We start from the raw sequence: 56,077 nt of genomic DNA on the forward strand, positions 1-56,077 counted from the left end.
CCCCGCGCCCCCCCCCCCCCCCCCGCGCCGCGGTGGTGCTCGCGCTGGCGGTGTCGATCGGGTCCAGCATCGTGCTCTACCGGCACGACGCCGGCCAACAGGATTTGCTCGCCGCGCAGGAGCAGGCCCGGGCCGCGGCCTGCGCCTACGCGCCGCTACTGGCCACCTACGACGCCAAGAACCTGGACGCCTACTTCACCGGCGTGCTCGACGGCGCGACCGGCGAGTGGCGCAAGCAGTTCGACGCCACCAGCAAGGATCTGCGCGACGTGCTCACCCAGGGCCAGGTCGTCTCCAAGGCCACCGACGTGCAGTGCGCGGTCCGCAATGCCGAGCGCGACTCCGCCGAGGCCATCGTGGTGATCGGCCAGACCATCACCAGCCTCGGCACCCAGGGCAAGCCCGCGCCCGGCCAGCTGTCGATGGTGATGCGGCTGCAACGGTCCGGCGACCGGTGGCTGGTGAACAAGGTGAATTCGCCGCTGGCGCAACAGCCGCAGTCGTGAACCGGGCGAGGACGCCCGCCCCCGAACCGGATGCGCGGGCGGTTCGGCGACGGCCGAAGAACCGGCGCGCGCAGATCGCGGCGGTGTCGGCCGCGGAATTCGCGGCGCAGGGCTACCACCGGGTGAGCATGGACGATATCGCCGCCCGGCTCGGCATCAGCTCCACCGCGCTGTACCGGCACTATCCGAGCAAGTACGCGCTGTTCGCGGGTGAGCTGCTGCGACTGGGCGAGGTGACGGTGGCGGCGGTGAGCCTGCCCGAGGTGGCCGCGGGCTGGCCCGCACGGCGGCGGCTCGGGTACGGGATCGACGGGATCATCGCGGAGACCATCGTGAACCGGACGACGGTCGGGCTGGCCCGGTGGGAGCACCGCTACCTCGACGATTCCGACAAGCGCACGGTGGACCAGCATTTCAGCACCGCGCTGACCGACCTCAGCGCCCTCATCGGCGCGGTGCGGCCCGGCCTGTCCGCCCGCGAACTGCGGGTGCGGGCCATCGGGGTCTTCAGCACGGTGAGCTGCCTCGGCGATCATCGGGTGGTGCTCGCCGCCAAACCTCTTGCGGTTCTGCTGAACACGGCCTGCTGGGCGCTGATCGCCGCCGATCTGCCCGAGCCCGCCCAGCCGCCGCCCGCCCCGCGCGCGGTGGAGACGCCGGCCTCGCTGCGGCACGAGCTGCTGCTGCAGCGGGCGGTGCGGCTGTTCTACGAGCGCGGCTACCCGAATGTCAGCGTCGAGGACATCGCGGCCGCCGCGGGCCTGCCCTCCGCCTCGGCCGTCTACCGCTACTACCGCGGCAAGAGCGATCTGCTCGAGGCCGCCTTCCGCCGCGCCGCCGACCGCATGTCGGCCGTCATCGCCCCCACCCTGGCCGAATCCTCCGGTCCCGCGGAGGCTTTGGCCAAGCTCATCGACATGTACGTGGCCGGGGCGTTCGACGAACGCGAACTGATCTTCGTCTACTTCGCCGAATTCGGCCATGTCCCCGACGACGAGCGCGCGACCCTGCGGGTGGTGCAGCGCCTGGTGGTCACCGAGTGGGCGGCCCTGCTCACCCGGGTCCGCCCCGGGCTCACCCCCGCCGAGGCGGCCGTCCTGGTGCACGCCGCCCTCGGCTTGGTCGTGGACTATGCCCGCGTCTTCGCCGACGACGAGCGAATCTATCCGCGCCAGTGGGTGATTCGTCTGATGGAGGCCGTCCTGTTCGGACCGGCCGAGGTCCGGACTAGGCCGGAGTGACGATCTGGATGAGATTGCCGCAGGTGTCGTCGAATACCGCGGTGGTCACCGGGCCGGCCTCGACCGGCGGCTGGGTGAACGTCACCCCGAGCCCGCTCAAGCGCTCGAACTCGGCCCGCACATCCGCGACCTGGAAGGAAGCCGCGGGAATCCCGTCACCGACGAGCGCGTCCTTGTACGGCTTCACCGCCGGGTGCCCGTCGGGTTCGAGCAACAATTCCGCCCCCTGCGGATCCTCCGGCGACACCACGGTCAGCCATCGGGCCGCGCCCAGCGGAATGTCGTGCTTCTTCTCGAAGCCGAGCACCCCGCTGTAGAAATCGAGCGCCTTCTGCTGGTCGTCCACGAAAACACTGGTGATGTAGATCCGCATGGCTCCTACCCTTCCTGTGCGCCGGCCGCGGGGCGACCGGATTCGTGCGAGTCCCTCGTCAGGCTAGTTGGCGACGTGCTCGCCGTCGCACCACTGCTCGGCCGGAACAGCCGCCTTGACCTGGTCGATGTGGTCGCCACACCCCGCCCAGGTGATCTTGCCGCAGGTCTGGCAGGGGGTCGGTTGGCACATGGTCGCTCCTCGGGCCGATCGGATGGGTTCGGGTGGATGGTATCGGGTTCGCGGCCCGGTTCGTGTTGCCGGGCCCGGCCGTGACCACACCCTGAATGATACCCCCTGGGGTATGCTACGGTGATTGATATACCCCGTGGGGTATCCGTGAAGCAGTCGAAGGAGTAGGCATGTCCGCACCGCACCAGACCACGCAGGCGTCGCCGCACGGGAAGGCCGTGCTGAGCGAGCTGTCGCCGTTGCATCGGGAGCTGCGGCGCGCGATTCCCGAGGTGTACAAGGGTTTCGGCGAGCTGAGCAAGGCGGCGTTCGCACCGGGGGCGCTGGATCGCAAGACCAAGGAGCTGATCGCGCTGGCCATCGGCGTCGTCGAGGGCTGCGACGGCTGCATCGCCTCGCACGGCCAGGCGGCCGCGCGCGCCGGTGCGACCAAACAGGAGGCCGCCGAGGCGATCGGCGTGACCTTCCTGATGCACGGCGGCCCGGCCACCATTCACGGCGCTCGCGCCTATGAGGCGTTCTGCGAATTCGCCGACGCCGTCGAATCCGGCGAAGCGCCCGCCTGAGAGCCCGGAGGACTGCCGAATGTGTCGAGCGACGCGATGCCGCACCTGCGGCAAGACCACCTGGGCCGGCTGCGGGGCGCATATCGCCCAGGTGCGAGCCGGAGTTCCCACCGATCAATGGCGTCCGGGACACGAGCAGGCCGCGGGTGACGGCTGGATTCGGCGGCTTCTCGGCCGGTGACGGCACGACCGTCGGACCGGCCCGCGATCCCCTCCGCCACGGGCCGGTGCGACGGTCGTGACTTCAGGTCAACTGGCGAGCCAGGCGCGGAATACCCTCTCCCGCAACCCGATCCAGTGCCGCGGCGCGGCCGGTGACCAGGAGCAGCAGGGCGACGATAGGACCTGTGATCTCACTCCCGGTCCCGTGACTCCAGTCGACATCGGTGGCGGTGAGCCGGATTCCGTCCAGGCGGTGGCGATCCCAGACCGGCCAGCCGGACGCGGCGGCGGTGTCGGCCCCGGCGGCGGCCGCCTCGGGATCGACCTCGAGCACGCGACCGAGCGGGATCGCGATGTCCTGGCCGTGAACGATGGTGTCGAACAGGATGTTTCGGTAATTCGTGAGTTTGGGCAGCCGACGCGAGGCGGCGTTGTCCCGAATCTCGCGCACCAGTTCCGACGTCGGCCGGTGCGCGTGCCGGGTGGTCAATTCGTCGATCATCCGGTTGTAGTCGCGGGCGCGCAGGGCCGTGCGCAGCAACAGGGCCAGCGGGGGCGGGTCCGGCGTCAGCGCGATGTGCGCCGCGACCTCCCGCACGCGCCAGCCCGCGCACAGCGACGGCGTCTCCCATTCGGACGGCGTCAAATCCTCGAGCAGCGCGGCGATGGCCCGGCGCTGCTGTTCGATGTGCCGCCAACTGTGCTCACGGTCCATGGCGTTCCCCAGGCCTATGATTAGTCAGATACACTGACTAGTATGGTCAGCGTCTCTTACCAAGTCAAGGAGTCGGGATGTCCGGCGACGAGCTGAATGCCGGGCTGCTCATGTTCATCGCGTACCGGGCCATGGAGGATCGCGTCTTCAGCGCGCTCGCCGCGGCCGGGTACGCCGATATCAGCGTGGCGCAGGGCAGGCTGGCGGCCCGGATCGCGCCCGAGGGGTCGCGCATCACCGAGCTGGCCCAGCAGGCGCAGGTGACCAAACAGTCGGCCGGATTCCTGGTCGATCAGCTCGAACGGGCCGGGTACGTGGAACGCACACCGGACCGGCGCGACGGGCGCGCCCGCCTGGTCCGGCTCACCGCCCGCGGCCGCGCGCTGGCCGAGTACTCCAACACCATCGCCGACGCCGTCGAAACCGAATGGGCCGCGCACCTGGGCGAACGCCGCATGCGCAACCTGCGCGAGGCCCTCACGCGGCTGCGCGACATCACCGACCCCTACGCCTGACCGTCACCCGCGCCGCGCAGGCCGATGAAGATCTGCATGCGCCCGGGATAGGCCGTGCTGTTCACAGTGAACAGCTGCCCGATGATCCGCACCGTCGAGCCGTCGCCGGCGCGCAACCGGATCACCGGACGGGCGCGCTCGTAGCGGGCCGTGGTGTCCGACCAGATCTCCAGGAACAGCGGAAACCGGGCCAGTTCCTGCAGCAGGTCATCGAACCAGCTGGTGTCGCCGTACTGGGCGATGTAGCCGTGCAGCCATTGGATCGAGATCCGCAGCTCGCGCTCCCACTCGACCAGCGCGTGCCGCGCGCGGGGATCGCCGAGCATCCAGCGCAGCAGATTGCCGTCCTCGGTCAGGCCCGGGAAACCGGCGGCGAAGCTGTCGTTCCACATCAGGATGTTGAGGCGGGTGTCGACGTAGGCGGCCAGGTGCGGCTCGTACAAGGCCAGGGCCAACGGGATACCGCGCCCGAGATCGGCGCGCAGGTCATCGGTCGAAGGCTGCTCGACCGGACCGAGTCCGGCCAGATCCGATAATTGCCGGAATTCCTCCGGAGCCAGCGCCGCCAAGCGGTCGAGATAGCGCATCAGCGCCGTCACCACTTCACGCGTGGGCCGCTCGCGTTCGCCCTTCTCGAGGTGATTCACGTAGCTGGCGCTGACCCCGGAATTGAATGCCAGCCGTTCCCGGGACACGCCGCGCGCATCGCGCAGCCGCCGCAGGACCGACCCGAAGGTGGGTGCATTGGGAAGCCCCTCCTCCACCGCCGACTCGGCATCGAACTCTTCCATCGCCGCCTCTCCCACGCGCGAACCTTCCGGTGTGCTGATTCTTCCATTCCCCCCAATCAGGGCGTGTCCCAGGGGAAAGTGGGCGATACTGGACGAATCGGGCGTGATCGGATGGCGGGGAGCCGGCTCGCAGTCCAGGGTCGGCGGATGAGGCCACGCGAATTCGCGCTCGTCGAAGGAGCTGTGCCCCATGGTTTCCGAGCGAATCATCCTTCCCGACTTCTACATGCCGTATCGGCCGGAAGGAACCAATCCCAGAGCCAGAGCCGCCGAATCCACGATGTGGGAATGGCTGGTCAACCTGGATCTCGTTCCCGAGGAGTTGTCCCGACGCAGAGTGGCGGGTTCCCGCCCGGTCGAGATGTATTCGATGTGGTGCCCCGACGCCGACGTCGAATCACTCGCACTGCTCGCCGAATTCACGGCCTGGGCGTTTATCGTGGACGACCAGTTCGATATCGAAATGCCCGACCCGCGACGATGTTTGACCACCATTCAGCGTTTGGAGACGGGCTTTCGGCTCGACGGCACCCCGTCCGGCGTGCTGGCGACCGGCTTCCAGGACCTGTGGCGCAGACTGTGCCGGGGCCGTTCACCGCAGTGGCGATACGCGGTGCGCGCCGAGATCGTGGAGTGGTGGTGGAGCTATTACACCGAGAGCATCCGCACCATCACCGGTGACCTGCCGAAACTCGACGAATACCGCACCCACCGGCAGATCTCGGTCGCCATCTACATGCTGCTGGATCTGAGCGAGATCACCTACGGGATCGATCTGCCCGAGATGGTCCGGCAGCTGCCGGCCATGAGGACCCTGCGCGCTGCGGTCACCGAGCACATGGGGTTGATCAACGACGTCCACTCGCTGCCCGCGGACGAGGCGGTCGGTTACGCCTACAACGCGGTGCTCCTGGCCGAATATCACCTGGGCTGCAGCAGGACTCACGCCCTGCGCGTGGTCAACGACATGCTGACCGACTGCATTCTGCGGATCGGCCGGATGGAGGAAGCCCTGGCCGAGGAACTCGACGTGCTCGGCATCACCGGTCGAGCCCGGGACGACACCCTGCACACGCTGGAGGACTATCGCCGATACGTGCGCGCGAACTTCGACTTCCACTACCGCGCACCGCGTTACACCAGTCCGCCGATCGAGGCGCTGGCTCACGGGCAGCTGCTGTCCTAGTCCGCGCCCGGACGGATCGCGTGCCGGGCACCGGAGGGGTCGATGGCGAATTGCGAGCGGAATTCGCCCGGCGTCATACCGGTTTCGAGCTGGAACGCGCGGTAGAAGTGCCGGTCGGAGGCGAAACCCGAGGCGGCCGCGATCGAGTTGAGGGATCGGGTCGGCTCCGACCGCAGCTGCCGCCGGGCGTGTTCGATGCGCATGCGCCGGATCAGCGCGCCCGGCCCGCCGAGCCCTTCGCACATCCGGAACAGGGTGCGCCGGGAAACCAGGCAGGCCTTGGCGATCTCGTCGACGGTGAGGTCGGGATCGGTGAACCGTTTTCGTAGATAGGCCATCATCTGCTGGCGGGTGTAGAGCGAATCCGCGGGCGCCGGTGAGGCTTTCCCGACCGCGAGCAACAGCGCCGAGGCCAGCATGCCGGTGGTTTGCCCGTCGAAGGCGAGGTTCGCACGCTCGGCTTCCGCATTGGTCAGTTCGGCCATATCGCGGAAGAAGCGGGTGACCACGCCCATGGCGCCGTCGGCGGGAATCGGCACGGCGAAAGGCAATTCGTCGCGCGCCAGCCCGGCGTAGTCGAGCACCGGCTGCAACGGCGCGCGCAGCAGGGTCGACATCGCGTTGTCGGTGGTGCGGCTGAGCAGGGGCTGCGCACTGTCGTAGAAGGCGATGGACCCGGCCATCGACTCCGCGGTCCGCCCCTGCTGCTCCGTCCAATTCGTCCCTTCCAGCACGATATTGGCGAGCAGGAACTCCCCCTGCGACCGCGCGACCATCCGCGGCGTCCGGTTCACCTGCTGTGCGCTGGCACGCATGAGCGCCACCGACACTCGATCGAACTGGGTGCTGGTGATCTTCCCGTTCCAGCACCCGTCGTGTAGCGGCGAGATCGCCGACGGCACGATGGCATCCGCCATCAGAGCTTCCCACTGTTCGAAGGCATCACGCGGCTTCAGCGTCGAGGACGAGCGCACCTCGACTGTCACGGAGGCGGTTTGCTCCACGTCCGCATCTTCCCACCGCATGTGCCGGCGCGGGACTGGATTCTGAGGAATAGCGAGACCCGGAGTCGTTCGATCACCGCCGATCAGAGCTGGAACGCAACGGTTTCGGTATGGGCGGAGTCGCCCGCGCCGCGCCGGGATCGAACCCGTGCGGCTCGGTCAGAACCACGCTCGATGTGGTCGCGACACGTTCGAGCGCCTCGAGGTCCTTCTCGATGACGCCGTACAGCAGATAGGCCACCACGAAGCCGACAATGCCGCCGACGCACAGGATCCGGACCGCCCAGATGATGGACTCGATGTCCACGCCGGGCAGGAAGGTGACTCCGGTGACGCCGACCAGCGGCACCGCGGCCGCCACGGTGAGGTAGAAGCCCGTGCGCCCCGCGAGCCGGCGCAGGTGGTCGATATCGGCGGCGTCGGACCGTCCGTGCTCCAGGAACACCGGATACAGACAACGCACCACGTACCAGGTGAGCCCGAAGTACGGATACGACACCGCCATCGCGCCGCACACCACCACCGACAGCAGGAAGTGCACGTAGGTGGCGTACGGCACGCCCCCGGAGATCAGGTTCAGCAGGACCGGGAAGACGATCCCGCCGAGCAGCCAGAACACGAACACGATCCACACCACTCGGGGGCCGAGCCGGAGCGCGTCGATGCGTGCGTGGGTGAGCGTCTCGTCGGTGAAGTCCCAGCCGATCCGCACCCCGGCGAGGACCAGGATCAGACGGCGCGCGACGAACAGGATCAGGACCGCCGCGACCGCGATCGCGAGCGGATACAGCACCAGCGCAACGTATTCGAAGGTGCGCTGGGCCTGCGGCGTGAGCTTGCTGACGATCAGCGTCCTGCTGTAGTAGTAGTTGTATCCGACCGCGATCACGTTCGGTATGGCGATCGCCAGCGCGAGAATCGGTATCGCCCACAGCGGTCCCGTCGGCAGCCACCGGCGCCGCGGCGCGTCCACCAGATCCCGGGCCCGGGGATCGAGGCACAGTTCGAATTGCTGCGCCAGCTCCGCGCCGTTGGCCCAGCGGTCCTCCCGTTTCGGCGCCAGGCAGGTCAGTAGAACGCGGCGCAGCGAGGGCGGAGTGTCCGCGGGAAGGTCGTCGAGGAATTCCTGTGCGATGGGACGGCGGCGCACCTCCAGCAGCTGCTCGACCGCGGCCTGCGAATCCTTCGCCTCGAGCTTGGGAAACGGCCGCCGCCCGGTCAGCAGCTCCCAGAGCACGATGCCGAGCGAATAGATGTCGCTGCGCGTGTCCAGGTCCTCGACGCTGCCGGGCAGCGCCGGGTGGCTGGCGGCGAGGTGCTCGGGGGACATATAGGCCAGGGACCCACCGAAGTACGTGACCGGACTGCTGCCGGCCACGTGGTCGCTGGCGCTGATATTGAAGTCGGCCAGTTTCGGTACCCCGTCGGCGGTGAGCAGCACATTCGCCGGTTTGATGTCGCGGTGCAGCACACCGCGCTGCTCGGCGTAGTCCAGCGCTTCGGCGAGGCGGCGGCCGAGCCATGCCACCGTCTCCGGCCAGGTCAGCGCGGCGATCTCGTCGCGCACCCGGGCGCCCGAGGTTCGGAGCTCGCCCTTCTGTTCCAGCGCCGCGTCGGCGGCGTCGAGCAGCAGCTGTCCGCCGCGGTGTTCCGGTGGGGTCTCGCGAACGCGGGTCAGTACCGCGGACAGTGTCCCGCCGGGCAGGTACTGCATGTACATGAGTTTCAGCGCGCGGTCCGGCAGGACCCGCTGGTCGTAGACGCGCACGATGTATTCGTGGTCCAGCTGGGCGAGTGTCTGCGGTTCGGTGCCGTGGTCGGTGGAGACCTTCACCGCGACCAGACGCTGCATCGAGAGTTGCCGCGCCAGAAACACTCTGGCGAAGGCGCCCCGGCCCAGTTCCAGCAGCAGATCGAAGTCGTCGATACGGTCGCCGGGCTCGAGCTCCTCGCTCGCGACCGGCGGACCGGTCCGATCGACGAGGGTGCTCTCGTAGGGGTCGTCCGGCCGCAGGATGGCGTCGATCCGCTCGGCGTATTCGGGATAGTCGCGCGCGTACTCGGCGACATCGATCTGGACACCCGCGCGGCGCAGAATGTGGAACTCCTCGTAGAGCAATTGCCGCGGCATCGGTCCCGAGGCCAGTTCGGGAAACCGGGCCCGGTACTCGGCGAGCCGCTTCGGGTGCTCGTAGCGCAGCCACCGGTATTTCAGGTCGACCTTGACCAGTGCGATCACCGAGGCCCGGCGGGCGGTGTCGCCGGTCAGCGCGAATTTCGCCAGATCAGGGGGCAGGCCACCGGATTCCCATGCTGCCGTGAACTCCTCGACCGCGTCGACGAGCCGCAGCAGGGTATTCGCGGCCCGGTCGGCCAGCGGATCGAATACCGCGGTCGCGTTCGCGTTCGGCTCGGTCATCGCAGTCACTCCGAGGGGAAACTCCGAGGCGTCTTACCAAGACCACGGTATCCGGAATTCCGGACATCCACGAGCTCAGGAATGCTCCGCGACCCAGGCGGCGATCTGGGCGCGCGAGGTGAATCCCAGTTTGACCAGGATGTGCTCGACGTGGCCCTGCGCGGTGCGCTGGGAGATCACCAGGCGGTTCGCGATCGCCCGGTTGGTCAGGCCTTCGGCGACGAGCTCGGCGACCTGCTGTTCCCGCTTCGTCAGCACCTGCGGGGTGGTCTCGGCCGCCGGGGAGCGATCGTCGAGGGCGAGGCGCACCGCGGTGTCGAGGCTCATCGCCGAACCTTCCTGGCGGGCGCGGTCGAAGGCTCGCTGCCCGAGCGCCTCGCGGCTGCCGCGCATGCAGTCAGAGCGGTAGGTGAGCAGGTCGCGGACCATGAGCGTCGCGGTGCCGGCGAGACGGCCCAGCGCGTCGGCCGCGCCCATCAGGACGGCCGCGCGCCGCGCCTCGTTCCGGTCGGCGGCGATCCAGGCCAGGGTTTCCAGGCACCCCGCTGCGACCAGCGGCTCGGCGATCAGGGCGGACAGCCGCACGCCTTCCTCCAGGAGGCGCTTGGCGCGATCGGGGTCGCCGTCGCGCCAGACGGCGAAGCCCGCCGCGAACAAGGCCCACGACCGGTAGATCGATTCGCCGGCGGTCGCGGTCATGGCGAGTGTCTTCTCATGGCAGGCGACGGCGCCGTGGGTGTCCCCGGCCAGGGCGTAGGCCCAGCCGAGGGACAGTTGCGCGTCGAGCTGCATGCCGAGTTCACCGCACGCCTCGTATCTGCCGATCGCGTCGATCAGCAGCGCGACCGCGTCGGACTCGCCGACATCGCCGCGGGCCAGCGCCGCGTTGGCGTCGACGTGGTCGACGAAGGCCGCGACCAGCGGGGCCGAGGTCCGCTCGGCGAGTGCTCGAAGCTCGGCGAAGCGCTGGTTCGCGGTGGTCAGGTCGCCGGTCAAGCCCACCAGCGTGCCCGCGGCGAACAGTGCGCGGGCGCGATCGACGTCGCGGCCGCCGGGATGCTCCAGCGCCCGTCCGTACCAGCGGCAGCCCTCGTGGAGCCGCCCGCGCAGACCCCAGAACAGGTACAGGTCGGTGACCATCCCGAGTCCGCCCGCATCGGATTCGGACAGGCTGAACTCCAAGGCTTTTCGCAGATTCGGCAGTTCCCGTTCCAGCCGGGCGACCCAGTCGAGTTGACGGGGGCCGATCATCTCCACGTTCGCGTGGCCCACCAGTCGCTCACACCAATCCCGGTGCCGCCGATGCAGATCCGGGTACAGACCGGCCTCCTCGGCCTGCTCCCGGCCGAACTCCTGCACGGTCTCGAGCATCCGGAAGCGCACCGCCCCATCGGCTTCCTGCCGGACCAGGATCGATTTGTCGACCAGCGCGGACAAGGTGTCGAGGATCTGGAACTCGGGTACCTGATCGGCGCACACCTGCTCGACCGCGTCGAGTTCGAAGCCACCGGTGAACACCGACAGGCAGGCCCACAGCCGCTTCTCGTCGGGTGTGCACAGGTCGTAGCTCCAGTTGATGGAGTAACGCAGCGTCTGCTGCCGCTTCGGGATGCCCCGGCCACCGCGGGACAGCAGGGCGTATCGGTCGCCGAGCCGGGTCCGGATCTGCTCGACCGACATGGTGCGCAGACGCGCGGCGGCGAGCTCGATCGCGAGCGGCAAACCGTCGAGCCGGGCGCAGATCTGGGCGATGGCGAGCTGGTTCGCGTCCGTCATCTCGAACCCCGGCACGGCCGCGGTGGCGCGTTCGACGAACAGGGCCACGGCGTGCGAGTGCGCCAGGGTCCGCTCCTTGCTCGATTCCGGAATTCCCAGCGGCGGCAGCGGATACACGGTTTCGCCGCCGATACCCAGGGCCTCGCGGCTGGTGGCGAGAATGCGCACGGTGGGGCAGGCGCGCAGCAGCGCCTCCGACAGCTTGGCGGCCGCGTCGATCACGTGCTCGCAATTGTCGAGCACGAGCAGCAGTTCGTACGGGGCCAGCGCCTCCACCAAGGTGTCCTGCACGGAGATGACGCCCTGGCTGCGGATGCCGAGGACCGCGGCCACCGCGTCGGGCAGCAGCGCGTCGTCGCGCAGTTCCCCCAGTTCGACCAGCCACGCCCCGTTCGGGAACCGCTGCCGGGCCTTGTGCGCGGCTCGCAGTGCGAGCCTGGACTTTCCGACCCCGCCGATCCCGGTCAGGGTCACCAGCCGTGACCCGGCCAGCAGGTTGACGACCTCCGACAGCTGGGTCCGGCGATCGACGAAGCTGGTCAGTTCCAGCGGCAGATTGCCCGTCCCGTCGTGCAGGCCGTCACTGTGCAGACGCGGAACACCCTGCGCCGCAGGTGTTTCCGCGCCCGTGAGCGATTCGTATTCGGAGCCCGGTTCGTCGCGCACCGCCATGTCGTCGACCGGGAAGCCGCGCTCGAGCTGGATTCGGCGCAGCTGCTCCCCGAGCGCGGCGGCGGTCGGACGGTCGTGCGGGTCACGGGACATGGCGACTTCGATCACCGCGCGGACATCCCAGGGGATTCCGACCTCACAGGAGTCCGGGTTCGCAGGGGTGGCGACCCGCACGAGTTGCGCCGCCTGCTGATCGTCGGGGTGCTCCGACGCCACGCGGCGGGTGAGCGCGCAGAGCAGGGTGGCTCCCAGCCCGTAGACGTCCGAGCCGCGGCTGGGAACCTGGCCGTCGAGTACCTCGGGCGCGGTGACGGTTTGTGGACTGGCGACGTCCGCGATGCCGAAATCGGTCAGCGCGGGCTCGTCGTAGTCGGTGAGCAGGATGTTCGCGGGCCGGATATCGCGGTGGACGACTCCGGCGCGGTGCGCGGATTCCAGCGCCCCCGCGACGCGCACCCCGATGTGCAGGGCCTCCGGGAGCGACAGCGGGCCGTCCTCACGCAGCCGTTCCCCCAGCGAGCCGCGCGGGAAGTACGGCATGACCAGGAAGGGGCGGCCGCTGCCGGTCTCGCCGACCTCGAGCATGCTGACGATGTTCGGATGCCCGGTGAGGCGTCCCAGCGCGCGTTGCTCGCGGAAGAACCGTTCCCGATCCTCCTCGACGTCACCGGTGAGGACCTTCACCGCCACATCCCGTTCGGCGGCGACCTGCCTGCACCGATAGACGATTCCCAGTCCGCCCCGACCGATCTCGTGCGCGCCCTCGAGACCGGCAGCGCTCAGCTCCGTGACGACGTCGAAATCGGCATCACGCTGCGCTTCGAATGGATCGGATCGGACCATCGGTAACTCGCAAATCGCCAGCGGTGGGCACTGATCAGGATATCTCTCCCGCACGTACACGGCGGAAATAGGTATGTCCCCGGCAGAACGGCCGTCGTGCGCAGGTATCCCCCCGACCGACGCTGTTTTCACCGCCGAGCGACCGCCGGCATCGAAAACCCTCAGGAGAACCACCAATGGCTACCGGACACCGCTCCCCCTCCCGGACCGCCCGCCGTATCGCCGCCGGCGTCCTGGCCGCCGCATCGCTGTCGATCGTGGCAACCGCCCAGGCCTCGGCACTCGTCACGGACGCTCCGGCGCGGACCCTGCCCGCAGCCGTGAGCCTTTCGGCCACGAAGATCGCGCCGACCGCCGCCTCCAGCGGCTCGGACCTCGACAGCTGGATCCGCGAGGCCCTGGGCGTCATGGCCGCGCACGGCATTCCCGGCAGCTACGACGGCATCCACCGCAACATCATGCGCGAATCCGGCGGCGACCCCGGCGCCATCAACCTCTACGACTCCAACGCCGCGGCGGGTATCCCGTCCAAGGGCCTGCTCCAGGTCATCGACCCGACCTTCCAGGCCTACCACGTCGACGGCACCTCCTGGGACATCTGGGATCCGGTAGCCAACATCACCGCCGCCTGCAACTACGCGGCCGCGCGCTACGGCTCGATGGACAACGTCGACTCGGCGTACTGACCCCGGGGTCCCGCTCCACCCGCTCGGGCGGTGATCCACTCCTCGGATCACCGGCCCGGCCGGAGCCTTCCGGGATGCGCGTCACGCACCGTCCCCAGCTCGATCCCGAACTCCAGCAAGCCCAAAGCCGCCCCGGAACCGCGCCCCCGAATCATGATGGGACGCATCACGTTCGCAGTCGGCGGCAGCCGGCATCCACGCGGGCCGACGCCACCGCGACGCAGGGGAGCCACACATCATGCCGGTGAAAGTCATCTCGGCGGCCGCGACGGCCGTGTTGGCCGCACTCGCCCTGGCCGGGTGCGGTCCCAGCAGCGCACCCGACCACCCGAGCACCACGATCGCGGCCGCGACCACCCGGCCGGTGTCGGTGGCACCGGGGTCATCGCTGTCCCCGGTCGCGGCGGCCACACGACGCCAAGCCTGCGTCGGCATGGTCGCGGTGCTCGGCCTGGAGGCTGAAACCCATGCCGGGGACCCGCACTGGTCGGTGCAGAAGGCCGCCGACGAGCTCATGGCCGAATGGCTGGCCAGCCCCGACTCCGCGAGCGCGACATCCGACGAGAAGGCCGGTTTCGCCGCGGGTGCGAGCGACGCCGTCACCCTGGTGTCGCGTGGTCAGGGCGACGACCACTGCCCGTAGTCGCGCACACCGCGAGGTTCCGGCGTAGCACCAGGCGAAACCCGGCTACAGCCAATAACTTCCGTTCTCGATACCGGAGTCGTCGATTCGGCCGGACCGATCAGTTGTTCTTGCCGCGCGCGGCGACCCTCCAGTGGTCGACCACCGTGCCGTCGTCCACGACCGTGACGTCATCGACGAGGTTCATGGTCATGCAGACGTGATTGGGGATCACGCGCAGGCGTTCTCCGATGGTCGGCAGCGGCGTGTCGCCGGGCCAGGTCACGGTGGCGTGGTGTTCGGACAGCGCGGTGATGTCGGCGTCGGGGTGATCGATCAGCCGGCCGAACCCACGGGTCCATGCCGGGCGGTCACCGCCCAGGATCTTGCTCCCGGAGTCGAGGATGATCCGGCGCGGGCCGTGGGCGGTGTCCTGCCGGCTGACCACCGTGGCGGCGACGGTGAGAGCGATGTCATCGACCGCACAGCGTTCGAGTTCGAGCTGCTGGGCGTCGCCGAACACATAGACGCCCGGGCGTAGTTCGGTGGCCGCGTCCGAGGTGGTCAGCAGTGCGGTGGGGGTCGATCCGCCGCTGCGGCGGGTGATCTCGAACCCGTCCGCGACCAGGATGTTCGCGGCGTCGGTGAGGGCCCGCTGTTCCTGCGCGGCGGCCTCGGCGGCTTTGCCCGGGAGATAACTGTGACCGGGGAAGGTGAACACACCCGTCACGGACAGCCCGCCGGCCCGGGCGGCGCGGGCGATCTCGACCACCTGCCCGGCGCCGACCCCACTGCGGTGATGGCCGCTGTCGACCTCGACCAGCGCCTCGATCGCACTCGCGGCGGCCCCGAGCTGGGCGGCGGCGTTCGCGGCGGCCTCCGGGGAGTCGATACCGATCGCGATGCGGGTGCGCGCGGTCAACCGGCGCAGCCGCTCGGCGTGGCGAGGACCGATCCACAACGGGTAGGCGATGAAGATGTCCTCGACACCGTGGGCGGCGAACACCTCGGCCTCGCCGATGGTGGCGACGGTGAGACCGATCGCGCCGGCGCGCACTTGCCGATCGGCGATCTCGGGGATCTTGTGAGTCTTCGCGTGCGGACGCAAAGCGATCCCCCGGGCGGTGACGGCGGCGTTCATCCGGGCGATATTGCGGTCGAGGACGACCTGATCGATGACGACGGCGGGCGTATCGATCTCGCCGGGGATGAACACCACGTCGGACTCCTTCGGGGCTTGCATTGCGTCGGGCCGCATACACAATGCCACCCGCCGCACCGGGCACCCGCGCCGAGTACCGGCCGGTTCCGGCGCGCTAGCGCGTGCTCGCCGCGGGTGCGGTCGGGGTGCCGCTGAGCGGGGGCTTCGATTTCGTCGTGGTCGTGGGATGGGTCGGGGTCGTGGAGTGCGGTGTCGTGGTGGGGGTGCCGACGATGCTCGAGGTCGCGGGTGTGCCCACGATGATCGATCGCGCTCTGCCTTGCCATTCGCCGGACAGGTCGCCCTTGGCCGACTTCTCGACGGTGTGGGTGTCACCGTGGTAGCCGTGGGCGGAATAGAGTGTGGCGGTTTTGCCCGCCCGGTTGAAGACCGAGACCGCGGCGCCGTCGATATGTTGTTGGGACAGGTCGGGCGAACCGGTCGTGAACAACGACATCTTCCCGGTGCCTCCCGCTCCGGTGAATAGGCACGTCCAATCGGTCGGGCAACGGTCGTATCCGGTGCATCCGCCAGTTGTGTTGCACCACTTGTCGGTAACGCTGATGAAGGTGGCGCCGCTGACCTTCGTGTGTTCGGTGCCTCTGCCATTCGCCAGGACGACGTCCTGCTCGTTGTCCGGGGTGATGCCGATGTGGTCGAGCAGCAGAGTGCAGGCTGTGCTCAACGCGATTCCGGTCGCGGCCACCACCAGTTCGGCGGTAACCGTCGCCCTGGTGCGCAGCAGCTTCGCGACCGCTTCCACGACGGGTTCGACCATCTCACAGAGCACGTCCTCGGCGGTCTTCACCGATTCCGCCGTCTTGATTCCGTTGCAGCCGACCGTGCCGAACCCGACCACCAGCGCGATCAGCGCGATGAACAGCTTCCGCACCACGGGTGAGTTCACTGGTGTGCGTGAACGATGTCTGTGCCACACGGCTTCCCCCGGGTTTCGCGCGCCGGTTCTTCCAGCATCAGCAAGTCTGCGCAACAACGGTCGGCGAACGCATCGGGCTCGTACCATTGAGTGGCACACCGGGTTCGGGTGACCCGCGCCGGCCACCGCGGATCCGATCGGGGGGACCATGGCATCAGACGACGGCACGGTCATCGGACGCGCGGTCGCGGTCCTCGAGGTGGTCACCTGCGCGAACGAAGCCGTGACACTCGCCGCCCTGACCCGCGCCACCGGCATTCCGAAATCCACCGTGCGCCGGATCGCCAACGCGCTCGCCGACCGCCGGATGCTCGAAATCACCCCGGAGGGCTATCTGCCGGGCGCCCGCCTGGTTCACCAAGCGCTGCGAACCACGCGGCGGCTGGACCGCGCCCTGAGAATCCAGCCCTACCTCCAGGACCTGCACCTGCAGTCCGCCGGCGAGATCGCGTGGTTCGGCGCCGTCGAGGACGGCGAACTCGTGTTCACCGACGCCGTTTTCAGCCGCCGGTACAGTTCCGTGCTCAATGGCGCCCGGTGGCCGCGGGCATCAGTACTGGGAAACAGCATCGTCCTCAGCGCGGCGGGCCGGCTCCAGGTCGCACACGACGCGGAACAGGCCGACCGCATCCTCGGCACCGGCTGGCGTCCGCTGACCCGCTACTCGGTGACCAATCGCAACCAACTCGACTCACTGCTCGAGCAGGCCCGGGACACGGGAGTGGCCACCGAAGCCGAGCAGGTGATGCTCGGATGGAGTTGCTCCGCGACGGCGATCCGCGACTCGGAGGGAGCCATGATCGGCGCGCTGGGACTCATCGGCGGCGGCGACCGCGCCCGCAGTCTCGTCGCGCGGGTGGCCAAGCTCGGCAGCCAACTCCAAACGGAACTCAGCGAAATCGAGCGCAGCCCCGCCGATTCCGCGCCGGTCTCCGAGGACGTCTGGTGGAAAGCGCGATTCCAGGTCGGGTGAGCCGCCGTCTCGGACTTCCGCCGACCCGCGTCATGTTCGAGGGCCCAGCGGCAGTGAGGCCGGAAAGGTCACCGGCACCCTGAGCGGGGCACGATGGAAAGCGCTGGAGCGCCAGGGCAGTTCGGCCAGCGGGATGGCGAGTGTGATGTCGGGGAGGGCATCGAGGAGTTGGTCGAGGGCCTCGCGCGCGATGATGGAGGCGATCGGCTGGGCCGGGCAGGTGTGCGCGCCCGACCCCCAGGCCAGGTGGGATCGATTGCCGGTGTGGTCGCCGGAAACAGCGGGGTCGGTATTGCACGCGGTGATGCCGATCAGGACCGGCTGGTTCGCCGGCAGCCAGGCATTGCCGACCACCTGGGGTTGCCGCGGGTAGCGCGGACACGCGTTGGCCAGCGGCGGGTCGGTGAACAGGACTTTGTCGATGGCATCGCGCAATTGGAGGGAGCCGCCCAAAAGGTCGTCGTGGAAGCCGGCGTCGTCGGCCATCAGCACCAGGGCGCTGACGATGAGATTCCAGGTCGGTTCGGCGCCCATGGCGTAGAGCTTGGTCAGTTGTTCGACGATCTCGTCATCGGTGAAACCGGCGGCGTGGCCGATCAGGGTCGAGACGACGTCGCGGTCCGGGGCACGGCGTTTGGTGGCTACCAGTTCGGCCAGGGTCGCGCGGAATCGGCGATCCGCGATATCGGCGGCGGTCGCGTCGGTGGCCTCGATCAGATCCGTCAGTGCGGCACCGGCTTCGGCGCCGAGCGCGGACGACAGGCCGATCAGGTCGTTGACGACGCGGAGGGTGAGGGGGCGGGCGTAGTCGGCCAGCAGATCGGCGTGCCCGATGCCGCAGAAGCTGTTGATCAGCGGCACGGCGGCGGATTCGACGGTGCCGCGCAGCCGGTACTGGTCGATGGCGGCCATGGCGGCGAGATAGGCCGCGCGGTGCGTCGGCCCGCCGGTGTCGGCGGCGTCGACGGGGCCCCACTCCATGACGGGCATGACCGGGCAGCCCTCGGGGATGGTCGGCTCCCAGGCACGTGGATCGGCCGGAAAGTGTTCGGGGTCACCGAGAATCCGGAGCGCTTCGCGGTATCCGAGGATCAGGGTGGCCGGGGTGCCGTCGGCCAGTTCGATGGGTGCCACGGGGCCGTACCGGCGGCGTAGGTCCTCGTAGGCGTGGTGTGGGTCAGCGGCGAACGCCGGCGAGTGCAGCTTCACTCCCGCGGCCCCGCGCAATGGTTCGGGATCGAGAACGCGAACATCTTCAACGGGTGACTCCCATGAGCGGGTTGAACATGACCGGTGGAACGTGCTCGAAACAACGACGTCTGGTCCACGGTTGCTGCGGGGATGCGATCAGCGCTGTGTCACATCGCTGCCCCGGAGCGTACGCGGATCCGGCCGTCGGGCCCGCGGCCATGCTACTGGCGCGACGGGTTGACCGTGAGACACCTGCGCATCGGGCGACACTTAGAACATGCTCCGCTGTAACAGGTTTCGCTCACCCCTCGGATGCTACCCCAGCAACCATGGTGCGTAGCCCGAAGTCGGCGAGGACATCGGGGCCGTCCGCACGAATTTGCTCACCGTATGTCGGAGATTAGCTGACTGTTTGACCAGGTCCACGCCCGATCGGGCCCGGCAGCGGGGGCGATTCGTCCGATCATCCCCGCGCTACAGGACTCAATTTGAAGCGCACTGTGTAACAATACGTTTCGTGTCTCGTTCGCCCTACCGCAACACTGTGGCTCCATCGGTGCCGCAGCATGAGGTGATGGCGCGGGCGACTTTCCTCGACGACCGGTCGACAGGCGATATCGCCCGAAGGTGGGCGATGGGTTGAACTCTCGACAGGTCATTCCATCGGGCCGCTGATTCCCGATCGATCGACAGCTTCCGCTGGTCTCGGGCAGCCGGACACCCCGGCTGCCGGGCCATGCGTAATGCCAAGCGGCACAAGATACGTCGCTTGGAATCGGTATTGAGTGGAAGAGAAGGCGGAGTCATGGTCTCTCATGGGAACGTGGACAGTTTCGCGGATCTGCTGTTCGGCGGCCGGCGTGCCGCGGCGCAGCGGTACAACAAGCTGTTCAGCGAAGAAGGATTCGACCAGGATTGGTGGGCTGCCACCAACGACCCCGGGGCCCGCGCCTACGAGCGGTACCTGCGCATGCTGCCGAACCTGTCGGCCGTGGAGAGGGTGTCGGATCTGCGTGAGTGCCTGACTTTGCACGAGCAGTCCACCGTCGTCGATCCGCACCTCGGCGCCCTGCTGACCGTGCAGGTGAACCTGGTGCTGGGCACCCTGCTCGAACAGCATTCGCGCACAGGTGAAGTGGACAAGGCGCTGACGGAGCTGCTGGCGGGCCGCGCGGTCGGCGCCTACGTGCTCACCGAGGTCGGTCACGGCAGCGACCTGAACAACCTCGAGACGACCGCGGTGTACGACCCCGCCGACGGCGGTGGCTTCATCCTGAACACGCCGACCGACGCGGCGATCAAGTTCATGCCGACGACCGCCGCGCCGCCGGTCGAGGGCATCGCGCGATTCGGAATCGTGTTCGCGCGGTTGATCATCGGTGACACCGCGCACGGCGTGTACCCGTTCCTGGTCTGGACCTGCGATGCCGACGGCCAGGTGCGCCCCGGGCTCACCATCCGCCGCATGCCGGAGAAGCCGGGCCTGGGCATGGACAATGCCATGACCCGCTTCGACAATGTCCGGGTGTCGCGCGAATGCCTGTTGTCGCATACCGGAACCCGCATCGACGACAACGGTGAGCTGGTCTCGCCGATCCCGGCCGACAACCAGGTGTGGCGCGCCATCAGCCGGGTGCGCGTGGGCCGACTATGCATCTCGGGCATGGCCGCGGCGGTGTCGCGGGCCGCGGTGTCGATCGCCGTCCGGCAGTCCGCGCAGCGGGATATCGCGAGCATGTCGGGCGGGCGGATCCCGCTGCTCGAGGTGCCGGCGCACTACGCGCCGCTGGTGGAGGCCGTGGTCGACACCTATCTCGCCACCTCCGCGGTGGAGATCGCCGTCGACGGCTTCGCCGACGTCATCGCGGCCGAGGACGACGAGCAAGGCCCCGCGCTCACCGACCTGGTGTCGTTGACCAAGTACTTCGCCACCTCCACCGCGTTGCGGGTGTGCGGCGAGGTCCGCGATCGGCTCGGCGCCCAGGGCGTCTTCGCCCACAACAAGATCGTGGAGTACCGGGCCCTGCGCGACGCCGCGGCCACCGCCGAAGGCGACAGCTACGTGATCGCCCTGCTGGCGGGCTACCGCCGGCTGTTCGGGCCCGACCAGTGGACCCGGGAGAGCTGGGACGAGCTCGAGCCCTGCGATCTCGACACCCCCGACAGCTGGGTGAAGTGGATGGGCGCTCGCGCGCTGTTCCTGCAGCACCGCGCGCTCGAGGCGTACGCGAACACCAGCGGCGACCGGCAAGCGCGCTGGGACCGGGTCTACGACCTGGCGCTGGCCGCCGCCGACGCGCACACCGCCCACCGCGCCGCCCTGCGACTGGCCGAGCGCGCCGCCGAGCTGCCGGCGGGTCCGCGGCGGGTGATGGAGAACGTGCTGGTCCTGTTCGCGGTGCGCCAGTTCCTCGCGCACGGTGCGGACCTGCTGCCGGACGGCCCGCTGCCCAAGACGCGGGAACCGTTGCGCGACATGCGCGTCCAACTGCACGAGATGCTGGCTCCGCACCTTTCCGACCTGGTCGGGGCCTTCGAGCTCGAAACCGGTTCCCTGCGTACGGTGTACGACTCCGACAGCTACATCGACCAGTGCGCGACCGCGCTCCGGATCGGCTGACGACCCGGACCGCACGCGGCTGACCCACGCCCGGGATGCCGGTTCACTCCGGCGTCCCGAGGTGTGGTCAGGAATCCCGGGGTGTGGTCAGAACGGCGTGCGGGTGGGCGGGAACGCCACCGGCAGGCTCGCCAGCGACCGGTGGAAAGGCCCTGGCCGCCAGACGAGTTGGTCGACCGGGCAGGCCAGCCGGAGTTCGGGCAGCAGATCGAAGAGATGATCGATGGCGTTCTGCGCGACCAGGTACGCGACGTCCTGCGCCGGGCAGGCATGCGGCCCGGTGCCCCAGGCGATGTGCGCGTTGTTGCCGGTGTAGCGGCCCACGATGGCGGGGTCGTTGTTGCAGGCCGCCATGCTGGTCACCACCGGCTGGTTGGCCGGCAGCCACGTATTGTCGACCATGGTCGGCCGGACCGGGTAGGTGATCCCGAAGTTCGCGAGCGGCGGGTCGGTGAACAGCAACTCGTTCAACGCATCCCGGGTGGTCAGCGCCGCCTCTCCGGAGAACCGCTCGTCGGTGAGCATCAGCAACAGCGTATTGGCGATCAGGTTGGTCAGCGGCTCGATGCCGGCGCCGTAGATGGTCACCAGCTGGTGCACCAGCTCCTCGTCGGTGAGTTCCGCGCCGTGTTCGAGCAGCCGGGTGGTGACGTCAGCGCCCGGCTCCTCGCGCTTGAGGTTCACCAGTTTGCCGAGCGCCGACACGAACAGCGCGTTGCCCGCCTCGGCCGAGTTGCCCTCGAACATCATCGCCATGCCCTGCGCGACCTGCTGACCGATGTCCGCCGGGCACCCGACCATGACATTGAGGTAGGCGAAGGTGACCGGAAAGGCGTACTGGCTGATCAGGTCGGCCTGCCCCTCGGTGCAGAACGTGTTGACCTGCGCGATGACGATCTGCTCGATCGCGTCGTCGACCTGGTACAGGTTGATCGCGTCGATGCTGTCGACACTGGCCTTCCGATACCGCGCGTGCTCGCTGCCCGCGCTGCGCAGCGCGTTCGGCCGGTACTGCAGCATGGGCAGGATCGGGCAGTCGGCGGGTATGTCCTGCTCCCAGATCCGCGGATCCGCCGGGAAGCGGTCCGCGTCATTGTTGATCGCGACCGCGTAGCGATAGCCGATCACCAGGGTGGCGAGGATGCCGGGCGAAAGTTCCACCGGAGCAAGGGAACCGAACTTCTCGCGCATGGCGGCGTAGAAGGCGTGCGGGTCGGCGGCGAACTCGGGCGCGTACAGCGGCACCGGGATTCGGTCGAGGAGGTCGGGGCGCGAATCCCCAGCGGACTGCATGTCGCCAGATCATACTCATGGCCGCGGGTGACGGCGCTGCGAGATCTCGATCACGGGTCCGAGAAGCCCTGCCCGCGAGGACAACCCACGGCTCGTCGGGTGTCACTGCGTGAAGACGCACCAGAACATGCGAATCCACCCGGGGTATCGAGCGGTGTCGACGTCATACAGCTGCAGGTCGATCCAGTTGGTGGCGCCGGACGCGGAGTCTCGCAACCGGATCGCCGACTGCTCGCTCGAATAGTTCACCCGCCCGGTGGCCCAGCGCCGGGCAAACTCGGAGTACTCGTGCAGTTCATCCAACAGGTCCGCGGCCCATATCTCGTTGCCGGGCAGGGCGATCCGGGCGCGCAACACCGAAACCGCGGAATCCAGCACGCGATCCCAGTCGGCGAGCGCGGCCACCGCGCGACGATCGCCCAGCAGCCAACGCATCACATTGCCCGCCTCGTCCAGTCCCGGGAAAGCGGAGCGGGCCGCCTGATTGAGCGCGAGGACATGCCAGCGCGAATCCAGGTACCCGGCCGGGTCCGGGCAGCAGCAATCGATCCGGCGCCGCAATGCCGGCGTGATACCGGAGGTCAATTCCGCGACCGCCGGCACCACCGGCTCCCGCAGTCCGGCCAGGTCGAAGAGGTATCGCCGTTCGTCGACCGAGAGCGGCCGCACCCGCTCCAGCCGGCCCGCCAGCGCCTCGACCACCGGCCGGGTGGGATGGTCGCGTCGACCGAGTTCCAGATGATTGATATAGCTGGCGCTGACTCCCGCGGACTTCGCCAGACCTTCCCGAGACAGTCGCCGGTCGTCCCGCAGATGCCGGAGAAACTCGCCGAAACTCGGTGCGTACGTATGCGCGTGCCTCGACTCGACCAGTTCGATCATGCACCACCCCTTCCACTGGGGACATCCCGTCTCCGTTCCATCGGGGACATCCCATGTCCGCACGATAACGATCTAGCGCGCCAAAAATGGACAAACAGATCAAAGCGATCACGCATGACCGGAATTAGCGAACCACTGGCAACCGCAGCGCAGACCGACAACCGCGGAGATCACCGCCCGAGCCCACCGCTCCTGCAACCCACATGGATTCGCCAGAAATTCGCCGGAATCGAGAATTGGCATGATCCGTCACACCGTTCGGAGTTCACGGCACCGACGCGGATGGCGGCGCCACGATCAGCAGGTTGCGCCTGGTCGGCGCGCCGGCCCGCTGGTCGACTGCCGCGGTGGTCATCTCGCCTCGCCCTCCGGTTGTCCGATCCAGGCCTCGGCCGCGTCCATCGCCGCGCGCGCGGCGCCGAACATCTCAGGCCTCGGGGCGAATATCGCGTCCGCACCGATCACCTCGACCGCGCCGGTTCGGCGCATGACTTCCAGCAGGCGAGGTTCCACGCCCGCCAGATACAGGCGAGACCCGCTGTCGCGCAGCTTGTTCGAGTAGTTCTCCAGCATCTTCAGCACCGCCGAGGACGGGACCTCGGGTACGCCGCGCAGCACCAGCACCACGGCGGCCCGATCGGCCCCCGCCGGAGCCGGCAGTTGCTCGTCGATGCGGGTCGTCTCGGCGAAGAACGACGAACCGGCGTAGTACACGACGGTGACCGCGTGCGGAGCGAGCGCGGCGGGGACGTCGGTCACCCGCCAGTTCCCGCCATCGGGCACCAGCCCGCGCAACCGGCTCGCCCGGGAGGTCTGCACGCAGAAGAGGATCAACGACAGGATCGCGCCCAGAATGATGGCCTGCTGCAGCGGAATCTGGGTGGTGGCCACGAAGGTCGCGATCATCGCCAGGCTCGACATCCAGGAGGTGCGCAATACCATCCGGATGTCCTTGACCCGGCCCATGAACAGTTCGCCGGCGATCACGATGAGCAGGCCGCCGATCACCGGCATCGGGATGCGCCCGGCCAGCGACCCGAACAGCAGCACCAGCAGGGCCAGCCACAGGCCCGCGAAGATGCCGGTCCACCGGGTGCGCGCGCCCGCGGAGACCGCGACGCCGGTCCGCGACATCGATCCGCCGGTCGGCAGACCGCCGAACAGGCCGCCACCGACATTGCCGATGCCCTGCGCGATGAAGTCGCCGTTCATCGACGACCGGCTGCCATCGGGATTGGGCACGGTCGGCCCGATGGACGCCGACTGCGCCAGCGCCACCAACGCCACCGCGAACGCGCCCGGCAGCAGCGCCCGCAGTGCGGACAGGTCGGGCGCGGTGAAAGGCGGCAGCGCCGAAGGAATATCGGCGATATCGCGGGCCAGCTCCACACCGATGCCCAGCACCCCGACGGCCACGCTGACCACCAGCAGCGACACCAGGATCGCGACCGGTTCCAGCTTCGGCACGTACCGCACCGCCGCCCACACCCCGATCGCCGCCAGCGCGGTCAGCGTGGCGGCGAGCTTCCAGTCGCCGATGTGGGCGAGCCAGTCACCGATCTGATAGATCTTGTTGTGTCCCTGCGGGGAATACGCGGTGGCGTCCTTGAGCGATCCGGTGAAGATCTGGACCGCGATACCGGCCGAGAAGCCGGTCATCACCGCGTTCGACACGAAGGTGAGCGCCGCGCCCATGCGCAGCACACCCAGCAGGATCATCACCGCGCCGGCCAGCACCGTCAGCATGGCGATATTGCCCAGGTCGTGCGGGTCGAGCCCGGCCTCGCTGATCACACTGCGCGAGGTGAACGCGATCGCGCTGGTCAGGGTGGTGACCATGAGAACCGTTCGGGCGAACACCGATCCGAGGATGGTCGGCACGATGCCCGAGTAGATGCCCGCCACCGGATTGAAACCGCCGATGGCGGCGTAGGCCAGCCCCTCGGGGATCGAGAACAGACCGGTCACGAAGCCGGAGATGGCGTCGGCGGGCTTCGGCCGGCCCAGTCCTCGCAGTGGATTGCGCACGCCGGCCTTCATCCGATCAGCCCTCCGATCGCGTCACCCGCGTGTTTGCTGCCGGCCATCAGCAGCACCGTGGCCGCGATCGCGCCGTCGTGCTGGCTCATGTAGTTCCTCCACAGACTCGGTCGATAGCCGGCGGCGGTGACGTTGCTTCCCCGCCCACAGCGCTGGACGGTCGGTTACGGCGTGACCGCCAGCGCGCCGCCGATCTGGGTGCCCAGCCAGATCGGGACCCAGACCGGAGCGGTCACCGCGAGCAAGGGCGAGGCCAGAATTCCGAGCAGTATCAACATGGTTCATCCCTTCGAGATCGGGTCGGTCAGTCGCCGGCACGCAGTACTTCGAGCCAGAGGATCGGCAGATATTGGCTGACGCAGTCGGCGACCACGGTCGAGCCGGGCTGGAACGCGGCATACGCGGGCGGCGTGGCGAAGTCGGGCCCGGCCGGAGTGCCCGGGTCCACCGGCGGGTGTCCTTCCGGGTACGACCAGGGCGTTCGAGGTCGATGCAGGCGGACATACAGGCACTCCTGTCGTGGGGCGTTTCGGTGATCGCGAGATGAGCCCAGTCCGATTCGACCACCGGTACGCGCTGGTCGGCCTCACCCGATAGGGGTGATTCTCGGCGCGTGACGGCCGCGCACCCTTCCCCGCGGCGCCGCCGACCGACCCGGGCATTGCCGTGGCCGGCGAATTCACCCTGATCGCATGAGGTGGCGAGGACGCCTCGTGCGGCAAGGTCTGACGAGCGGGATCACCGCCCGCGGACGGAGGACACCCATGACGACCGTGCTCGCGCCCACATTGCGCGGCTATCGAGCCGCTTGGCTGCGCGCCGACGTGGTCGCCGGTCTCAGCGCCGGAGCAGTGGTGATCCCCCAGGCCATGGCCTACGCCACCGTCGCCGATCTGCCGGTCCAGATCGGCCTGTACACCTGCATGGTGCCGATGGCCGTCTACGCCCTGCTCGGCGGCTCGCGCACGGTCAGCGTGAGCACCACCTCCACCATCGCGACCCTGACCGCCTCCACCTTGATCGGCGCGGGCATCGCGGCGGGCTCCGAGGACGCGCAGACCTCGCTGATGACGCTCACCCTCCTGGTTGGCCTGCTGCTGCTCCTCGCGCGCCTGCTGCGGTTGGGCTCGATCATCGAGAACATCAGCGAGGCGACGCTTTCCGGCATCAAGACCGGTGTCGGCCTGACGGTCGCGGTCGGTCAGCTGCCGAAACTGCTGGGCGTGCCCGCCGATCCCGATGCCACCGGCTTCTTCCGCGTGGCGTGGTCGGCACTGCGGCAGGCGGGCTCCGCCAACAGCGCCACCGTACTGCTGGCGGTAGCGAGTATCGCCGCGCTGTACGCGATGTCGATGTTGGTTCCCAAGGTCCCCGGCCCGCTGGTGGTCGTGGCCGCCGGCATCGCGCTCGTGGCCTTCGCACACATCGACGAGCAGGGCGTCGCGCTCATCGCCTCGGTCCCCTCCGGCATTCCGCTGCCGGGCATCCCGAGCCCGCACGACGTGGGCGCGTTGCTGCCGGGCGCGCTGGCCATCGCGATCATGGCCTTCCTGGAGACCGTCGCGGTCGGCCGTGGCGTGCGCCGCCCGAAGGAGCCCCAGATCGACAGCGACCAAGAGCTTTTCGCCAATGGCGCGGCCGCGGTCGCGGGCTCGTTCTTCCACACGCTGGCACCCGCCGGCGGTTTCTCCCAGACCGCCGTCGCACTGCGGGCCGGGGCCCGCTCGCAGGCGGCCAGCCTGGTGACGGTGGCGCTCGCGGTCGCGGTGGCGCTGTTCCTGGCTCCGGTTCTCGACGATCTGCCGCAGGCCACCCTGGGCGCCATGGTCGTGGTCGCCACCCTCGGTCTGCTGGATATCGGCGAGTTCCGGACGTTCTGGCGAGTCAACCGCGCCGAATTCTGGGTCGCCGCGGGGACCGCGGTGGTCGGCCTCACCGCGGGCCTGCTGCCGGCCGTCGCCGTCGGCGTCGTCGCGACGCTGTATCTGGTTCTGCGCGAGCTCAACCGACCCCACATCGAACAACTCGTGCGCGTCGGCACCGGCGAATGGACCGCGAACGCGCCGGACGCGCCCACCGTGGCGGCCGACCCGCTGGTGCTGCGCGTCGCGTCGGGCCTCTACACCGCGAATGTCCGAGCCAACATCACCGCCATCCGCGACCGGGTGAACGAGCTCATGGCCGCTGGGAACGCCCCGCGCGCCCTGATTCTGGACTGCTCGTCGATCCCCGACGTCACGATCACCGTGTTGCGCGGCTTCCTCGACCTGATCCGCGAGCTCGAAGACCTCGGCGTGACAGCGTATTTCGCGGAACTCCCGGAGCGGAACCGCGCCACCCTCGACCGCTCCGGACTGGGCCGGGAGTACGAGGCCGACGGCCGCGTATTCGACACCGTGGACGCCGCCGTCGCCGCATTGAATCGTTGAACGCCGCGACGGTCAGCGCGATTGCCTACAGACCGCCGATGCCCTTGCCGAGCACGACGGCGCCCATCACCGCGAGCACGATCGCCATCACGAGGTGATTGTTGTCCTGCAACCACACCCGCGTCTCGTCCAGCACCGGCCGCAACCGATCCGCGGCCACGGCGTAGCCGAGGACCACCACCAGCACCGTCGCCGCCGCGATCACCGTGTAGACCGCCACCGTGACCACCTTCCCGCCCACGCCCAGCCCACCCGAGCCGATCGCGACACCGGCCGAGACACACAGCAACAGGTTCTTGGGATTCACGGCCGAGAGCGCCACGCCCAGCCCGGCGGCCTTCCCGACAGTGAGCTGATCGATGGCCTGCATCCAGCCCGGTATCGAGGTGTCCGACCGTCCTCGCCACTGCTTGACGGCCAACACCACCAGCAACGCGCCCAGCGCGATCTTGATCCAGGACGCCGTCGCGGAGGGGTCCTTCGCCGTCGAGTCGCCCAGCGACCCGGCCAACAGCAGGACGACCACGGTCACCGCCAGGATTCCCGCCACCCAGCCGGCGGCGAAGCCCTTGCCCGCGCCGGACGCGTTCTTGGACAGGATCATGAGAATCGCCGCCACCACGGGGATCGGTGAGATCGCCACGCCGACGGCCAAGGGAAGTAGTTCGCCGATGACTGAGCTCATTCCGCCACGCTAGGAACGAAATCCCGTGCGCACGTCACACGCTCGGGGTGAAATCGGCGCCCGGGCACGACGTCGGGGGTCCGCGCGAGCGCACCCCACCGCGCGAAGTCACCCCGAACGGATGAGGCGCGAACCGAATCGACCGGTGAATCTTGTAATCGGCCTGCGGTGCGGCCTCTTTACCAGCGTGCACACCCTGTCTCCACCGCTATCCGTGAGGAGGTGATGTTCGTGCCCGAGAAGGTTCGCTATCAGTTCGTCATCGCCGGCGAATTGTCCGCCCGCGCCCTGAGCGCTTTCCCCGAACTGGCCCGGAGCGTGCACTCGACCAGCGGCACCACCACCCTGTTCGGGTCGGTGGATGACTACACCGCCATGCGCGGCGTGCTGGCCCGCATCGACACGCTCGGATTGACCCTGCTCGGTTTGTCGCAGTTACCGGACTAGCGCGCGGGGTCGTCCTCGGCTGACCATGCACGGTGCCGGCGCGGGCCGCGACGAAGACTCGATCCGGTGACGGGCTCGAGATTCGCCAGGGCACAGCAAATTGTTGGTATACGTTTTCTAGCACCGGATTTGTCCGTATCTCACCCGCGTGCAGTCAGATACCACAGTTCATGGAGATGCCGTGGCCCTGTCGACGCAAAAGAACGATCATCATGAGCATTGCCCCGAGATAGCCACCATGCGCGCTATCACGGCATATCAGCCCCCACAGCTCTCCTTCAGCGCCCTGCCGCTCACCGCCGCGCAAACGACCCTGAATCGTGCCCACGCCACGGGCAACGGTCACACCGTGCTGGTCTGCGCGCCGGCCGGCGCGGGCAAATCCGTTCAGGTCGCCGAATGGATCCGTCGGCTTCACCACCGGGTATCCGACCTCACCACGGGCTGGCTGGCGCTGGCCGAACCCAGCCTGGACCCCGCGCGGCTGTGGCAACACGCCGCCGCCGCGCTGGGCTTGCATCCGCCGTCCACGGCGCCGGCGATGGTTCCGGGCCCGGTCGCCGAGGCCGCCGAACTCGTCGCCGCGCTGGGCCGGCGTTCCGCGCCCGCCGTGCTGGTGATCGACGACGCCCATCTGCTGACCGACCCGCTGCTGCTGGCCGGGCTCGAATACTTCCTCGACCACGCACCCCGCTCGCTCACCACCATCGTCATCGGACGTTTCGATCCGCCATTGCCATGGCACGGCATCGACATGACCGGCCGGCTGACCCGAATCAGCTTCGGCGAGCTGACCTTCGGCGACCCCCAGATCGCGGATCTGCTCGCCCAGCACGGCTGCCGCCCCGATGCCTCCGACATCGCCGCGATCCGGCGCCTGACCTGTGGGTGGGCGGCGCTGGTCCGGATCGCCGCGATCCATCTCGCGGCACACGCCGAGTCCGATCGCGCGACCGCCATCGCCACCCTGAGCCGAACCCCGCACGGCGTCGCGGACTTCCTCGTCGGCGAGCTGCTCGACACACTGCCCGCCGAGGCGCTCGACTTCCTGCTGGCGACCGCGGTCCCCGCCTCGTTCCCACTCGACCTCGCCCGCGAACTCACCGGCGACGACGCCCCCCGTGTGCTCGACGGACTGCTGCGCGGCAACTTTCCGATGGAACGCAATGCGCGCGACGGCCTGCTCTGGCACACCTACCATCCGATGCTGCGCGCCCATCTGCTCGCCGAGGCCGCGCGCCGCCCTGACACGCAACTACCGCGGCTGCATCGAACCTGCGCCCGGTGGTTCGCCGAATCCGGAATGCGCACGCTCGCACTGCAGCACGTGCTCGCCGAACCCGGGCAGCCCGGCCTGGCCGCCTTCGTACGCGACCACGGACCACGGCTGGTCTTCGACGGCGCGGGCGCCGGGCTGCTTCGCCACCTCGACGACCTCGAGCTCCGCGACGACCCGTTCACGCGGTTGCTGCACGTGGCCGACGCGCTCGAGCGAGGCGACGCGGTGCACGCGTCGATGCTCATGGAGGTCGTCCGCGACCGCACCACAGCGCTGTCCGCGATCGTGGATTCGGCCACCGTGGACGCTTTGACGGCGGCGGTGACCGTGGCCGTCGATCAGGCCTCCGGCGGCTCGGTCACCGCCCGTCCCCGCTCGGCGACGCCCGCGACCACCGGACATCCGGACCTCGACTGCTATATCGCCCTCCATTTCGGCACCGCCGCCACCTTCGGGCCCGAGCTCGCGCTCGGCGAAGCCGGCCTGCGCCGAGCGCTCGCACTGGCCGAGCGCGGCGGGCCGTGCCGGCTCGGGCTGCAGGCCCTCACCCAGCTCGCCATGGCCGCCGGACTGGCGGGCCGGTTCACCGCGATGCGTGAACGGGCCACGCACGCAGTGCGATTCGCGGAACGGCACGGACTGACCGACTGGCCCGCGGTGACGCACGCACGGGTGATGATCGCGACGACGGCCTATCTCCAGGGCGAGCCCGACACCACGCGGACCGGGGAGTTGCTGCCGACCGTGCTGCGCCTCGATGGTTCGACGGCCCCCGCTCCCGGCTGGCACGCCGCCGTCCTGGCCCATCTCGTCGCCTCCGATACCGCTACCGACCGCCAGCGCGCGGCCGAAGCGATGCGCGTCGCGATGCACCGCCTCCTCGACGAGGCCGCCGTGCCGACGGCGACGGGCGGCCTGCTCACCCATGTGCTGTGGTCGCTGCTGCGGATCCGCGCCCCGGAGGCGATGCGCGCGCTGCTGGATCACGCGGTGTCGCGGCTGGGCCACACCCCCGAGACGATCGTGGCCGACGCCGCGCTCGCCGACCACGCCCAGCGCGCGGCGACCGCCGTGGAGTTGCTCGAACCCGTCCTGCGACAAGGGGATCGGTCCCATCCGATCACCATGATCCACGCCTGGCTGATCCGCGCCTCGGCCTGCGACCGGCTCGACCGGCCCGCCAAGGTGCACGAGGCGCTGCGCCGGGCCCTCGAGTACGCCCAGCCCGACCGGCTGATCAGGCCGTTCCTCGACGTGCCCGCGGCGGTCGAACTGCTCGACCAGTTCGTCGGCCGTTTCGGTCACCTCGACCCGCTGGTCGAGACGATCCGGCAGCACCCCCGGGCGCGGCCGCAGGACCGCACCCCGAACCTGACCGACACCGAACTCATCGTCCTGCGCCAACTGCCCTCGGGCATGACCACTCTCAATATCGCCGCGGACATGGGCGTCTCGATCAACACGGTCAAGACCCACCTGCGCGGCATCTACCACAAACTCGACGTACGCGCCCGAGCCGACGCCATCACCCGCGCACGCACTTTCGGCCTGATCTGAGTCCGCACCCTTCCGATCAGCCCGCCGACCGTGGCACCGAGCGCCACACCCCCGACCCCACGGGCCACCCCGATCGCGGGGACATGGTCCGGGCGACATCGGGATTGTCGATCTGCACGGCGAAAGTCCCACGATCACAACACGGCTCGATTGACCGCCTCGGACTACCGCGACATCCGCACCGAGCCGTCAGAACAGCGGCCGTATCTCGGTGACGATGGTGTAGAGCTCGGCGATGCGACCGTCTTCGACCCGGGCGATGTCCATCCCGCTGACCATCGGAGGTCGGTCCGGCGGCCCGTAATGGAAGCCGAGGTGACCGATGTCGTCGAGTCCGGACGCCGGCCCGGCGGGCCAGAAGACCCAGTCGGGGTTCTCCGCCAACATCTCTCCGGCACGGCGCTGGAACTCGGTGCGTCCCTCATTGATTCGATCCGGTTCGTGCCACACCACATCGCGGGCGTAGGTCTCGGCGATCACGGCGGCCCGGCGCTCGGGATCGGGTTCGTTGAAGACATCGAGCAGGTTGCGTCGCATGAGCTCGGCCGGCGTACTCGTCATAACAATCCCTTCCGATCCCGGTGTCAGCGTCGCTGCCAATCATCCATCACCGGGTCGGCACGGCCAACGACCAGGCCGACCACCCGCAAGATCCCTCACCGGAAGGGACTGAAGTAACGTGCCGTCACATGAGTGAGAACTTGGCGGGTAAGAGTGCACTGGTCACCGGGGCGAGCCGGGGTATCGGGTTCGCGGTGGCGGCGGAGCTGCTGGCTCGGGGAGCCAATGTGGTGATCTCCGCGCGCAAGCCCGAACCGCTCGAGGAGGCGGCCGAGCGGCTGCGCGGGCTGGGGCATGCGGGGAAGGTCGTGGCGGTGGCCGGGAATTCCGGGGACGCGGCGGCGCGGGCCGAGCAGGTCACTACCGCGGTGGCGCGGTTCGGGTCGCTGGATGTGCTGATCAACAACACCGGGATCAATCCGGTGTACGGGTCGCTCATGGAAGCCGATCTCGACGCCGTGCGCAAGATCTTCGACGTGAATGTCGTTGCGGCGCTGGGATATGTGCAGGAGGCGTACAAGGCGTGGATGGGTGAGCACGGGGGCGCGGTGGTGAATGTGGCCAGCGTCGCCGGGCTGCGCTCGACCGGGGTCATCGCCGCCTACGGGGCGTCCAAGGCGGCGCTCATCCGGCTCACCGAGGAGCTGTCGTGGCAGCTGGGGCCGAAGATCCGGGTGAACGCGGTGGCGCCGGGCGTGATCAAGACCAAGTTCGCCGACGCGCTGTACTCGGCGGACGAGGAGGCGGCGGCCGGGGTGTATCCGATGAAGCGGCTCGGCTCGCCGGAGGATGTGGCGGCGCTGATCGGGTTCCTCGCCTCGGACGAGTCGTCGTGGATCACCGGGACCACGGTGCGGGTCGACGGCGGCCTGCTCGCCACGGGCGGCATCTGAGCCCGGCGGTACGAATGCGCGTGCCCGGCACCGGGATTCGGTGCCGGGCACGGTCGTTCCGGGGAGCGGGTCAGCGGAAGGCGAGGGCGCCGAGGGTGTCGCTGTTGCGGTACTGGAGGTACTTGCTGACGGTGGCCTCGTCGACCGCGGTGGTGGCGGTGGCGACGGTGATGACGACGAACTTGCTCTGGCTGCCGTCACGCCACTTGCCGGTTTCGAAGTCGGCGATGTAGCTGCCGTCGGGCAGTTCCAGGTCGGTGTCCTCGAACTGGTTGTGCGCGGCAGACGCCTTCGCGTCATCGGACATGGTGAGCACCAGCTGGGTCAGCATGAGCCCGCCGCCCTCGGCCTTCCACGCCATCGAAGAGGCACGTTTGCAGCCCAGGCCGGTCATCTTCCCGGCCTTTTCGATCGGGGCGCAGGAGTCGAAGTCCTGGCCGGTCACATAGGTGGCGTGCAGGGCGACGTCACCGAGTTTGAAGTTCCAGTCCTTGCCGTATTCGGTGTAGCTGAAGCGGCTGCCGCCGGGCGCGGCCTTGGAGGTGGTCGCGGTGGTGCGGGGCGGGGCCGAGGTGGCGGGCACCAGGGTCGGGCTCTCCGTGGTGGAGGTGGCGTCGGCCTGGGTGGCGTCGTCGCCGCCGGAGACGAGCACGATCGCGCCGACCGCCACCGCCAGCAGCACGACCGCGCCCAGCACCACGCCGATGATCAGGCCGGTGTTCGACTTCGGCTGCTGCGGCGGATAACCCGGCTGCTGCGGGAAACCGGTCGCGGGCGGGAAGCCGGGCTGCGGCTGCTGGCCGTACCCCACGCTCTGCGCGAATCCCGGCGGCTGCCCGTACCCGGCGTCCTGCGGCTGTCCCGCTTGCGGATACCCCTGCTGCGCGGGCCAATTCGTCTGCGTCGGCTGCCAGCCCTGCGGGTCGGCCGGCTGCTGCCCCTGCCACCCGGGCTGCTGGACCTGGTGTCCACCGGTCCCCTGGGCGGGCTGATCCCACCAGGCGGCGTCGGGCTCGCCGGGCTGCGGCTGCCGGTGGACAGTGGGATCGCCCCCGGATCCGGCTGGTGGATACGTCATCTGATCACCTTTCGCGGACGGCCCGAGCCCTCCCCGGCCCGGCATTCGTTCCCGAAGCGTATGCGGGCGATCCGGCATGATCCAATCACGGGGTGACCGACGATCTGCTCATCTGCGGCGCGGGCCCGGCAGGGCGGGCCCTCGCGCACCGCGCCCTGGCGCACGGGCTGAAGGTCACCGTGGTCGATCCGCATCCGCGGCGGCGGTGGACGGCCACCTACGCGGCCTGGGCGGACGAGCTGCCCGAATGGGTCGCGGACGCGGCCGTCGCGACGAGAATCGCACGGTCCGTGGCCTGGACGACCCGCCGCGTCGAGATCGATCGATCCTATGTCGTCCTCGACACCGCGGCGCTACAGGATTCGCTGGATATCTCGGGAGCGCGCCTGATCCAGGACTCCGTCACCGCCATCGACGACGCTGCCCGCCACCGCCACGACGGACTGGACCTCCCCTCGGTACGGCTGGCCTCCGGCCACACCCTCCCTGCGGGGCGGATAATCGATGCGCGCGGCATCCCCCGCTCCCCCGCCCTGGCTGAGCAGACGGCGTACGGAGTGATCATCGACCGCGCCCAGTACCCCGATTCGGACACCCTGTTCATGGACTGGCGCAACGACAACGGCGCAGCCCCGAATGACCCGCCCTCGTTCCTTTATGTGGTCCCCCTCGACGACGACCGCATCCTTCTGGAAGAAACCTGTCTGGCCGGACGCCCCGCCCTCGACCAGCCCACCCTCGAGGCCCGCCTGACCCATCGATTGCGTTCTCGCGGAATCACTCTCACCGGAGCCGAGCCCATCGAACGAGTCCGCTTCCCGGTCCACGGGGGCAAGCCGGACCGGTCCACCTTCGGCGCGGCAGGAGCTTTCACCCACCCCGCGACCGGCTACAGCGTCGCCACGTCCCTGCGCCTGGCCGACACGGTCCTCGCCGGAGAATCGGTGTGGCCCGCCTCGGCCCGAGCCGTACACCTGTTGCGCCAGGCCGGATTACGCGCCCTGCTGGCGCTTCCGCCCACCGAGCTGCCGCTGTTCTTCGACGCCTTCTTCGCGCTGCCGATCTCGGCCCAGCGGGCCTACCTGTCCGGCCGCGACGACCTGCGCGGCACCGCGGCGGCCATGGCCTCCCTGTTCGCGGCAGTGCCCTGGCGGCTGCGCCGCGTCCTCGCGGCCGGGGTGGTCTCCCCCGGCCGGTCTCAGATCAGGTAGGGGATCATCGCCTTGCGGTCGTTCGGATAGTCCGCGAACCGTTCGCGGTACCACCGATGCGTGGACACCGCCCGGGGCAGCAGGTTGGCCACGGTGAACAGCACGAACACCAGTCCCGCCCACGTCCACGACATGAGCGCCCACCCCGCCCACAGCACCAGCTCACCGAAGTAGTTGGCGCTCGACACCCAGCGGAACGCGCCGCCGTACGGGATGCGGTAGCCGGTGAAACCATCACCGCGCAAAGCGATCAGAGCGCGGTCGGCATGGAAGTTGATCGCCCACCCGGCCACGGCCACCAGCAGTCCGATCAGGAAGCGCGGGTCGGTGAACCACCCCGAGTCCCGCAGATGCCGCGCGTCGGCGACGGCGTAGCCGTTGACGAATCCGTTGGCCGCGTTGAACACCATCCCGAACGCGATGCCGTACACCGGGAATCCCTTGGTGGACGCGCGCAGTAGCGGATAGATCAGACCTCGGTAGAGATAGTGCACCTGCCACAGCGCGTACAGCACCACCGCCGGCGGCTGCGGATCCCGCACGACCACCCAGAACGTGACGGTGAACGCCCACCACTGTGGATTCTCGAACAACAGCCACGCCCACGGCCCTCGGACCGCGAATCGCTCACCGTCCTTGGCGAATCGCCCATAGGGGTTGGTGTAGCCGAACCCGCTGGCGAACGTCACTACCGTGAGGACGATCAGAAACCCGAGCACGAAGTGAAAAGCATCCCGCATGGGATATGTACATACCTCCCTTCGTCCCGGTAAACAATCAAGCACTTGCTTGGTTCCGGCCCGTTCGCTATGAACAGAGTGGAGCAACCGAGGAGGAATCGTGGACGACTTCAGTCATCGGGCAGGCGCGGCGCTGGTCCTGGGCGCGAGCGGCGGGCTCGGCGGAGCGTGCGCGCGGATGCTCCTCGACCGCGGCAGCCATGTCGCACTGACCTATTACCGTTCACCCCAGCCCCTCGATGAACTCCTCGCCGCCGCGCAGAGCACCGCCCGCCGTGCCCGAGCCTGGCAGCTCGACCTGTCCGACGCCGTCCGGACCGCCGACGTCGTCGCGCAGGTCGCCGAGGAGTTCGACGGCATCCACACCCTCGTCTACGCCGCCGGACCGCACGTGCCGATGCGGCACCTGAGCAGGATCGCCCCGACGGAATTCCGGGGTCAGATCGTCGACGACGTCTCCGGCTTCTTCAACGCCGTCCACGCGGTCCTGCCGCATCTGCGCGCGAGCAAGGGCAGCATCGTCGCCGTCACCACCGCCGGCACCGCCCGGTTCCCGGTGCGCGACGGCCTGTCGATCGCCCCCAAGGGCGCGGTCGAGGCACTGGTGCGCGGAATCGCCGCCGAGGAAGGCAGATTCGGCGTCCGCGCCAACAGCGTCGGCCCCGGCATGACCACCGACGGCATGGCCGACCGCCTCATCGCCTCCGGCGACCTGGACTCCCACGCCCTCGAGGTCACCAAGAACAACATCCCCCTGCGCCGTTTCGGCGACGCCCAGGACATCGCCGAGGCCGTCTGCTTCCTGGCCTCGGACCGCGCCGACTTCATCAGCGGCCAGAAGCTCGACATCGACGGCGGCTACGGCGTCTAGCCGCCCTGGACGAGGACAACCACATGACCGACCACGCCGAGCAGATCCGATCCCTGCTCGCCCACCTCTCCCACCTCGCGGACGAGGGCCCGATCGACGAATACTTCGAGCACTACACCCCCGACGCCGTCTGGGAGCGCGAGGGCGACCCCCAGTCCGGCGTCGCACCCCAAATCTTCCGTGGCGCAACCGAAATCGCGGCCAGCGCCCAGTCCCGCCGCGACGCCGGCATCGCCGGCCCCGGAACCAGCACCCGCCACGTGACCAGCTGCACGGCCATCACCCTGCTCGGCCCCGATTCCGCCCGCGCGGAATCCGTCTGGCAATTCTTCGCCGACACCACAACCACCCCACGCCTCATCAGCATGGGCAGATACCACGACACCCTCACCCTGGTCGACAACCGCTGGCGCATCGCGGCCCGCTCCATATCGAACGGTTGACGCCCCCGCCGAGTGGCACATCCTGGAGGCGAATCCAGACAAACCCCCTCCACTATGTGCCACTCGGCGGGCGGTAGCCGTGGTTGTGGAGGGCGGTGGTGATCTTGCGGACCAGGTCGTGAGGGTGGGTGTGGAGGAGGGTGGCGTTTGCTCGGATGATGGTCCAGCCCAGGGCTGGGAGGTCGTTGTAGCGGGCCAGGTCGAGGGTGCGCCGGCGCGGGTCGGTCCAGTGTTGCGCGCCGTCGTATTCGACGCCGACTTGCCAACGCCGCCAACCCATATCGAGACGGGCGAATACCGCGCCACCCTTGCTGACCTTGATCTGGGTCTCCGGTCTGGGCAGACCCGCCCGGCACAGGAGCAGCCGCAGGCGGCTCTCCGGAATCGATTCCGCGCCGCCGTCCACATACGGCAGCACTTCGAGCAGACGCCGGCAATTCCGCGCTCCCGGGTGCCGCCGGGCCAAAGCCTCGACCTCGGCCACCTCCAGCCCCGTGGCCCGAAACAGCGAGTCCAGCAACGCGACTCCCATCCACCCGCCCTGGCGCCGACCGATATCGAAGGCTGTGCGCGCTGGAGTCGTGCATCGCAAGTCCGCCACCGAGCCGATCTCGTCAGCCGCTATCGCGTCCCGATAAACCCGAACATTCTCGGGAGCCCGCGCCCGCCGCGGCAACACAACCTCCGCGGCTCGATCCTCCATCCACAAGGCCCCGTGCACCACCGCCGCCGAACACCCCACCAAAACCCCACCCGCCCCCGCCCAGACAAGCGCTGCCACCGCCCGCCCCCGCGCATCCAACCGAACCCCACGCGGAACGAACGTATCGGGATGCACCCGTTCACACCCCCGCACCGCCCACCGACTCACCTCCCCACCCGCGACGGCCGAACTCCCCGAAAACGCCTCGCCGAATTCCCCCATCCCCCAACCCTCCCACCAACCACCCCTCCCCACCCCACCACTCCCAACCCCGCACCCCCATATCGCCGAGTGGCACATCCTGGAGGCGAATCCAGACAAAACCCCTCCAGGGTGTGCCACTCGGCGTTAAGGGGTTAGGTGGTTGGTGGTGAGGGCGGTGGTGAAGGTGGTCCACTCGGTGGGGGTGAAGGTGAGGGTGGGGCCGGTGGGGGCCTTCGAGTCTCGGATTCCGACGTGGCCGTCAGCGAAGAAGGCGACCTCGACGCAATTGCCGCCGGATTCGCTGTAGCTGCTCTTGAACCAGCGGGCGCTCGAGTGGTCAGTAGTCACGCTCGTACTCCTTCGCAACCCGCCGTAGTAGGTCTCGTGATTCGTTCTCTCCGAGAGCCGTTGCTCGGATCTCGCTCGCCAACTCATCGTAGCGTCGCACTTCGGCGTCCTTCTCCAGGTACACGTCGCTGCTCGCTCCGCCTTCGAGAAAGACGATCGGGGGCTCGATCCGATGTCCGGCTGCGTTATCGCCGAAACCGAGAATTACGAACTGGCCGTGCAGAATTCCCCAGGTCATGCCCGCGATGTACGGGCTCACGCGGAGAACCACGTTGGGCAACTTGCCGATCTCCGCCAGATGCCGCAGTTGCACGGCCATGATCCGACGGCTGCCGATGACCCGGTGCAAGGCCGACTCGTGGAGCAACACTTCGAGCTTCAGCGGATTCGATCTGCGCGTGACGAGAACCTGCCTCTTCATACGCAATTCGACTCGGCGGTCGACATCCGCTGCCGGACTGTCGCGGTAGAACGCGCTGATCAAAGCGCGTGCGTAATCCCGCGTCTGCAGTAGTCCGGGAACCTGTTCGTGGTAGACGACGAGGTTGTGCGCCGATGCCTCCAGCCCGACATACATATTGAATTCGTCACTGAAGAGCCCGCCGAATGCGTGGTACCAACTCTTGAGCTTCGCTTGTTCAGCGAGCTCGGCTGCCTGTGCAATCCCCGCGGCGTCAACCCCGTAGGTCTCGCACAGCGCTCGGACATCCTGTTTCTGAATCCGTTGGTTGCGCCCGGCTTCCAATCGTTGCAAAGCCGATTTCGACAGGTCGACGAGCCGCGCTGCCGCATCGATCGTCAACCCGTTCTTCTCGCGCTCCTCGCGCAGGAACCGTCCCAATTGCCGTCTCGGCAGCGTTGATGCCGGGCGTTCTTGATCATCCTTGCTGGTCATAGTCCCAGTCCCCTGGTCTGTGAACTCGAATCAAGCAGGGTCGAAAGATGAATCCGTTGTACCGCGAACGTGGGTCCGGTCGTGGGGGTTTGGGCCAACTGCACTCGGGATCCCGAATTTGCCTCCCCCGCAAGTGAACCAATGGTGTGCTGATGGGGTCAGTGATCCCCGTATGACGGGAGGTTCCAACATTGTTCGGGCTTCCAGCGACCGGGCACCATGCCCTGGCGGTGATGAGTGAGGATGCGGCGAATCGGGCACTACGGGAGCATGCGGATTGTCCGATTACCGTGTGCCCGGCCAAGTTACAGGCCAAGACGTATCTGGTGCGGATCGGCAGGCCACCACGGCGACCGCCTCGGGGGAGCTGAGATGGACGAGATGGCGGAGGTGGAGATCGGCGTCCTGCGGGATGTGATCGACGCGGTCGAGGAGCGGTTGCGGGCGCACGAGTTCGGGGGCGGGCACGTGCTCGCCCGGCGCTCGGAGCTGTACGCGGCGGTGATCTACGCGGTGCTGGCCAGCGCCCGGGCCTGCGGGTACTACGGGGCGGGGAGTTTGGTGCGGGCTCCGCTACTGGACGAGATCCTGGGCGGCGTCGAGCCGAATCCTTGGGACACCGCGGTGTACACGGTGGTCCTGGACGATTCGCTGATCCAGTGAGCGCGGGAGCCGCCGACCCCTCATCGGTCAGCGGCTCCCTGCGCGGGGTGAGTGGTCGGTAGGTCGTCCACGACCGGGAGTTGGACGGTGACGCGTTCGAGTACCCAGCCGGCGGGCAGCGCGGCGCCGCAATGCCCGTGCGGAGTCCACGGCGGGGCTGCGGCCGGGGCGGTCGTCATGCGATCCAGCTCCAATCATGGTCGGGGTCCTTGTATTCCAGGCCGATCCAGCCGTCGTAGCCCGCGTTGTCGAGGGCGGTGAAGAGGGCCTCGAAGTCCAGGGTTCCGGTGCCGGGGCGGCTACGGTCCGGGGCGTCGGCGATCTGGACGTGCCCGAAGCGATCGGCGTAGGTGGCGATGACGGCGAACAGGTCCTCGCCCATGCGGGCGAGATGGTAGAGGTCGCACAGGAAGCGGAGATTCGGCGCGCCGACCTCGTCGATCACCCGCACCGCGTGGGCGGCGGAGACGATCGGATAGTCGGGCGACTCGATCGAATTCAGCGCCTCGAGCACGACCTGGGCGTCGACACGGGCGGCGGCATCGGCGGCCAGCCGGAGGTTCTCGAGGGCCAGCTCGTCCTGCGCCCGAGGGTCCGCGCCCGGAATCCGATTGCCGTACAAGGCGTTCAGGGATCGGCAGCCCAGTTGTTCGGCGATACCGACGGTGACGTCGATATTGTCCCGGAACTCGGATTCCCGCCCGGGCACCGAGACCAGCCCGCGCCCCACGGGCACCAGGTCGATGAAGTTGAGACCGATGAGCTGAACTCCGGCGTCGGACACCGCGGAGACGAACGCGTCGATCTCCTTGTCCCCGGGCACCGGGTTATCGCCGAACGGCCACCAGAATTCGACCGCGTCGAACCCGGCCGCCCGCGCCGCCGCGGGGCGTTCCAGCAGCGGCAGGTCGGCGAACAGGATCGAGCAGTGCGCGTCGAATTTCCGGAGAGCTCCGTCGGCGGTGTACTTCATCGTGTCGATTCCTCCCGGTAGGTGTGCCAGCTGCCGTAATCGGTGATGTCGATGAGCCGCGGGTCGGAGATGACCGGTCGCCGCAGCAGCATGGACAGCACCGAGCGGCTGTCGTCCAAGGCAATCACACCGAGTTCGAGTTCCGGCGGCTCGGCCGGGAGCAGCCGGTTGCGCAGCACCTCCATGGGCACGTCGAACAGTTCGCCGGTGATCGGCGCGCCGCCGTAGGCGACGGGGTGCAGGCCGGGGAAGCGGTCGCCGACCGAGTAGAAGCGGTACTGCGGCGCGGTGGTGACCTCCCCGGCGCAGGGCGCGCCCTCGAGCAGGTAGTGCAGGGGTTCGCCGCGCATGGCACCCCCGTTCAGGAAGATCAAAGGCATGGCCGTGGGCTCCTTCTCGGTCGGACGGTCACAGGTCAGGCGGTGATCCGCAGGGCGTCCGGGGAGTCCGGGACGATCACCTCCGGCACCGCGATCGCGTCGCGGTGGATGGGTCCGCCGTGGGTACCGAGAGGCACTCCGGTGCCCCCACGGCGGACCGCCACGATCTCGGCGGCGATGGAGACAGCCGTCTCCTCGGGAGTACGCCCGCCGAGATCCAGTCCGATGGGCGACTTCAGCCGCGCCAGTTCGGCATTCGTCATCCCGACCGCGCGAAGCCGCTGGAGGCGGTCCTCGTGCGTCCGCCGGGATCCCATCGCACCCACGAACGCCACCGGCAGGCGAAGCGCCACCTCGAGCAGCGGCACATCGAATTTGGCGTCGTGGGTGAGTACGCAGACCACGGTCCGGGCGTCCACCCGGGTCCGGGCCAGATATTTGTTCGGCCATTCCACGACCACCTCGTCGGCGTCGGGGAAGCGCGCGGGGGTCGCGAAGACCTCCCGCGCGTCGCACACCGTGACGTGGTACCCGAGGAACTTGCCGATCCGGGCCACCGCGGCCGCGAAGTCGATCGCCCCGAAGACGATCATCCGCGGCGGCGGCACATGGGATTCCACGAACACTGTGACGGCGGCGGGCCGCCCATCCAACACCTCATCGGACCCGCATCCGATGGTGCGCACCGCGGTCGTGCCCGCGTCGAGCATGGCCTGGGCCTCGGCCACCACCCGCTCGTCGAATTCGTGGCCGGAACTCCACCAGGTGCCCAGCGCCATGACGGCGCCGCTGTCGAGGTCGCGGACCATGGCCACGGCCTCCCCCTCAGCTCGCAGGACCTGTTCCACCGCTGCGCGGTTGGCGTCGGTCACCGACTGGACGAACACCTGGATCGTTCCGCCACAGGTCAATCCGACGGCGAAGGCGTCGGTGTCGCTGTAGCCGAAGGTCTCCCGGATGGTGGCACCGGTGGCGAGCGACTCGCGGCACAACTCGTAGACCGCGCCCTCGACGCAGCCGCCGGAAATACTCCCGACGACGGTGCCGTCGGCATCCACGGCCAGGGCCGCGCCGATCGGCCGCGGCGCGGAGCCGCCGATCCCGATGATGGAGGCCACGGCGTAGTCCTTGCCGGCCGCGTGCCATTCCAGTAGTTGTGCCGCGATGTCGCGCATGGCTAGCCTCCCAGGGCCAATTCGATGCCGTTGATACCGAAGTAGGCGACGAAGACGACGCTGACCACGGCCACCAGCCAATGGATTTCGCGGTACTTGCCGCGAGCGAGCTTGATCACGGTGTAGGCGATCAGACCCGCGCCGACACCGTTGGTGATCGAGTAGGTGAACGGCATGAGCACGATCGTGATGAAGGCCGGCACCGCGACCTCGAGATCGTTCCAGTCGATCTTGCGGGCCTGGGTCATCATCAGCGCGCCGACCAGCACCAGGGCGGGAGCCGCGGCCTGGATCGGCACCACGGCCGCGATCGGGGTGAAGAAGATGGCGGCACAGAACAATCCGCCGGTGATCACACTGGCCAGACCGGTACGGGCGCCCTCACCGACACCCGTCGCGGACTCGACGTACACGGTGGAGCCCGCGCCGCCGGACAGGCCGCCGACGATTTGGGCGACACCGTCGGTGGTCAGGATCTTGCCCATGCCGGGCACCTGACCCTTCTCGTCGGTCAGCCCCGCCTCGTCGCAGACGCCGAAAACGGTTCCCATGGCGTCGAAGAAGCCGGTCAGCACCAGCGTGAACAGCACCACGGTGGCGGTCACCGCGCCCGCGGTGGCGAAGCCGCCGAACAGGTCGATATTGCCGATCAGACCGAAATCGGGAGAGGCGAACAGCGATTTGGGCTTCTCGGGGACGACGGTCCCCCACGCCTTCGGATCGATCTTCGCCATGGCGTTGACGACGATCGCGAGCACCGTGGAGATGGCGATGCTGATCAGGATCGCGCCCGGCACCTTGCGGATGAACAGCGCCAGCATCAGCAGCAGCCCGATCGCGAAAATCACGGTGGGCCAACCGGCCAGATGCCCGTCCACGCCGAGCGTCACCGGCGGACCGCCGGGCGCGCCGTGCCCGACGACGCCGGAGGAGACCAGGCCGATCATGGCGATGAACATGCCGATGCCGACGCCGATGGCGTTCTTCATGGCCAGCGGAATGGCGTTGATGATCATCGTCCGCAGGCCGGTCGCGGCCAGGATGACGATGACGATGCCCATCAGCACCACCAGACCCATGGCCTGCGGCCAGGTCATGTGCGGCGCGGCCTGATAGGCGACGACGGGAACCAGTCCGAGACCGGCGGCCAATGCGAGGGGCACATTGCCGACCAGGCCCATGAGGACGGTGGTCAGACCGGCCGAGAAGGCGGTCGTGGTGGTGAGCTGCGCGATGCTCAGCTTGTCCCCGTGCGAGTCGGCGACGCCGCCGAGAATTAGCGGGACCAGCAATATGACATACGCCATAGCGACGAATGTGGTGATGCCGCCACGGATTTCACGGGTTATGGTGGTCTTGCGCTCCGATAGCCTGAAGAACTTCTCGAGCGCAGACCCCCCGGTTTCCGGGGTGGTGATCGGTGATTGAGTCTGGGTCATGGCTGCCCTCCTATGGGCGTAGCCGACCAACGGCCCGGGGGTGCTGGGTAATCCCCGGGCCGCGGATTCGGTGTTGTGGGGTCCCTACCGCGCTCCCCTGTGCCGAGGAGCGCGGTCTGCCCCTGTTAGTCAACTGTTCCGGATGATGTCTTCCGGACGCACGGGCACGCGGTTGATGTTTCCGGTGCCGCCCCGCTTGCGGCAGGCGTCGCGAATCGCTGCGGCGATCGCGGGCGTGGAGGAGAGAGTCGGCGGTTCGCCCGCGCCGCGCAAGCCGTAGGGGGCGTGCGGGTCCGGGTTCTCCAGAATCTCCAGCTTCTGCGGGGGTGTATCGAGAATGGTGGGGATCAGATAGTCCGTGAAGGACGGGTTCCGCACCTTGCCGTTGGTGACCTGAATTTCCTCCATAACCGCCAGACCCAGGCCCTGAATGGAGCCGCCGTGGATCTGGCCTTCCAGCGAGAGCCGGTTCATGATCTTGCCGACGTCCTGGACGGCGTCCAGGGCAACGACTTTCACGAGCCCGAGTTCGGTGTCCACATCGACCACGGCCCGGTGCACGCAGACCGCGAGCTGGGTGTGGCTCGAGCCCTGACCGGTGATCTTGTCCATACCGGTGGTGGGCTGGTGGTGGTATTCGCGGGTCAGGTCGATCACGTCGTCGCCGAGGACGTCCTCGATCGACGCGACCACCTCACCGTTGTTCTTGACGACCTTGCCGCCGTCGAGGTGCATGAAGCCGTGCACGTCGAACTTCTTGCGCGCCAGCACGAACAGCTCGTCGGCGACCGCGCGGCAGGCGGTCATCACCGCGCCGCCGGTCATGTACGACTGGCGGGAGGCCGACGAGGAGCCGGAGCTGCCGACATTGTTGTCCGACGGGTGGCTGACCACGCGGTCGATGGTGAGTTCGGTGCGCGCGATCTGCGCCTCGAGGGTGATCAGACCCTGACCGACCTCCGCGCCGGCGGTGTGCACCAGCGCGACCGGCTCGCCGCCGATCACCTCGAGCCGCACCCGGGCGGTGGAGTAGTCGTCGAAACCCTCGGAGAAGCAGATGTTCTTGATTCCGACGCCGTAGCCGACGCCGCGGTACACGCCCTCGCCGTGGGTGGTCTGGGACGCGCCGCCGGGCAGGTTGCGGATGTCGGTGGCGTCCACCGAGTCCGGCAGTTCCATGTCGCGCAGGCTGTCGAGCATTTCCACCAGCGGCGTCGGCGCGTGCACGATCTGACCGGTGGCCAGCGTGGAACCCTGCGACACCACATTGACCTGACGGACCGTCACCGGGTCCATGTCGAGGGCCTCGGCGAGCTTGTCCATCATCGACTCGTGCGCGAAACACGCCTGCACGACGCCGAATCCGCGCATCGCGCCGCACACCGGATTGTTGGTGTACACACCGTAGGCGTCGATCTCCAGGTGCGGGACCTCGTAGGGGCCCAGCGCCAGGGACGCGGCGTTGCCGATCACGTTCTGGGTGGCCGAGGTGTACGCGCCGCCGTCGAGGACGATGAGCACCTTGGCGTAGGTGATCTTTCCGGTCGCGGTGGCGCCGTACTCGTAGCGCATGCGCGCCGGATGCCGGTGCACGTGGCCGAAGAACGACTCCTGGCGGTTGTACATCATCTTGACCGGCTTGCCGGTGCGCATGGCCAGCATGCCCGCGTGGATCTGCATGGACAGGTCCTCGCGGCCGCCGAACGCGCCGCCGACACCGGACATGGTCATCCGGATCTGGTCCTCGTTCAACCCCAGGCAGGGGCCGATCTGGGTGAGGTCCCAATGCAGCCACTGGGTCGCGACGTAGAAGTCGAGGGTGCCGTCCTCGTTGGGGATGACCATGCCGGACTCCGGGCCCAGGAAGGCCTGGTCCTGCATGCCGACCTCGAACTCCTCGCTCACCACGACGGTGGCCAGGGCCTTGCCGATCTCGATGTCGCCGGCGCGCACCGGCTGGTAGCGGGCGATGCCGCCGCGCTCCTGCACCGCCAGCCCGACCGGGTCCTCGATCACGGCCATCGGGTCGGTGATCGGTTCCAGCACTTCGTATTCCACCTCGATGGCGGCCACGGCGCGGCGCGCGATCTCGGGGTGGTCGGCGGCGACCAGGGCGATGGCCTCACCGTGGTGGCGCACCTCGCCGAAGGCCAGCACCGGCTGGTCCCAGGTGTGGTCGAGGCCGTAGACCTTGCGGCCCGGCACGTCCTCGTGGGTGAGCACGGCGTGCACACCGGGCATGGCCAGCGCCTTGGAGGTGTCGATGCCGATCAGCTTGGCGCGGGCGTGCGGGCTGCGCAGGGTCGCGCCCCACAGCATGCCGTCGATCCACAGGTCCGAGGAGTAGGCGAACTCGCCCTTCACCTTGAGGGTGCCGTCGGGGCGCAGCGGGCTCTCACCGATGCCGCCGGCGCCCGGGATCGCGACATCCTCGGGGAACCGAGTGGTGCGTGCGATGGTCATCGGTTCTCCTGCTTCATGATTCGCTTGCGCGCCGCCACGCCGTTCTGCCCGACCTGATCGTGCGGCATGGTCTTGAGCTCGTCGTTCTCCACGACGGTGTTCCCGCCCACCAGCAGGCGCGCCAGCGGCGGCTGCGGGCCGAACACCAGCGAGCACACCGGGTCCTCGATGGCGGCGCGGAAGCCGTCCACCTTCCAGACCGCGATATCGGCGAGCTTGCCGACCTCGAGCGAGCCGATCTCGTGCTGGCGGCCCAGGTTCCGCGCACCGCCGAGGGTGCCGACCTCGAGGGCCTGGCGGGCGGTCATGGCGCGGGGGCCGTGCACGGCGCGCTGGAACAGCATGGCCTGCCGCATCTCCCCCGCCATCGAGGTGAGCTCGGAGGAGGCCGCGCCGTCCACGCCCAGGCCGACCGGGGCGCCCGCGGCGAGCAGGTCCATCACTCGCGCGATGCCCGCGCCGAGCCGCGCGTTGGAGGTCGGGCAGTGCGCCGAACCGGTGCCGGTCTTGGCGAAGGCCGCGATGTCCTTGTCGTGCAGGTGCACCGCGTGCGCGAACCACACGTCGTCGCCGAGCCAGCCCAGCTTCTCCATGTATTCGACCGGGGTGCAACCCATCTGCTCGATGCAGTGCTCTTCCTCGTCGAGGGTCTCGGCGAGGTGGGTGTGCAGGCGGACGCCGTGCTGACGGGCCAGCGCGGCGGATTCCACCATCAGGCCCTCCGACACCGAGAACGGCGAGCAAGGGGCGACGGCCACGCGCAGCATCGAGTCGAACGACGCGTCGTGGTACTTGTTGATGATCTCCTCGGTGTTGAGGAGGATCTCCTCGCGGTTCTCGACCACCTCGTCCGGCGGCAGACCGCCGTGGGACTGACCGCGGTCCATGGAACCGCGGCACGGGTGGAAGCGGATGCCCAGCTCGCGGGCGGCGCGCACCTCGGCGTCGAACAGATCGCCACGGCCCTGGGGGAACACGTAGTGGTGATCGGTGGAGGTGGTGGTGCCGGTCAGCGCGAGCCAGCCCAGGCCGGCCGAGGCCGCGCCGTAGACGATCTCGGCGTCCATGGTGGCCCACAGGCGGTACAGCCCGGTCAGCCACTCGAACAGGGTGGCGTCCTGGAACAGGCCCTGGGTGGCCCACTGGTAGAGGTGGTGGTGGGTATTCACCAGGCCCGGGGTCACCAGGCAGCCGGTGCCGGAGAGGCGTTCAGCACCCACCACCATCGGCGCGGGTCCCGCGCCGAGAGCTTCGATCCGGCCGTCGTCGCCGACGATCAGATAGCCGTTGGGGATCTCGGCACCGACGACCGGTGCGATATAGGCGTTCTCGATGACGAGCTTGGTCATTTCGCCGCCGCCTTCCGCTCGGCCGCCATGCGCACGGCATCCAGAATCTTCTCGTAACCCGTACAGCGGCACAGGTTTCCGGCGAGCGCCTCACGGATCTCGACATCGGAGGGGTTGGGGACGCGCTCGATCAGGTCGTGCGCCTGCACGATCAGGCCCGGCGTGCAGAAACCGCACTGCACCGCGCCCGCCTCGACGAACGCCTGCTGCATCGGGTCGAGCTTGTCGCCCTCGGCCAAGCCTTCGACGGTGCGGACCGAACGGCCCTGCACCTGACCGGCGGCCACCAGGCACGAGCACACCGGGGTGCCATCCAGATAGACGGTGCACGAACCACATTCGCCCTGCTCGCAGGCGTTCTTCGCGCCGGGCAGGCCGACCCGCTCACGCAGCAGGTACAGCAGGCTCTCGCCTTCCCAGACGTCGTCGGCGGTTTCCTGGGATCCGTTGACGGTGAAGTCGATACGCATCAGGCCGCCCTCCTCTCCGCGGTGTAGTCGTTCCACGCCCAGCCGAGGGTCCGGCGGGCCATCACCGACAGCGCGTGCCGGCGGTAGTCGGCGGTGCCGCGCACATCGTCGATGGGCTTGGCCGCCGCGCCGACCAGACGGCCGAACTCGTGGGCCAGCTCCTCGCTCAGCGCGCCGCCGTTGTCCCAGTCCAGATTGGCGGCCAGGAAGTCCTGGGCCTCGACCGGGCGGATCGGGGTCGGACCGGCCGAGCCGATGCCCGCGCCCGCCGTGCGCGAATCCGCGTGCAGGGCAACGGAGAACGAGCACACCGCGATCACCATCGCGTTGCGGGTACCGACCTTGGAGAAGTACTGCGGGCCGCTGGCGGGCTTCAGCCACACCGCGCGGATCAGCTCGTCCGGCTCGAGGGAGTTCTTCTTGACCCACACGTAGAAGTCGTCGATGTCGATCATGCGGGTGCCGCGGGCGGCCGACTCGACCTCGACCACCGCGTTGGCGGCCAGTAGCGCCGGGTGGGCGTCACCGGCGGGTGACGCGCCGCCCAGATTGCCGCCCACGGTGCCGCGGTTGCGGATCTGCGGGGAGCCCACGGTGCGCGAGGCCTGGGCCAGACCGGGCAGGCGATCCTGATACCGGTTGATGATCTTCACGAACGGGACACCGGAGCCGAGGCGGATGCGGCCGTCGGCCTGCTCGTCCACCGCGAACAGCTCCCGGCACGGGTTCAAGTCCAGCAGGGCGTCCGGGCGGTGCACGTCGAAGTTCATCTCGACCATCACATCGGTGCCACCTTGGATCGGAACCGCCTCGGGGCGTTCCGCTTTCAGCTGGAGCGCCTCGGCCCAGCTGCCCGGTTGTAGGAAATCCATTGCGTTCCTCTAGATATCGGTTCTGCGCAGGTACGACAGCCTCGGCTGCCCCGGTACGTAGAGAAGGAGTAGTAGGGACTCAGTTACGGGGGTCGTTCATCGCTCCTCCAGGAGCTTGCGCACCCGGCGGCCGGTGATGTCGGCCAGCTCGCGGCGCACCACGCGGTGTTCCTCGGCCACCGAGTTGCCCAACCGGTGCCGCAGCTCCGCGAGCATCTCCGCGGCGCTGCGGCCGGCGGCCCGGATCAGGAAGACGTGACCGAAGTGCTCCTCGTAGTCGAGGTTCCCGGCGGCCAGTTCGGCCAGCACCCGGGCGTCGGCCTCGGACGCCCCCGACTGCTCGTCGGCCGACCACCGCGCCTCACGCTCGGACTGGTGCCGGGCCGCCTCGCGCTCACCGATGCGGGGGTGCGCGTCGAGGGCTTCCTCGACATCGGCCCAACTCAGTTCCGCGACCCCGGCCACGGCCGCGGCGATCAGACTCGACTCGTCCGCGTACGGCCGGTTCGCCACCATCTTGCGCGCCCAGGTCCGCGACGCGTTGCAGGTCAGCAGGTGCGTCTCGGCTTCTTCCAGGGGCAGCGAACCGAGCCATTCCAGGCGACTCGACATCCGACCTCCATCCGTGTTTGGCGTGTGTCAACCACTAAACCCGGGGGGCGGTCCCGCTGGATAGGACGAGACCTCCGAACCTGTGGCCTGCTTCACAGGGGCGCGTTCGTAGTTACATCCAAGTTCGGTAACCGTCACGTCACTCACTGTTAGCCTCGAGAATCATGCGGTTACGTTCCCTGCTGACCATGCACGATCTGGGCCTGCGGCTCGTCTCCGGAGAGGACGAGCTGGACCGCTTCGTACGCTGGGTCGTAACCACCGACATGCTCGATCCCAGCCGGTACCTCTCCGGCGGAGAATTCGTGCTCACCGGGCTGCAATGGCGGCACGGGCCCGAGGACAGCGACACCTTCGTCGGCGCGCTCGCCCGCGCCCGGGTGGCCGCGCTCGCCGCCGGCGACGCCCTCTACGGCGAAGCGCCCGAGGATCTGGTCGCGGCCTGTAAGAAACACCGAATCCCGCTGTTCCGGGTCGAGGAGCGGATCGCGTTCGCGACCGTCACCGAAACCATCAACCGGAAACTGTCCTCGGGACGGGCCGCCGACCTGAGCGCCATCCTGGACCGGCATCGGCAGCTGGTGTCCGGCGGCGGACTCGACTCGGTGCTCGACCTGGTCCACCGCACGCTCGGCACCCGCTGCTGGGTGGTGTCATCCATCGGGCGGGTGGTCGCCGGGCCCACCCGCGACCTGCCCGACCAGGTGCGGTCGGCCGCCCTGAGCGCGCGGCGGCTGCCACATGTGCTGTCCCACAACCAGATCCGGTACACGCTGTTCGCCGTCGACGCCGACGCGACCTCACGCATCGCGGACTGGTTCCTGGTCTTCGAGAGCGACTTCAAGGACTGGCCCGAGGAACGCCGCGCGCTGATCGGCGAACTCGCGGCGGTGGTGTCGCTCGAGCGCGCCCGCCACGACGACCGGCACAGCGCCGAGGGCCGCCTCGCGCAGGAACTGATCGAACTGATCATGTCCGAAGCGAAATCCGCCGACATCATCTCCCGGCTCGAACTGACCGGGCTGGGACTGTCCGACCGCTATCTGGCCGTCGCCGCGACCGCCGACTCCGGCGCGGTGCGACCCGGCGAACTGCGCGCGGTGCTGCGCGAAATCCTGTACGGCAGAAGCCCTGCCATCGGAGTCGTCGACGGCGAGGTCATCCTGCTGGTCGCGCTCGGCGGCGAACAGGCCCTCGACGACCACATCCACCGCGCCATCGAAGCCCTCGAACCCGGACTGCAACTGAGCCGCCTGTCCGTCGGCATCAGCGGCGCGGTCGACGGCGAAGGGCTGCGCGGCGCCGTCGAGGAGGCCCGCTACGCCCGCCGCATGGCCGCCGAACGCCAGCAACCCACCAGCGTCGTCCGCCACGACGAACTCGCCACCCACATGCTGCTGCTGGCCAGCGTGCCCGACGAGGTCCGCCGCATGTTCCGGGTGCGCCTCCTCGACCCTCTGCGCGTCTACGACCAGGACAATCGCGCCGACCTGGTCCACACCCTCGAGACCTTCCTCGAGGTCTCCGGCTCCTGGACCAAGTGCGCGGACCTCCTGCACGTCCACGTGAACACGCTGCGCTACCGCATCCAGCGCATCGAGGAACTCACCGGCCGCGACCTGTCCCGCCTCGAGGACCGCGTCGACTTCTTCCTGGCCCTGGCCCTGCGCTGAACCCGCACCGGGCCAGGTTCTCGGTCACGGGACCGATCGCCCGGGCTCGATCAGCCGGGGCGGCAGCGTGCCGTGCGGGAGGGCCGGGCCGACCGCGACGAGACTGCCCGGGGCGCGACCCTTTCCCCAGCCGAGCTGCTCGCGATAGCGGCCGATGTGGGATTCCGGGATCGCGTCGCGGTCCGCGAGCGGGGCGGCCTCGGGCGAGACGTAGAGAGCGTCGGCCGGGCAGTACGCCTCGCACATGAAGCAGGTCTGGCAGTCGGATTGCCGTGCGATGAGCGGGATTCCGCTCGCGGTGCGGTCGAAGACGTCGGTCGGGCAGACGTCGACGCACTTGTCGCAGGCGATGCAGTCCTCGGCGCGCACCAACTCGATCATGACGCCACCGCCGCCGGTGCGGTCGCCGACGTCGCGGTCCACACCTCGCCGAGACCACCGGACAGGATGTGGTGGTGCTGGCCCGGGTCCAGCTCCGGATGATCGGCGCGTTTGCTCATGCCGCGAGTCTCCGTGCGCGCCAAGGTGGATCGATACATCAGGCGGCCGACCGCGGTGATCGCGGCGGCCTGCCGGGCGCGGACCCGGTCCACGCCGGACCCCCCACCGAGGCCGGGCGCGGCCCGCGCCCAGAGGGCATCGAGTTCGGCCAGTGCGGGCCGGATGCGGTCACCGTGGCGCAGATAGTTCTTCTCGAACGGGATGAGCTCGTGCTGCGCGGCCGTGACAACCTCGTCCGCGGACACCGATCCGGTTGCCTCGGGCCGTAATCCGACCCGCCCGACGCCCTGGATCGCAGCAGTATCGGCCCGACCGGAGCGTAGAGCGAATCGCGCCGCTCCCGCGCCCGCCCAGCTGCCCGACGACATGGCCCAAGCCGAGTTGTGGCTGCCGCCGCCGGTGAATCCGCCGCAGATCCGTTCCCGGGTCGCGGCGTCGCCCGCCGCGTACAGGCCGGGAACCGTTGTCGCGCAGTCATCGTCGACGACATCGATGCCGCCGGTACCACGCACCGTGCCCTCGGCGAGCAGGTCCACTTCGAAGCGATCGGTGAACGGGTCGATCCCGCGCCGGTCGAACTGGAGGAAGAAATTGGGCTGGCCCAGCCGCATCCGGGCCTGCACATCGGCGTCGGCCCGGTCCAGCTGCGCGAACACGGGCTCCGACAACAGGGTCCGGGCGATCACCGACCGCCCCTGCGCGGAACCCGCGCCTTCCAGCACGCTGCCGTCGGCGTGGAAGAAGGTCGCGTAGCTGTAGTAGGCGGTCTTGGTGATGGTCGAGCCCTTGGGCACGATGCCGTAGGCGTTGGAGAACTCCATGCCCGAGAAGCGCGCCCCGGCCTCGGCCGCCATGAGCGCGCCGTCGCCGGTGTCGACATTGGTGCCCAGGGCCCGGGACAGGAAGGCACAGCCGCCGGTGGCCAGCACCACCGCGCCCGCCACCACGCGATAGTCACGGTCGGCGTGCCGCTGATATCCGGCGGCCCCGCGGACCACGCCGTCGGTGTCGACCAGCAGTTCCAGCGCCGGGGCGTGATCCAGGATGCGCACGCCGAGCCGTTTCGCCCAGGCGCGCATGCGCCGCATGTACTCCGGCCCCTGCACGCCGGTGAGCAGAGGCTCTCCGGTCTCGGGATCGGCCGGGAACGGGTAGCGGCCCTCGACCGCGAGCCGGTTCATGTTCACATAGGTCTGATCGAGGACCCGGTCCATCCAATAGTGGTCGGCCAGATGCCCGCCCAGCGCCTCACGACTGGCCTTGGCCCGGGCGCGCGCGGTCGCCTCCGGCGCCACATACCAGACGCCGGTGCCCGAAGGCGCTGTGGCGCCGCTGGTTCCGCAGTAGCCCTTGTCGACCAGCACGACCTCCGCCCCCGCTTCGCGGGCGTGCACCGCCGCCCAGCACGCGGCGGGTCCGCCGCCGATCACCAGCACGTCGGTCCTGGTCTGCCATGGTTCGCTCATCGGCACAGTCCTCCCGGGAGAGTTGGTGCCGGAACGGTAAGGCGGCCGGTCGCACTCGCCGAAGGGTTGCGATCAGGGCGATCCTTTGGCGGCGGAATTTTCCACATGGTGGCAAACGGCTTGCGTCCGGCGCCCCGGTCGTCTGGTCCTGTCCGCAAGGCGCGCGCGGCCATGCGGGTGGCGGAAATTTCATGACACGTGACCCGCAAGGTCTTGTGTGTAACTTGGATTAGCACTTACCTTGGAGTGTGTCGCACCGCACAGGCTGGGCCACGGCCCCGAGAGCCGTGCGGGGCGGCACACAGACGAGGAGGCAACGATGGCTCTGACGACGAGGTCGGATGCAGGTACCGAGGCACACGCGTACGCGGACGTGCTGCACACCCTTTCGGAGGGATCGGTGTACCGCCGGTTCGATCCGTATCTCGATATCCCCTGGGACTCCCCCGAATTCGCGATCGACCCGCAGGATCGGCGCTGGGTGCTGCAACCCGACATCGACCCGCTGGGCGCGACCCAGTGGTACCGGGACCAGCCGCTGGAACGCCAGATCGAGATCGGCAAGTGGCGGATCACCAATGCCATCAAGGTCGGCGCGGCCTTCGAGAGCATTCTGATCCGCGGAATGATGCAATACATCATGAAGCTGCCCAACGGGTCGCCGGAGTTTCGCTACTGCCTCCACGAAATGACCGAGGAGTGCAACCACATCCAGATGTTCCAGGAGCTGGTCAACCGGATCGGCGTCGACGTTCCGGGCATGCGGCCGATCTTCCGGAAATTGTCGCCGTTCATCGGTGTCGCCGGCGGGTACGCCTGGCCGATTCTGTTCATCGGCATTCTCGGCGGCGAGGAACCGATCGACCACTATCAGAAAGCGGTCATCCGCAACGGCGCGAATCTGCCGCCCGCGGTGGTGCGCTGCATGGAGATCCATATCGCCGAGGAAGCCCGGCACATCTCCTTCGCCAATGAGTTCCTGAAACGGCATATCCCGCGCCGCAGCCCGCTGTACCAGAATTTCTGCGGTATCGCGTTCCCGATCGCCATGCGCTGGCTCGCCGGCGAGATCATGGCGCCGCCGCCGGAATTCGCCCGCACCTTCGGCATTCCGCGCGAGGTCATCAAGGAAGCCTTCTGGCAGTCCCCGACCGCGTCGAAGATCCTCTCCGGCTATTTCGGCGACATGCGTTCCCTCGCCGGCGAACTGGGCCTGATGAACCCGGTCACCAAGCGGTTGTGGAAGACCCTCGGCATCGACGGCGACCACTCCCGCTACCGCAGCGAACCCGACCGCCGAGTCGCCTGACCCCACGCGCCGGGGCGCGGCACGGTCCTACCAGCTCGTCGGGACCGACTGATCGAGGGCGATGAGGTTGCCGTCGGCCGCGCGCAGCACGGCCGGCCGGCTACCGGGCATATCCACGATGCCGGTGGCCGGATCGCCGTGGGTGATGTGCGCGGCGCCGATCTCGGCGAGGGATCCGTCGGCGATCTCCCCGAGCGGCGTCGCCCCGGCGGCGACCATCGCGGCACTACGCGCGATCAGTCGCCGGGTTCCAGGCAGAGCACCGGGACCCGCTGAACCAGATTCACCACGAAGCCGCCACGATTCCAGGGCTGCTCCAGCGGCTGGGTATTGCCGTCGGCATCGGTCGCCCGGACGCTGAGGATGTAGTCGCCCGGGGTCGCGGTCCAGTCGAAATGCCAACGCCGCCACGCCCATCGGCGGCCCTGATCGGGGTCCAGCCGCGCCGGCTGCCAGCACTGCCCGCCATCGACGCTCACCTCGACGCGAGTGACCGGCGCACGCCCGGACCAAGCTCGCCCTTCCAGCGGCACCGGGCCCGGTCGCACCACCCGCGATCGCGACATGTAATCCGGGAAGCCGGGCGGAACCAGCAGCGCGCGCGGCACGATCCGGGTCACCGGCTCGCCCGCCTCACCGGCGTCCTGCCGGATCCGATACGCCACCGCCTGCTGGTAGCCGGTGAACGGAGTGTCGGTCACCGTGATCTCCCGCAGCCACTTCACATGCGCCATGCCGTACCAGCCGGGCACGATCAAGCGGATCGGATAGCCGTGCTGCGGCGGCAGCGGCGCCCCGTTCATCTCGTAGGCGACGAGCACCCCGGAATCGTCACCCATGGCCACCTCGACCGGCAGCGCCCGCTGATAGTCCTGTTCGACCCCGTACTCCACCCCGTGATCCGCGCCGGTGCAGACCACCTCGACCGCGTCGTCCTCCACACCGGCCTCCGCCAGCAGCAGCCGCAACGGGACACCTGTCC

Annotated in this window: 53 protein-coding genes (1 of these 53 cut by a window edge); 19 read left to right on the forward strand and 34 right to left on the reverse strand. The window is 68.8% G+C overall.

Features of this window, described 5'->3' with window-relative positions:
- Positions 1 to 32: 32 nt before the first annotated feature.
- A complete protein-coding gene (locus ACWELJ_RS02650; RefSeq protein ID WP_452364434.1) occupies positions 33 to 506 on the forward strand; it encodes a hypothetical protein in 474 nt (157 codons plus the stop codon).
- Positions 503 to 1,747, forward strand: coding sequence for a TetR/AcrR family transcriptional regulator (locus ACWELJ_RS02655; protein ID WP_452364435.1), 1,245 nt, complete (start codon positions 503 to 505; stop codon positions 1,745 to 1,747). Before ACWELJ_RS02650 ends, ACWELJ_RS02655 begins: the two co-directional genes overlap by 4 nt.
- Here ACWELJ_RS02655 and ACWELJ_RS02660 read toward each other — a convergent pair.
- Both ACWELJ_RS02660 and ACWELJ_RS02665 read right to left on the reverse strand, forming a co-directional pair.
- Positions 1,734 to 2,120 (reverse strand): VOC family protein, encoded by a 387-nt coding sequence (locus ACWELJ_RS02660; RefSeq protein ID WP_452364436.1) that lies wholly within the window; start codon positions 2,118 to 2,120, stop codon positions 1,734 to 1,736. The two genes, ACWELJ_RS02655 and ACWELJ_RS02660, sit on opposite strands and share 14 nt — an antisense overlap.
- Positions 2,121 to 2,183: 63 nt before the next feature.
- The gene (locus ACWELJ_RS02665; RefSeq protein WP_357287872.1) at positions 2,184 to 2,312 is read right to left on the reverse strand and encodes a hypothetical protein; all 129 of its coding nucleotides are present in this window, start codon (positions 2,310 to 2,312) and stop codon (positions 2,184 to 2,186) included.
- Positions 2,313 to 2,482: 170 nt separating this feature from the next.
- Between ACWELJ_RS02665 and ACWELJ_RS02670 the strand changes: the two genes are divergently transcribed.
- On the forward strand, positions 2,483 to 2,878 hold the full coding sequence (locus tag ACWELJ_RS02670; protein ID WP_452364437.1) for a carboxymuconolactone decarboxylase family protein: 396 nt from the start codon (positions 2,483 to 2,485) through the stop codon (positions 2,876 to 2,878).
- A gap of 244 nt (positions 2,879 to 3,122) precedes the next feature.
- Here ACWELJ_RS02670 and ACWELJ_RS02675 read toward each other — a convergent pair whose 3' ends face one another.
- Positions 3,123 to 3,755 (reverse strand): maleylpyruvate isomerase family mycothiol-dependent enzyme, encoded by a 633-nt coding sequence (locus ACWELJ_RS02675; RefSeq protein WP_452364438.1) that lies wholly within the window; start codon positions 3,753 to 3,755, stop codon positions 3,123 to 3,125.
- 77 nt (positions 3,756 to 3,832) lie between these two features.
- On the opposite strand from ACWELJ_RS02675, the gene ACWELJ_RS02680 reads away from it, so the two are divergent.
- Entirely contained in the window at positions 3,833 to 4,270 is a 438-nt protein-coding gene (locus ACWELJ_RS02680) for a MarR family winged helix-turn-helix transcriptional regulator (protein WP_452364439.1), read from the forward strand.
- Here ACWELJ_RS02680 and ACWELJ_RS02685 read toward each other — a convergent pair.
- On the reverse strand, positions 4,261 to 5,061 hold the full coding sequence (locus ACWELJ_RS02685; protein ID WP_452364440.1) for an MmyB family transcriptional regulator: 801 nt from the start codon (positions 5,059 to 5,061) through the stop codon (positions 4,261 to 4,263). The genes ACWELJ_RS02680 and ACWELJ_RS02685 overlap by 10 nt on opposite strands.
- A 190-nt stretch (positions 5,062 to 5,251) precedes the next feature.
- Between ACWELJ_RS02685 and ACWELJ_RS02690 the strand changes: the two genes are divergently transcribed.
- A complete protein-coding gene (locus ACWELJ_RS02690; protein WP_452364441.1) occupies positions 5,252 to 6,247 on the forward strand; it encodes a terpene synthase family protein in 996 nt (331 codons plus the stop codon).
- On the opposite strand, the gene ACWELJ_RS02695 is transcribed toward ACWELJ_RS02690, so the two are convergent.
- From ACWELJ_RS02695 to ACWELJ_RS02705, 3 genes are all read right to left on the reverse strand, one after another.
- Positions 6,244 to 7,233 carry an AraC family transcriptional regulator gene (locus tag ACWELJ_RS02695; protein WP_452364442.1) on the reverse strand — a complete coding sequence of 330 codons (990 nt, stop codon included), beginning with the start codon at positions 7,231 to 7,233 and terminating at the stop codon, positions 6,244 to 6,246. The two genes, ACWELJ_RS02690 and ACWELJ_RS02695, sit on opposite strands and share 4 nt — an antisense overlap.
- A 91-nt stretch (positions 7,234 to 7,324) precedes the next feature.
- Entirely contained in the window at positions 7,325 to 9,670 is a 2,346-nt protein-coding gene (locus ACWELJ_RS02700; RefSeq protein WP_452364443.1) for a serine/threonine-protein kinase, read from the reverse strand.
- Between the two features lie 75 nt (positions 9,671 to 9,745).
- Entirely contained in the window at positions 9,746 to 12,961 is a 3,216-nt protein-coding gene (locus ACWELJ_RS02705; RefSeq protein WP_452364444.1) for a protein kinase domain-containing protein, read from the reverse strand.
- Between the two features lie 176 nt (positions 12,962 to 13,137).
- On the opposite strand from ACWELJ_RS02705, the gene ACWELJ_RS02710 reads away from it, so the two are divergent.
- Together ACWELJ_RS02710 and ACWELJ_RS02715 are read left to right on the forward strand one after the other, a co-directional pair.
- Positions 13,138 to 13,647, forward strand: coding sequence for a transglycosylase SLT domain-containing protein (locus ACWELJ_RS02710; protein WP_452364445.1), 510 nt, complete (start codon positions 13,138 to 13,140; stop codon positions 13,645 to 13,647).
- A gap of 238 nt (positions 13,648 to 13,885) precedes the next feature.
- The gene (locus ACWELJ_RS02715; RefSeq protein ID WP_452364446.1) at positions 13,886 to 14,290 is read left to right on the forward strand and encodes a hypothetical protein; all 405 of its coding nucleotides are present in this window, start codon (positions 13,886 to 13,888) and stop codon (positions 14,288 to 14,290) included.
- Positions 14,291 to 14,390: 100 nt separating this feature from the next.
- Here the strand turns inward: ACWELJ_RS02715 and ACWELJ_RS02720 are convergent, their stop codons facing one another.
- Both ACWELJ_RS02720 and ACWELJ_RS02725 read right to left on the reverse strand, forming a co-directional pair.
- Entirely contained in the window at positions 14,391 to 15,488 is a 1,098-nt protein-coding gene (locus ACWELJ_RS02720; RefSeq protein ID WP_452364447.1) for an alanine racemase, read from the reverse strand.
- 97 nt (positions 15,489 to 15,585) lie between these two features.
- Positions 15,586 to 16,365: a peptidase inhibitor family I36 protein gene (locus ACWELJ_RS02725; RefSeq protein WP_452364448.1), complete on the reverse strand. Its 780-nt coding sequence runs from the start codon at positions 16,363 to 16,365 to the stop codon at positions 15,586 to 15,588.
- 190 nt (positions 16,366 to 16,555) lie between these two features.
- Between ACWELJ_RS02725 and ACWELJ_RS02730 the strand changes: the two genes are divergently transcribed.
- A complete protein-coding gene (locus ACWELJ_RS02730; protein WP_452364449.1) occupies positions 16,556 to 17,380 on the forward strand; it encodes an IclR family transcriptional regulator in 825 nt (274 codons plus the stop codon).
- A 30-nt stretch (positions 17,381 to 17,410) separates the two neighbouring features.
- On the opposite strand, the gene ACWELJ_RS02735 is transcribed toward ACWELJ_RS02730, so the two are convergent.
- On the reverse strand, positions 17,411 to 18,514 hold the full coding sequence (locus tag ACWELJ_RS02735) for a cytochrome P450 (RefSeq protein ID WP_452364450.1): 1,104 nt from the start codon (positions 18,512 to 18,514) through the stop codon (positions 17,411 to 17,413).
- Positions 18,515 to 19,376: 862 nt separating this feature from the next.
- On the opposite strand from ACWELJ_RS02735, the gene ACWELJ_RS02740 reads away from it, so the two are divergent.
- Positions 19,377 to 21,191 (forward strand): acyl-CoA dehydrogenase family protein, encoded by a 1,815-nt coding sequence (locus ACWELJ_RS02740; RefSeq protein ID WP_452364451.1) that lies wholly within the window; start codon positions 19,377 to 19,379, stop codon positions 21,189 to 21,191.
- Between the two features lie 87 nt (positions 21,192 to 21,278).
- Here ACWELJ_RS02740 and ACWELJ_RS02745 read toward each other — a convergent pair whose 3' ends face one another.
- The 4 genes from ACWELJ_RS02745 to ACWELJ_RS02760 form a co-directional block, all read right to left on the reverse strand.
- On the reverse strand, positions 21,279 to 22,484 hold the full coding sequence (locus ACWELJ_RS02745) for a cytochrome P450 (protein ID WP_452364452.1): 1,206 nt from the start codon (positions 22,482 to 22,484) through the stop codon (positions 21,279 to 21,281).
- Positions 22,485 to 22,586: 102 nt separating this feature from the next.
- Positions 22,587 to 23,366, reverse strand: coding sequence for an MmyB family transcriptional regulator (locus ACWELJ_RS02750; protein ID WP_452364453.1), 780 nt, complete (start codon positions 23,364 to 23,366; stop codon positions 22,587 to 22,589).
- 351 nt (positions 23,367 to 23,717) lie between these two features.
- Positions 23,718 to 25,394: a SulP family inorganic anion transporter gene (locus tag ACWELJ_RS02755; protein WP_452364454.1), complete on the reverse strand. Its 1,677-nt coding sequence runs from the start codon at positions 25,392 to 25,394 to the stop codon at positions 23,718 to 23,720.
- A 316-nt stretch (positions 25,395 to 25,710) separates the two neighbouring features.
- Positions 25,711 to 25,854, reverse strand: coding sequence for a hypothetical protein (locus ACWELJ_RS02760; RefSeq protein ID WP_452364455.1), 144 nt, complete (start codon positions 25,852 to 25,854; stop codon positions 25,711 to 25,713).
- 316 nt (positions 25,855 to 26,170) lie between these two features.
- Between ACWELJ_RS02760 and ACWELJ_RS02765 the strand changes: the two genes are divergently transcribed.
- Positions 26,171 to 27,835: a SulP family inorganic anion transporter gene (locus ACWELJ_RS02765; protein WP_452364456.1), complete on the forward strand. Its 1,665-nt coding sequence runs from the start codon at positions 26,171 to 26,173 to the stop codon at positions 27,833 to 27,835.
- Between the two features lie 25 nt (positions 27,836 to 27,860).
- On the opposite strand, the gene ACWELJ_RS02770 is transcribed toward ACWELJ_RS02765, so the two are convergent.
- A complete protein-coding gene (locus ACWELJ_RS02770) occupies positions 27,861 to 28,520 on the reverse strand; it encodes a GAP family protein (RefSeq protein WP_452364457.1) in 660 nt (219 codons plus the stop codon).
- Between the two features lie 225 nt (positions 28,521 to 28,745).
- Here ACWELJ_RS02770 and ACWELJ_RS02775 point away from each other — a divergent pair, with 225 nt between their 5' ends.
- On the forward strand, positions 28,746 to 28,967 hold the full coding sequence (locus tag ACWELJ_RS02775; protein WP_452364458.1) for a hypothetical protein: 222 nt from the start codon (positions 28,746 to 28,748) through the stop codon (positions 28,965 to 28,967).
- A 238-nt stretch (positions 28,968 to 29,205) separates the two neighbouring features.
- Positions 29,206 to 31,803 (forward strand): LuxR C-terminal-related transcriptional regulator, encoded by a 2,598-nt coding sequence (locus ACWELJ_RS02780; protein WP_452364459.1) that lies wholly within the window; start codon positions 29,206 to 29,208, stop codon positions 31,801 to 31,803.
- A gap of 189 nt (positions 31,804 to 31,992) precedes the next feature.
- On the opposite strand, the gene ACWELJ_RS02785 is transcribed toward ACWELJ_RS02780, so the two are convergent.
- Positions 31,993 to 32,364, reverse strand: coding sequence for a nuclear transport factor 2 family protein (locus ACWELJ_RS02785; protein ID WP_452364460.1), 372 nt, complete (start codon positions 32,362 to 32,364; stop codon positions 31,993 to 31,995).
- 128 nt (positions 32,365 to 32,492) lie between these two features.
- On the opposite strand from ACWELJ_RS02785, the gene ACWELJ_RS02790 reads away from it, so the two are divergent.
- Positions 32,493 to 33,257: an SDR family oxidoreductase gene (locus ACWELJ_RS02790; RefSeq protein WP_452364461.1), complete on the forward strand. Its 765-nt coding sequence runs from the start codon at positions 32,493 to 32,495 to the stop codon at positions 33,255 to 33,257.
- A gap of 70 nt (positions 33,258 to 33,327) precedes the next feature.
- Here ACWELJ_RS02790 and ACWELJ_RS02795 read toward each other — a convergent pair whose 3' ends face one another.
- The gene (locus ACWELJ_RS02795) at positions 33,328 to 34,335 is read right to left on the reverse strand and encodes a hypothetical protein (protein ID WP_452364462.1); all 1,008 of its coding nucleotides are present in this window, start codon (positions 34,333 to 34,335) and stop codon (positions 33,328 to 33,330) included.
- A 92-nt stretch (positions 34,336 to 34,427) separates the two neighbouring features.
- Here ACWELJ_RS02795 and ACWELJ_RS02800 point away from each other — a divergent pair, with 92 nt between their 5' ends.
- Complete coding sequence (locus tag ACWELJ_RS02800; RefSeq protein ID WP_452364463.1) at positions 34,428 to 35,546, forward strand: lycopene cyclase family protein; 1,119 nt, start codon at positions 34,428 to 34,430, stop codon at positions 35,544 to 35,546.
- On the opposite strand, the gene ACWELJ_RS02805 is transcribed toward ACWELJ_RS02800, so the two are convergent.
- A complete protein-coding gene (locus ACWELJ_RS02805) occupies positions 35,534 to 36,286 on the reverse strand; it encodes a 3-oxo-5-alpha-steroid 4-dehydrogenase (RefSeq protein ID WP_452364464.1) in 753 nt (250 codons plus the stop codon). The genes ACWELJ_RS02800 and ACWELJ_RS02805 overlap by 13 nt on opposite strands.
- Positions 36,287 to 36,386: 100 nt before the next feature.
- Here ACWELJ_RS02805 and ACWELJ_RS02810 point away from each other — a divergent pair, with 100 nt between their 5' ends.
- Both ACWELJ_RS02810 and ACWELJ_RS02815 read left to right on the forward strand, forming a co-directional pair.
- Positions 36,387 to 37,157, forward strand: coding sequence for an SDR family NAD(P)-dependent oxidoreductase (locus ACWELJ_RS02810; RefSeq protein WP_452364465.1), 771 nt, complete (start codon positions 36,387 to 36,389; stop codon positions 37,155 to 37,157).
- Between the two features lie 23 nt (positions 37,158 to 37,180).
- A complete protein-coding gene (locus ACWELJ_RS02815; protein ID WP_452364466.1) occupies positions 37,181 to 37,600 on the forward strand; it encodes a nuclear transport factor 2 family protein in 420 nt (139 codons plus the stop codon).
- A gap of 52 nt (positions 37,601 to 37,652) precedes the next feature.
- On the opposite strand, the gene ACWELJ_RS02820 is transcribed toward ACWELJ_RS02815, so the two are convergent.
- The 3 genes from ACWELJ_RS02820 to ACWELJ_RS02830 form a co-directional block, all read right to left on the reverse strand.
- A complete protein-coding gene (locus ACWELJ_RS02820) occupies positions 37,653 to 38,132 on the reverse strand; it encodes a hypothetical protein (RefSeq protein WP_452364467.1) in 480 nt (159 codons plus the stop codon).
- A 519-nt stretch (positions 38,133 to 38,651) separates the two neighbouring features.
- Positions 38,652 to 38,855 (reverse strand): DUF397 domain-containing protein, encoded by a 204-nt coding sequence (locus tag ACWELJ_RS02825; protein ID WP_452364468.1) that lies wholly within the window; start codon positions 38,853 to 38,855, stop codon positions 38,652 to 38,654.
- Entirely contained in the window at positions 38,845 to 39,750 is a 906-nt protein-coding gene (locus tag ACWELJ_RS02830; protein WP_452364469.1) for a helix-turn-helix domain-containing protein, read from the reverse strand. The genes ACWELJ_RS02825 and ACWELJ_RS02830 overlap by 11 nt, the downstream gene beginning before the upstream one ends.
- A gap of 372 nt (positions 39,751 to 40,122) precedes the next feature.
- On the opposite strand from ACWELJ_RS02830, the gene ACWELJ_RS02835 reads away from it, so the two are divergent.
- Positions 40,123 to 40,413, forward strand: a complete 291-nt coding sequence (locus ACWELJ_RS02835; protein ID WP_452364470.1) for a hypothetical protein — start codon at positions 40,123 to 40,125, stop codon at positions 40,411 to 40,413.
- A gap of 175 nt (positions 40,414 to 40,588) precedes the next feature.
- Here ACWELJ_RS02835 and ACWELJ_RS02840 read toward each other — a convergent pair whose 3' ends face one another.
- From ACWELJ_RS02840 to uraD, 9 genes are all read right to left on the reverse strand, one after another.
- On the reverse strand, positions 40,589 to 41,395 hold the full coding sequence (locus ACWELJ_RS02840; protein ID WP_452364523.1) for a hydroxypyruvate isomerase family protein: 807 nt from the start codon (positions 41,393 to 41,395) through the stop codon (positions 40,589 to 40,591).
- Positions 41,383 to 41,766: an allophanate hydrolase-related protein gene (locus ACWELJ_RS02845; protein WP_357082875.1), complete on the reverse strand. Its 384-nt coding sequence runs from the start codon at positions 41,764 to 41,766 to the stop codon at positions 41,383 to 41,385. The genes ACWELJ_RS02840 and ACWELJ_RS02845 overlap by 13 nt, the downstream gene beginning before the upstream one ends.
- Positions 41,767 to 41,801: 35 nt before the next feature.
- Entirely contained in the window at positions 41,802 to 42,941 is a 1,140-nt protein-coding gene (locus ACWELJ_RS02850) for an XdhC family protein (RefSeq protein WP_452364471.1), read from the reverse strand.
- Between the two features lie 2 nt (positions 42,942 to 42,943).
- On the reverse strand, positions 42,944 to 44,380 hold the full coding sequence (locus tag ACWELJ_RS02855; protein ID WP_452364472.1) for an NCS2 family permease: 1,437 nt from the start codon (positions 44,378 to 44,380) through the stop codon (positions 42,944 to 42,946).
- 129 nt (positions 44,381 to 44,509) lie between these two features.
- The gene (locus ACWELJ_RS02860) at positions 44,510 to 46,843 is read right to left on the reverse strand and encodes a xanthine dehydrogenase family protein molybdopterin-binding subunit (protein WP_452364473.1); all 2,334 of its coding nucleotides are present in this window, start codon (positions 46,841 to 46,843) and stop codon (positions 44,510 to 44,512) included.
- Positions 46,840 to 48,192 (reverse strand): 8-oxoguanine deaminase, encoded by a 1,353-nt coding sequence (locus ACWELJ_RS02865; RefSeq protein ID WP_452364474.1) that lies wholly within the window; start codon positions 48,190 to 48,192, stop codon positions 46,840 to 46,842. Before ACWELJ_RS02865 ends, ACWELJ_RS02860 begins: the two co-directional genes overlap by 4 nt.
- On the reverse strand, positions 48,189 to 48,662 hold the full coding sequence (locus ACWELJ_RS02870; protein ID WP_357287519.1) for a (2Fe-2S)-binding protein: 474 nt from the start codon (positions 48,660 to 48,662) through the stop codon (positions 48,189 to 48,191). Before ACWELJ_RS02870 ends, ACWELJ_RS02865 begins: the two co-directional genes overlap by 4 nt.
- Positions 48,662 to 49,534 carry an FAD binding domain-containing protein gene (locus ACWELJ_RS02875; protein WP_452364475.1) on the reverse strand — a complete coding sequence of 291 codons (873 nt, stop codon included), beginning with the start codon at positions 49,532 to 49,534 and terminating at the stop codon, positions 48,662 to 48,664. Before ACWELJ_RS02875 ends, ACWELJ_RS02870 begins: the two co-directional genes overlap by 1 nt.
- Positions 49,535 to 49,630: 96 nt before the next feature.
- On the reverse strand, positions 49,631 to 50,146 hold the full coding sequence (gene uraD, locus ACWELJ_RS02880) for a 2-oxo-4-hydroxy-4-carboxy-5-ureidoimidazoline decarboxylase (RefSeq protein WP_452364476.1): 516 nt from the start codon (positions 50,144 to 50,146) through the stop codon (positions 49,631 to 49,633).
- Positions 50,147 to 50,310: 164 nt separating this feature from the next.
- Here uraD and ACWELJ_RS02885 point away from each other — a divergent pair, with 164 nt between their 5' ends.
- Positions 50,311 to 51,819 (forward strand): PucR family transcriptional regulator, encoded by a 1,509-nt coding sequence (locus tag ACWELJ_RS02885; RefSeq protein ID WP_452364477.1) that lies wholly within the window; start codon positions 50,311 to 50,313, stop codon positions 51,817 to 51,819.
- 24 nt (positions 51,820 to 51,843) lie between these two features.
- Here the strand turns inward: ACWELJ_RS02885 and ACWELJ_RS02890 are convergent, their stop codons facing one another.
- A complete protein-coding gene (locus tag ACWELJ_RS02890; protein WP_452364478.1) occupies positions 51,844 to 52,200 on the reverse strand; it encodes a 4Fe-4S dicluster domain-containing protein in 357 nt (118 codons plus the stop codon).
- The gene (locus ACWELJ_RS02895) at positions 52,197 to 53,786 is read right to left on the reverse strand and encodes an FAD-binding protein (RefSeq protein WP_452364479.1); all 1,590 of its coding nucleotides are present in this window, start codon (positions 53,784 to 53,786) and stop codon (positions 52,197 to 52,199) included. Before ACWELJ_RS02895 ends, ACWELJ_RS02890 begins: the two co-directional genes overlap by 4 nt.
- A 319-nt stretch (positions 53,787 to 54,105) precedes the next feature.
- Here ACWELJ_RS02895 and ACWELJ_RS02900 point away from each other — a divergent pair, with 319 nt between their 5' ends.
- The gene (locus tag ACWELJ_RS02900) at positions 54,106 to 55,095 is read left to right on the forward strand and encodes an AurF N-oxygenase family protein (RefSeq protein WP_452364480.1); all 990 of its coding nucleotides are present in this window, start codon (positions 54,106 to 54,108) and stop codon (positions 55,093 to 55,095) included.
- Between the two features lie 27 nt (positions 55,096 to 55,122).
- Here ACWELJ_RS02900 and ACWELJ_RS02905 read toward each other — a convergent pair whose 3' ends face one another.
- Both ACWELJ_RS02905 and ACWELJ_RS02910 read right to left on the reverse strand, forming a co-directional pair.
- The gene (locus tag ACWELJ_RS02905; protein WP_452364481.1) at positions 55,123 to 55,314 is read right to left on the reverse strand and encodes a hypothetical protein; all 192 of its coding nucleotides are present in this window, start codon (positions 55,312 to 55,314) and stop codon (positions 55,123 to 55,125) included.
- 17 nt (positions 55,315 to 55,331) lie between these two features.
- Positions 55,332 to 56,077: the 3' portion of a sulfite oxidase gene (locus ACWELJ_RS02910; protein WP_452364482.1), read on the reverse strand. The gene runs 379 nt beyond the window's last position; 746 of the gene's 1,125 nt are visible here — the last part of the coding sequence; its start codon lies beyond the right edge, outside the window; the stop codon is at positions 55,332 to 55,334.

It is taken from the genome of Nocardia sp. NPDC004582 (genome assembly GCF_053602115.1).

Excerpts from the sequence above, each read along its gene's own strand:
- ACWELJ_RS02660 (WP_452364436.1), bottom strand. The coding sequence starts at position 2,120 with ATGCGGATCTACATCACCAGTGTTTTCGTGGACGACCAGCAGAAGGCG.
- ACWELJ_RS02665 (WP_357287872.1), bottom strand. The coding sequence starts at position 2,312 with ATGTGCCAACCGACCCCCTGCCAGACCTGCGGCAAGATCACCTGGGCG.
- ACWELJ_RS02670 (WP_452364437.1), top strand. The coding sequence starts at position 2,483 with ATGTCCGCACCGCACCAGACCACGCAGGCGTCGCCGCACGGGAAGGCC.
- ACWELJ_RS02675 (WP_452364438.1), bottom strand. The coding sequence starts at position 3,755 with ATGGACCGTGAGCACAGTTGGCGGCACATCGAACAGCAGCGCCGGGCC.
- ACWELJ_RS02680 (WP_452364439.1), top strand. The coding sequence starts at position 3,833 with ATGTCCGGCGACGAGCTGAATGCCGGGCTGCTCATGTTCATCGCGTAC.
- ACWELJ_RS02685 (WP_452364440.1), bottom strand. The coding sequence starts at position 5,061 with ATGGAAGAGTTCGATGCCGAGTCGGCGGTGGAGGAGGGGCTTCCCAAT.
- ACWELJ_RS02690 (WP_452364441.1), top strand. The coding sequence starts at position 5,252 with ATGGTTTCCGAGCGAATCATCCTTCCCGACTTCTACATGCCGTATCGG.
- ACWELJ_RS02700 (WP_452364443.1), bottom strand. The coding sequence starts at position 9,670 with ATGACCGAGCCGAACGCGAACGCGACCGCGGTATTCGATCCGCTGGCC.
- ACWELJ_RS02705 (WP_452364444.1), bottom strand. The coding sequence starts at position 12,961 with ATGGTCCGATCCGATCCATTCGAAGCGCAGCGTGATGCCGATTTCGAC.
- ACWELJ_RS02710 (WP_452364445.1), top strand. The coding sequence starts at position 13,138 with ATGGCTACCGGACACCGCTCCCCCTCCCGGACCGCCCGCCGTATCGCC.
- ACWELJ_RS02715 (WP_452364446.1), top strand. The coding sequence starts at position 13,886 with ATGCCGGTGAAAGTCATCTCGGCGGCCGCGACGGCCGTGTTGGCCGCA.
- ACWELJ_RS02730 (WP_452364449.1), top strand. The coding sequence starts at position 16,556 with ATGGCATCAGACGACGGCACGGTCATCGGACGCGCGGTCGCGGTCCTC.
- ACWELJ_RS02740 (WP_452364451.1), top strand. The coding sequence starts at position 19,377 with ATGGTCTCTCATGGGAACGTGGACAGTTTCGCGGATCTGCTGTTCGGC.
- ACWELJ_RS02745 (WP_452364452.1), bottom strand. The coding sequence starts at position 22,484 with ATGCAGTCCGCTGGGGATTCGCGCCCCGACCTCCTCGACCGAATCCCG.
- ACWELJ_RS02750 (WP_452364453.1), bottom strand. The coding sequence starts at position 23,366 with ATGATCGAACTGGTCGAGTCGAGGCACGCGCATACGTACGCACCGAGT.
- ACWELJ_RS02765 (WP_452364456.1), top strand. The coding sequence starts at position 26,171 with ATGACGACCGTGCTCGCGCCCACATTGCGCGGCTATCGAGCCGCTTGG.
- ACWELJ_RS02770 (WP_452364457.1), bottom strand. The coding sequence starts at position 28,520 with ATGAGCTCAGTCATCGGCGAACTACTTCCCTTGGCCGTCGGCGTGGCG.
- ACWELJ_RS02775 (WP_452364458.1), top strand. The coding sequence starts at position 28,746 with ATGTTCGTGCCCGAGAAGGTTCGCTATCAGTTCGTCATCGCCGGCGAA.
- ACWELJ_RS02780 (WP_452364459.1), top strand. The coding sequence starts at position 29,206 with ATGCGCGCTATCACGGCATATCAGCCCCCACAGCTCTCCTTCAGCGCC.
- ACWELJ_RS02785 (WP_452364460.1), bottom strand. The coding sequence starts at position 32,364 with ATGACGAGTACGCCGGCCGAGCTCATGCGACGCAACCTGCTCGATGTC.
- ACWELJ_RS02790 (WP_452364461.1), top strand. The coding sequence starts at position 32,493 with ATGAGTGAGAACTTGGCGGGTAAGAGTGCACTGGTCACCGGGGCGAGC.
- ACWELJ_RS02795 (WP_452364462.1), bottom strand. The coding sequence starts at position 34,335 with ATGACGTATCCACCAGCCGGATCCGGGGGCGATCCCACTGTCCACCGG.
- ACWELJ_RS02805 (WP_452364464.1), bottom strand. The coding sequence starts at position 36,286 with ATGCGGGATGCTTTTCACTTCGTGCTCGGGTTTCTGATCGTCCTCACG.
- ACWELJ_RS02815 (WP_452364466.1), top strand. The coding sequence starts at position 37,181 with ATGACCGACCACGCCGAGCAGATCCGATCCCTGCTCGCCCACCTCTCC.
- ACWELJ_RS02820 (WP_452364467.1), bottom strand. The coding sequence starts at position 38,132 with ATGGGAGTCGCGTTGCTGGACTCGCTGTTTCGGGCCACGGGGCTGGAG.
- ACWELJ_RS02830 (WP_452364469.1), bottom strand. The coding sequence starts at position 39,750 with ATGACCAGCAAGGATGATCAAGAACGCCCGGCATCAACGCTGCCGAGA.
- ACWELJ_RS02835 (WP_452364470.1), top strand. The coding sequence starts at position 40,123 with ATGGACGAGATGGCGGAGGTGGAGATCGGCGTCCTGCGGGATGTGATC.
- ACWELJ_RS02845 (WP_357082875.1), bottom strand. The coding sequence starts at position 41,766 with ATGCCTTTGATCTTCCTGAACGGGGGTGCCATGCGCGGCGAACCCCTG.
- ACWELJ_RS02850 (WP_452364471.1), bottom strand. The coding sequence starts at position 42,941 with ATGCGCGACATCGCGGCACAACTACTGGAATGGCACGCGGCCGGCAAG.
- ACWELJ_RS02855 (WP_452364472.1), bottom strand. The coding sequence starts at position 44,380 with ATGACCCAGACTCAATCACCGATCACCACCCCGGAAACCGGGGGGTCT.
- ACWELJ_RS02860 (WP_452364473.1), bottom strand. The coding sequence starts at position 46,843 with ATGACCATCGCACGCACCACTCGGTTCCCCGAGGATGTCGCGATCCCG.
- ACWELJ_RS02865 (WP_452364474.1), bottom strand. The coding sequence starts at position 48,192 with ATGACCAAGCTCGTCATCGAGAACGCCTATATCGCACCGGTCGTCGGT.
- ACWELJ_RS02870 (WP_357287519.1), bottom strand. The coding sequence starts at position 48,662 with ATGCGTATCGACTTCACCGTCAACGGATCCCAGGAAACCGCCGACGAC.
- ACWELJ_RS02875 (WP_452364475.1), bottom strand. The coding sequence starts at position 49,534 with ATGGATTTCCTACAACCGGGCAGCTGGGCCGAGGCGCTCCAGCTGAAA.
- uraD (WP_452364476.1), bottom strand. The coding sequence starts at position 50,146 with ATGTCGAGTCGCCTGGAATGGCTCGGTTCGCTGCCCCTGGAAGAAGCC.
- ACWELJ_RS02885 (WP_452364477.1), top strand. The coding sequence starts at position 50,311 with ATGCGGTTACGTTCCCTGCTGACCATGCACGATCTGGGCCTGCGGCTC.
- ACWELJ_RS02890 (WP_452364478.1), bottom strand. The coding sequence starts at position 52,200 with ATGATCGAGTTGGTGCGCGCCGAGGACTGCATCGCCTGCGACAAGTGC.
- ACWELJ_RS02895 (WP_452364479.1), bottom strand. The coding sequence starts at position 53,786 with ATGAGCGAACCATGGCAGACCAGGACCGACGTGCTGGTGATCGGCGGC.
- ACWELJ_RS02900 (WP_452364480.1), top strand. The coding sequence starts at position 54,106 with ATGGCTCTGACGACGAGGTCGGATGCAGGTACCGAGGCACACGCGTAC.
- ACWELJ_RS02905 (WP_452364481.1), bottom strand. The coding sequence starts at position 55,314 with ATGGTCGCCGCCGGGGCGACGCCGCTCGGGGAGATCGCCGACGGATCC.